Here is a 45,565-nt window from a genome sequence, read left to right as displayed (position 1 = left end):
TTGCCTGGATCGTGCACCGCCCGAGGCTTTCGCCATGGTGCGAGCGCCGTCGATATCGACGTGTCCAGCCCGGTCTTGCGGATGGTCTCGACCAGCAGAACGCCACCGGCCTGGGAGACCACTGCCCGGCCACCGCCCTCGACGCGGACACGCGGGTAGGACCCGATACGCTTCTTCACCTGAGGAGTGCTTCTTTCCACGCGACGACCTGGACCCTAGACAAGTCCCATCGTTGCTGGTCAGGAGCACTCTTCGCATTTCCGATCACACCTCGGACACCCACCCACGTGAAAGCCCGAGGCTAACCAGCGATCCCCGGCTATGTTCCGGTCGCGGTCAGCGGAACGGGTTTTCCGTCCCACGGTCCTGCTCGGTGGCGGCGTTGAGGAGTTCGAGCAGGTCAGACATCCCATGGCGTAGGGATGTCAAGCGGCTGCGGCGAGGGTTGCGTGGTGTGACCACGCGGTGGCCTCGTCGTAGAGGGTGCGGGTCTTGAGGCATCCGTGGTCGCGACGCCGCCCACCGCCGCGCGATGGCGCGGCTGCCCATTCAACACGTCAGGCGGCATCGGGCACCCTGGCGCCGTACTGCGCGACGGTCCAGGCAAGGGACTGGCAGGTGCAGAGGAACCAGTAGTCGTAATCAGTGAACTCCCAGCCGGCTGTGCCGAAGCGCAAGCCCGACCTGGAGACCGTAGAAGAGGGACTCCGGCGATGCGCGCAGCGCCGAAGTGGCGAGGCCTCACCTCGAAGTGTCGGCCCGCGGTGGCTCGTTGACGCCCCCAGGACTCACTCGCGGCGACCGACGCGGTGTGAGCGGTGCACCTTCCCTGGGACGGCGGGCCGCCGTCCCGGGTTCCTCGGAGGGGCGCTGTGTGGAAAAGGTCTCAGGACGGCGTTTCCACCTTGCCTTCCCGATCGGCCACCAGATGTACTGGTGCCCACGGCGAGTTCCGTTACGCATTCGCCCTGCGGGCGCGCCGTGGAGGAATTGAGTTCCCGTGTCATCACTTCGCCGACGCATCTACGGGGTACGGCCGCGAAAACTTCATGCACCGGCCAGGCTCCGCATTCAAAACCGCCGGTCACCAAACAGCAATTGCCGTATCAACGTGGAGATAACGGGCGTCCCTGATCCTGTCGGAACCTGCCGGATTGAAAGCAATCGAAAGGACCACCCGATCACGTACTGCGGTCCTGTATGACCCCCCGAGAAGCGTTCCGCCCACCGAAGACGCACAAGGTCCCACACAAGGAGAATCCTGGCCCGACCTCAAGGGCTGACGTGACCGGGTGATTGTGCGCCGCCAGCCCCCGCAGGTCAACCTTGTGTTCATTGCGTTCGTCGCGTTCTTTCTTTTCGCCACTTCTTTCCGGCGGAACTGTTTCTTCCGCGACGCTTACCGGCCATATTTTTCCTCATCGATGAGCCGGTTGCCGTGGCGTCTTGTTGTGAAGGAACTGAGTGAGCAACAATTCAGGGAATACCCTCACAACCGATTTTGGCCGTGTCGGTGTGCGGCCTTCCGTCAGAGGCAACGGTATTGACTACTCACGAGTTTATCCGCACGAAGGAAGAGGGACTTCAGCATGCCCAAGATATCCGAGCGTGTCGTCGTACGCTGTCTTGGTGGCTTTTCACTGGAATTAATGGGGCACCCGGTCAGACGGTGGCGGGCCGGAAAGGCGCGGGAACTGTTCCTCTACCTTCTCATCAACCGGGGCCGCACGGTCGACCGCGACGAACTGCACGCCGCACTGTGGCCCGACCGCACTCGGTCCGCGAGCTCAAGCTCCCTCAAGGTCGCGAAGCACGCGGTGCAGCAGATCCTCAGCGGTGAGCAACCCGCGGGACAGCAGCCGGCCGCAGAGATCAGCTTCAACGAGTACGGGTACACCCTCAAGGTCCACGACGCCTGGCTGGACTTCGAGGTGTTCGAGCGGCTGTGCTGCGAAGGCCACAGGACGGCGGCCCGCGGGGACCGGCGGACGGCTGCGGAGCACTACCGGCGCGCCCTGGAGCTCCACGTCGGGAACTTCCTGCCGGGCGAGACCGCCGACTGGGTCAGGGAGCAGCAGGACTGGGTGCGGTCCCTCGCCCTGGGAGCGGCGGCCTATCTCCTCCAGGAAGCCCTGGACCGGGGCGAGTTGCATGAGGTCATCGATGTGTGCCGGCGCTCACTGGACATTGATCCGTATCAGGAGGATGTCTACCGGACCCTGATCCAGGTCCACGGAGAGCTGGGTCAGTTGGGTCAGGCCAAGTCCTGGTTCAAACTGTGCAGCGACCGGATGTCGGGCGGCCTGGACATTGATATCAGCCCTGATACACAGCGGCTCTTCGAGCGGGTTCTACGCGTCAACAACGTGCCGCCCGGGTACCAGACCGACCCTCTGGCCACCGCGTAACCATTTCGTAACCGGCCTTCCTAGACTCGGGATTCCCGCGACCGGCCAAGGAGGTTGGTGTGATCGTGCTGGAGACGGAACCGGGTTCCGGTCCCTCCTCGGAGAATCTCGACGTAGGTCCCTCGGCCGATGCCAGACCGCTGATCGTCGGCATCGGTGGCACCGTCCGCCCGGGTTCCTCCACGGAACGGGCGGTCCGGGCGGTTCTCGCGGCCTCCGCGTCAGCGGGGGCCCGGACCTTGCTGCTCGGTGCCGAGGACCTGCAACTGCCGCTGTACGCCCCCGGGGAGCAACTGCGCACCCCGGCGGCCCAACGGCTGATCGAGGCCGTCACCCTCGCCGACGGCCTGGTCATCGGCACGCCTGCCTACCACGGGGGCGTCTCCGGGCTTGTGAAGAACGCCCTCGACTACATGGAGGACCTGCGCGAGGACAGGCGTCCCTATCTGCACGGCCGTGCTGTCGCTTGTGTCGTCACCGCGCGTGGGACGCAGGCGGCTTCGGCGCTGGCGGGTCTCCGCTCGGTGGTGCACGCCCTCAGGGGCTGGCCCACTCCGCTGGGAGTGACCGTCAGCACGGAGCGTGTCACCCTGGCGCCCGATGGCAGCAGCACCGATCCACACCTCGCGGCACAACTGGCGACCGTCGGCCGGCAAGTGGTCGAGTTCGCCCGGATGGGCACGCCGGTCGGCTGAGAAATCCCCGCCCGAGCCCCGAACCCCGGTCCACGCGCGGGTCCGGCCCTGCCCGGCCGCCGCCTCCCTCGTAATGCCCGTACATCTGTCCCCCCACGACTTCTCACTTTCGCTCGTTTTCCCCAGATTTCCCCCGGTTTCCTCATGATCCCGCGGACCGTCTGGTTCGGGCTGCCCTGCTCCCGGACCGCCCGCGTCCGTATGCCCATGTCCGACCGTGATCCCGGATGGAGCACGCCATGGAAGACACCACGAAGTCCACATCGCCCGGTTCGGAAACGACCGCCGACACCCAGGAAGTCGTCCAGGGGACCGAAAAGGCCCCCGCGTCCGCCGCTGAGCAGGATGCACAGGCCCCGCAGGCGGAGGCCTCCGAGGACACCGAACTCGAGGCGCTCGACGACCTGGACGACGTCGACTTCGACCTCGACGAGGTCGAGAACAAGATCGCCCCGCTCGCCCTCGCCGTCACCGAGCTCTCGCGATGGTGACGCGGGCGGCCGAATCGGGCCGCACCTCCGGCAGCTCCGTCCGGGTCGACGTCAACACCGGTCCTGCCGCCTCGTACACGGGTCTGCGGGCGAGCATCGACGCCCTGCGTGCCGAGGGTGCCGACTTCGCCGGTCTTGCCACCAGCCATCCGTCGGAATGGGCTGAGCTCTTCCCCGCCGAGACCGCTCCCGGCACCGCACCGCTGGAGGAGATCGCGCTCGCGCCCTCCGAGCGGCGTCTGCACCGGGAAAGCGAGCAGGTCTACCGGGTGCTGACGGTGGCCGCCGCCGCCCTCTGCGCGGGCACCGCGCAACTGGGCAGGCCCCTGCTGGTCAGCGGGATGGGTGGCACCGATCTGTCCTCGCTGCGTGGCTTCATGCGGGCCATCGAGCACGCTCAGGTCGTCGAAGGCGCCGAACTGCTGCTGGACGCGCCCACGTCAGTGCGCGAACCGATCGGCCGGTATGCCGACTACCGCCGGGAGCGAGTGCGCTGCCTGCGCCGCATGGGGCTGCGGGTCACCGAGGACGACCTCGTCGTCGACCTGGGCACGGCTCGTGACACCGGCTTCGTGCCCGTGTCCGAGGAAGGCGAGCTCTATCTGCGGGCGAGGGACACCGAGAGTGTTGCCGTCGACCGGGTGGCCGCCGCACTGGCCTACTGCCGCAGGGCGTTCTTCTCCGCGAACTGGGAGGGCATGGCCTCTGTCGCCGGCGAGGCGATCGGGCTGCTCTCCCGAATCCCCGAGTCCGACGTTCCCGGGCTGCTGGCAAAGGCGGAGCGTGAGGAAGAGCTCGTCCACGCCATCGAGTTCGAGACGGCGATCCTGCGGGGCACCGCCGATGTGCGAGGCTTCCTGCTCAAGGTGCTCGGCATCCAGGCCGGTTTCCGCGGCGACCAGGACACGGCCGTCGCCTGCTTCCGTGCCATCCGGGAGGACGCCGACGGCCTTTCCCCGGAGCTGCGTGCCCAGTCGCACCTGTACTCCGCACTCACACTTTCCAAGCGCAAGAACCGGCTGGCGGAGGCCGTCGCCGAGGTGGAGCAGGGCTTCGAGGTCGTCAAGGAGCGGCCGGACGAGGCGGAGAGCGTGCGCCGCGAGCGCGGCTGGCTCCACAACCTGCGCGGGCTGACCCTGTTCTCCGAACGGCGCCTCGGGGCGGCCTTCGAGCACGAAAAGCAGGCGTTGGCCTGCATGGCCGGGCTGACCGACGCCAGCGCCGCCCATCTGCGGATCAACCTGTACTCCAACATCAGCGTGCTCCAGGAGAAGGCGGGCAAGCACGGCTCGGCGCTCGCGACCTGGGAGAAGTTCAAGCAGGCCGCAGGTTCGTCGAACGCGGGCTTCCGCAAGCACCACGCCTACCGAAGCGCCGGGCTGCGGCTGCTCGTCGGCGAGCGGGACGCCGCTGTGGAGGACCTGGACATCACGCTCGCGAACGCGGCCGAGCTGGGTGACCTCTTCCACGAGACCGAGGTGCGTCTCGAACTGGGCATGCTGCACACCACGGGCGGTGACGCGAAGGCGGGCGCCGAGCAGTACGAGCGCGCCGAGTCCGCCGCGCGGCTGCTGGGCGATCCGTATCGCATCGCACTGGCCCAGGCGGGTCGGGTGATGACGACCGGTTCCACGACCGCAGCCGACTCGGTGGGTGCGACGGCGGCGCTGAGCCTCACCCGTCCCGGCGATGCCGACGCCCTCGCCAAGGCCGTCGCCGAAGGCGGTGAGCTGCAAGGGCTCCTGCCCAAGCCGCGTACCAAGCTCAACCGTCCATTCGACCTGATCAACTTCCAGGACTGAGGCCATGGCGGACGATGCGACTGGAAGTCGGGCGGAGTGGCAGCTGTATCCCCGGCTGCTGCTGAGGAGGGCGGGCTTCGGCAGCGACCTGCTGACCGCCCTCGGCGACGGGCCGACGAGTGCCGCGGCGGCGGACTACCGGGAGGCGGTGGCGCGGTTCGAGCAGAGCCGCGCCCGGCTCCAGGAGGCGATCGCCAAGTCCGTCGCGCGTGCCGACCGTGAGACGGACCGCGCCGAGCTGCGCGAACTGTCGAAGCTGCGCAGCCGGGTGGGCCGCAGACTGCTCGTGGAACAGGACCCGCAGGACGGCGCCGTCGCCTCGGCGGTCGCCGACTATCGCGCGGCACACTCTGCGCGGCAGGAAGCGGCCGGGCGGCTGACCGCGGCCCTCGGTGAGGAGGTGCTGCGGCGGCCGGCCCGGGTCCGCGACCTGCTCCGCGACGAGAGGGTGTGCGACGCCCTGCTCCAGCTGTCGCCGTCCTTCCACACCGAGGTGGTGCGCTGGAACGACGGCTGGGAGCAACGGGACACCGCGGCGGGACGCAATCGCGCCAAGGACCGGTCGTTCTACCGTCGGGTCTACCTCTACGGCCAGCGGCTCGGCGCGAAGAACGAGACCACCAGCTACTTCGGGCCGCTGGTGCACGGCAGGATCGACCGTACGGCCGAGGGGATCACCCCGGGTCCTGAGACGGACTCCGGTTACCACGTCCTGGAGGCGCAGACAGCGTTCTGGGCTGTGTGCGAGCTTGCCAGGCTCGTCGGCACGGACCCGGATGTGCGGGACCGTCCGCCAGTGGCCTGGCTGCCGTCCTGCCACAGGACACCGGGCGCAACGCCGGGTTCGGGGACGATCCAGTCCGCCGACGGCCGCCGGGTCGGTCTGTCGGGCGTACGGTGGAAGCTCGCCGAAGCCGTGGACGGCCGGCGTTCGGCCACCGAACTGGCGGCGCTGGCGGGGGTCGGCCTCGCGGAGGCGCGCCGTGTGCTGGACCGGCTGCGGCAGGCCGGGGCGGTGCGGCTCTGGCCCGAGCCGCCGTCCACCGCGGCCCGCCCCCTGGACTGGCTGATCTCCTGGGCCGACCGCTACGCGGACGGCACTGGCTGGCCCGTCCGGCTGCGCGAACTGCGCGATCTGGCCGACGCCTACGCGGCGGCCGAGGGCCACCGTGTCAGGGCTGCCGCGCTGGAACGGGTGGAGGAGTGCTTCACCAGGCTCACCGAGGTCGACGCACGCCGCGCCGGCGGACGGATGTACGCCGACCGGCTCGTGGTGTCCCTGGACGCCAAGGGCGACCAGAGCCCGGTGGTGGTCGGCGGCGACGTGGCCCGGCGCTGGGAGTCGGAGCTCGGCCCGGTGCTGGACGTGGCCGCCCGCTACGGCGAACTCCAGCAGCGTGCGGCGGCCGAGCTGTGCACGGGGATCATGCGGGCGGCGGACACCGAGACGATGCCGTACGACGCGCTGATCCGCCGAGTGCACGCATCGGTCGAGGCGGGTGGGCTCGACGCCCTGGCAAAGCCGCTCATCGCGTTCAAGCGGGACTACGCGGAGCTGGTGGAAGCCGCGGTACAGGGGCAGGAGGCCCGGCTCACCCCCGCCGAACTGGCGGCATTCGCGCCCGAGTCGGGCAGGCACCGTTTCGTCAGCCCGGATCTGATGCTGGAGAGCCGGGACGGCGACAGCGAGCTGCTGGTGCTCGGCGAGCTGCACCCCTATGTCTTCGCCTGGGGCTCGCAGGGGCTGTTCAGTGATGAACAGGACCGGATGCTGGGCGACTTCGCGGCGGGACTCGAGCCCTGGGGCGGCCCCGAGCGGCTGGCCACGGTGATTCGCCGCAGGCGTCATAAGGGCCTGGTCGCGGACTGGTTCCCGGGACGCTTCGTCGAGATCACCTCGGTGGCCACCGACGACCGGGAGCGGACCGTGCCGCTCACCGATCTGACGGTCGCCCTCGTGGACGGCACACCCCGGCTGCGCACGCCCGACGGTGAGCTGACCCTGTACGCGGGCGAGGACGACCATGTCCACCTGCGGGCTTTCGCCGCTCCCGGTGTGGGGCTGCCGCTGGTGCGGTTCGGGGACTTCGCGCCGAGGATCATGGTCGGCGACCTGCTCGTGCAGCGGGCGCGCTGGTGGTTCGACCGGGCCGACCTCGGTGTCGACGCGGGGCGGGACCTGGGCGCCGCCTTCCTCGCCGTACAGTCCCTGCGGGCACGGCGCGGCCTGCCCCGGTTCTGCTTCGCCTCCCTGGCGCACGAACCGAAGCCGGTCGGGATCGATCTGGACAACCCGCTGGCCGTCGACGCGCTGGTGGCGATGGTGCTGGCCGGTGACAGCCCGACCATGTCCCTGGCCGAGATGAGACCGGCGCCGGACGCGCTGTGGCTGCGCCACGGCGGGGCGCTTGTGACCTCGGAGTTCCGGATCGCCATGAAGAGGGTGTCGTCGTGATCGCCCAACCCACAGAGCATCCCCACGAGTCGGCGTCGGCGCGGCATGGCTGGGAGTTGCTGCCCACGGTCGTCCTGCGCAGTGCCGGGTTCCCCTGGCAGATGGTCGAACAACTGGCCTACGGGCGGACCCGCCTGCTCATCGAGGAGCTGTTCGCCCTTGAGGCGCAGGCGGCCGATGTGGCGTCACGGCTGCATCCGTCGGGGCGCCTGTCCCGGGGCCAGCAGAGCAAGTTACGCGGTCTGCGGCCCCTGCCCTCTTCCGACACTTTCCCCGGCGACTGGCTGGACGAGTGGAACGCCACGGCCGAGAAGGTGACCGCGGCGCGCGAGCGGCTCACCGCCACCGTAGAGGCCGACGCGGCGGCGGTCGACGAGGCGCTGTCCGCCATCCGTACCGATCCGCGCGTCAACGACGCCATCGTCTGCTCGTCGCCTGCGGTCCACCGCGATCTCGCTCGTGGTGCGACGGGCGGCCGGATCCGGCGCCAACTAGCCTCCTACGCGCAGCGGCTCGCGTCCAAGAGCGAGACGATGAGCTTCTTCGGGCCCATCAACTACGGTCGGCTCAGCCCTGGTTCCCATGCTCCGACGGCGCTGGGGTGGGAAGGCTACGCGGCGATCAGTGTCCGCCAGGCGCACACCGCAGCCCGTGTCAACGACGCCGTACAGGCGCTGCTGCTGGGCGACGAGGCGCTGGCCGAGCGGCTGATACCGGTGCGCAAGACCATGACTCGGACGCCCCGGGGAACGGGCATCGACGCCGTGCTGCTCCGGGAGGCCGACGGTGCACGCACGGTGGCCGAGGTCGCCGCCGGGGCCGGTGCCGGCGCTCGGGAGGCGGTGGAGGCGTTCGCCGCGGCCGTGGCGAAGGGGACGCTGACGCACACGCTGTGCCCGCCGGCCACCGTGGTCGACCCGCTGCGCTGGACCCTCGAACGTATCGACGCATCGGACACCGAGACGGCCGGCCGCGCCGCCGGGGTGCGGGCGCTGCTGGTGAACATGCTCGAACTGCTCGACGGCTACCCGTGGGCGCCGCCCGAGCGGAAGCTGACCATCCAGGCCGAACTGGAGTCGCTGCTGCCCGTCACCGACCGTTCGGCGGAACGCGGCCGTTTCTACAACGACCGGGTCATCATCCACGAGGCCGCGGTCGGCACGGCCGGACTGGAGGTCCGCGGAACGCTGGCCCGCGATATGTGCGACGCCGTCGCACCTGTGCTGGATCTGCTGGCCCACGAGGCCGACATGACGCGCTTGTGTACCAACCGGGCGGTCGCGGCCCGGCTGGGACCGGGCAGGATCCCGCTGATACGGGCCCTGCGCGACTGCGCGGACCTCGCCATCGAAACGGGCGGGGCACTCGGCGCCGAGCTGGGAAGGGTCATCGCCGCCGGAGGAGAGGACCGGGCCGAACTCGACGTGGCGGGGCTGCTGGCCGCACCACCGGTGCCCTCCGCCCCGGTGCTGTGCTCCATCGACGTCCTGATCGCCGCACGCGATCTGGCCGGATACCGGCCGGGATCGACCCCGCTCGTGCTCGGTGACATCCACGACGCGGCGCTGCTCACCCCCTGGGCGTTGCAGTTCCATCCGGACTCCGCAGAACTGCTGGCCGAGCGGGACGCCGCGGTGCGCCGGGCACTCGGCGACCAGATCGCCGTCAATGTGATCTCGCGCCGTACGACCGGGCTGCCGCCGCTCGAGTTCCCCGGTGTGGTGCTCGAACTGGGCGGCACGGCCTTTGCGGGCCGGGAGCGAGTCGGCCTGGACCAGCTGTGGCTGGACAGCGACGGCGAACAGGTCGTGCTGCGCAGCGAGGCTCATCCGGGCCAAAGCCTCCTCTTCCACAACGGCGAGCTCGACACCGCCGTGCACACCGCGCTGGCGCTGCCGCGGATCCGCCGCCCGGTGCTGCCGGACCTGCCGCATGTGCCGCGGCTGCGTTGGGGCAATGTGGTGTTCTCCAGGCGGCGCTGGGCGCTGCCGAGTGCCGAGGCGCTTGAGGCGCACAGCAGTCGGCAGGAGGCCGAACGGCTGCTGGAGTCGGCCCGCCTGGTGCGCGAGAGGGGACTGCCGCGCCGCTTCTTCGTGAAGTCACCGGCCGAACGCAAACCGGTGTACGTGGACACCGCGAGCCCCGAGCTGCTCAAGGGCCTGGCCCGGCTGGCGGGCACGGCGGAGCAGCTTGTGGTCTCCGAGGCGCTGCCTGCGCCGGACGACGCCTGGCTCCGCGACGGGGACCTGCGCTTCGCCTCGGAGCTGCGCTGTGTGTATCTGCGGGGCGGGGGTGAGCGGTGATGCGCCAGGTGGTGATCCCGCCGCTGTTCGATCCGAGTCTGGAACCGGACCTCGGAGCGGACGGCGAACTGCTCGATGTGAACGCGCACTTCATCGCACGGCTCACGGGCGCCGAGGCCCTCGGCGCCCTGGCCGACGCCTACGCGCTCGGCCGGCGCGGCGGGGGTGATGCCGCCGAGACCCTCACCAAGGCGCTGTTCGCACGGGCCGCGGCCCGGATCACCGCCCGGGGGAGCCATGACGCGGGACGGCTGCGCGCCATGGGTATGGCACTGCGGCTCGCGGGCGAGGACGACCCGGCGCTGCGGCTGGCGGCGGATGACGTGGAGCTCGTCGACGGCACCACCGAGTCCGGGGCCGATGTGGTCCGGGCGGCCCGGCGCACCGAGTTGCTGGGCCCCGAGACCGCCTGGGCGTGTGCCGCCGCGCCGGACGGGCGTGTGCACCTGGTGGTCGAGATCGATCAGCAGCTCCCGGCCGCCGCCGCGCTCATGGAAGCTCTCGGACCCGGACGGGTCGTGCTGTGCGGGCGTTTCGCGGCCGCGCACCGCGAGGCGCTGGGCGCGCTGGCGCCGTTCTCCGCAGCCGCCGGCTTCGACGACTGGGCTCCTTCATGGCGGCTGCGCAAGGAGTGGTCGGGGGACGGCACGCCGGTCCACTGGGTCCGCCGCGCCGCCGACTGGCGGGCCGGTGTCCCCTGGGCGGGCTGGCTCGCCCCCGGGGAAGCGGCGGCACTGCCCGGCGAAGCATGGCACGAGTGCCGCGGCGCGGCGCTGACCGCGGCACAGCTGACATCCTGGGCCGAGGTGACGGGGGCGGACGGTAACCGTACCGATCTGCGGCCCGTCCTGGACCTGGCGGGCAAGACGCCGCTCGCCGTCGAACTGCTCATCGGGGCACCGGGGGTGAGCGCCGACGAGACCGGGGCCACCGCCCGGAGCCTGCTGTACGGGCCGGGGCCCCGGCTCGCGGGCCTCAGCCCGTTCCGGCTGTCCACGGACCGTGGCGGCCGGGCACCGGGCACCTGGGCCGGCGTACCGCTGGTCCGGCACACGTCGCCGGACCATGATCTGCCGCGCTGGGACCGGTTCGGCGCACCCGGGACGCTCGACGCATCGGCACGCACCGCCGCGATCAGCGCCCTCAACGCCGAACTCGGCGCCGTGGCCGACCTGTACCCGGGCCGTTTCGCGTGCTGCGTCCTCGCCCCGGGGGCTGCCCGGTCCCGTCCCGAGCCTCCTCTGTGGGAGCCGTCGGCCGCCGTCGTGGCCGAGGAGGGGCCGGGCCCGGACGGCCAGGGACCGGGTTCATTCGTGGTGAATCTGCGGACGGGAGGCGCGTTCCGGCTGCACCCGAAGCTGACGCCGGTCGTGGAGCGGCTCTCGTCCGGCGATACCGCCGTCCTGGACCGGATCAGCGATGCGGTCCGTACGAAACTGACCGGCCGGCTGGTGAGAGCCGGAGTGATGCGGAGGGGCCAGTGAGCCGACAGTGGTGCATCGGGCGGGAGTTCATCCTGCGCCATGCGGGGATGCCGTTCGACTGGCTGGAGGAGCTGGGCGCGCCCAGCTCCCTGCTGGAACTGGCGGACGAACTGCTCGACCGTGAGCAGACCGTGCTGGAGCTCGTGGAGAGGCAGTTCAGCGGGTCCCGCGCCGAGGCCGTGCGGTCCGACGTACTGCGTGGACGTGTGCGGCAGCTGCCGAAGTCGGGCGACAAGGACTGGAAGCAGTCGGTACGCGCCTGGGGTGACGCATGGCAGCGCTACGCGCACGCCCATCAGCAGGCCGACGAGGAGGCCGGCAAGCGGCTGCGGGATCTGCTGGCGGACCCGCGGGTTTCCGAGGCGGTGTTCCTGTCCAACCCGGACGCGCACCGCAACATGCTGCTCCCGCTCCTGGCGCACGACGGTCCGCTGACCTCCCGCTGGCGCAGGGTGCGCCGCCAGATGTACACGTATGTGCAGCGGTTCTGCGCGAAGAACGAGACCGTGAGCTTCTTCGGGCCCATGGCCTACGGCACGGTCGGCGACGGTGACGGGGCCGCACTGCGCCACGACGTGCCTGGTGCCCGCAGGGTCTTCTTCTCGCACTGGGCGGCGCGTGCACTGACCATGGCCGTCGCCAAGGACCCCAAGATCCTTCCGCATCTGGCGTTCCACTCCACCGGCCGGGGGGACGCAGCGCAGGAGCCGCTGCTTTCCCTGGTGGCCCCGGACGGGACCGTGTTCCGCGACCTGGTGCGCGCGGCGGGGCAACCGGCCCGCGAGGTCGCCCGGACGCTGATGCGGCTGGTGGCCGAGGAGGCTGTCACCATCGGCCTGGGCGGCGGCGACTACGACCTGGAGCCGCTCACGACCCTGAGCGAACAGCTCTCCGCGCTGCCCGCCTCACCGGCACGCGGGCTATGGCTCGACCGGATCGGTGAACTCTCCGCCCTCATCGGCGACTTGGCGGAGCAGCCCCTCGACCGCAAGGCGGCGACGGTCGCCGCCCTGGAGGACCGGTTCACCGAGTTCACCGGCAAGCCGGCCCGTAGAGGTGCCGGTGCGGCGTATGCCGACCGTGCCGTGTTCTTCGAGGAGTGCGCATCGCCCTTCGCCCTCACCCTCGGCACCGAACTGGTCCGTGGTTGGGAGGAGCGGCTGGCGCCCGTGATGGAGGTGTGCGCGGCGCACGGACAGGCCACCCAGACCGCGGCACAGGACGCGGTCCGTGACGCGTTCACGGACGGCCACGACGGACCGGGCGGACCGGTTGTCGAGATGGACCTCCTCACGTACGCGACCCGCGCGGCCGTCAGCAGGTCGGACTCGACCAGCACCTTCCAGGCTGCGCACGCGCCCAGCTACCCCGGCGCCGGCTGGCGGGCCGAGGTCGAGCGGCTGACGGGCGAGGCCAAGGCGCTGGACGGCGACCGGTACGCGGTCGTCGATCTCTGCCCCGCCGCGCCGGACGCCTCCGCGCTCGATGGCGCCCCGCTCGTACTCTCCCGCGCCCACCATCATCTGCTCGTCCGCAGCTGGCTGGGTACGATGCACCCGGATCCGGCCGGGCTGGGCGCCGATGCCGCCGCGTGGACGGCGCAGCAGGACGGCGCCGTCGTCGGCCTCGACTTCGGGCGCCGCAACAAGGGCTACTACCGCTTCCCCGGCCGTGAGGTCGCGATGCGCCCGCTGACCTGGACCGACCACGGGCAGCCGGACCTGCTGAAGCCGGAGGACCTCACGGTCCGCATCGGGCCGGACGCGGTCACTCTGCACGATCCGGATGACCGGCCGGTCAGCGCCTACGTCCCGCTGAGCGACTTCGTCAAGTACGCCCCGATCGCGGCGCTTTCCCACCCGCAGGTGCTCCACCCCACGTTCACCACCGAGGGTGCGCAGCCCGAAGTCGCCCTGGGATCGGTCGTCCTGCAGCGCTCACGGTGGCAGGTGCCTGCGGCGGCGCTCGCGGCACCGGAGCCGTCCGCCCGGTTCCTTGCGCTGCGCAGGCTGGCACGCGACACGGGGAAGCGGTTCGTCTTCTGCCGCAGCGCCCACGAGCGAAAGCCGTATCTGATCGACCTGGCGTCGCCGCTCGCGGCGGACCTGATCAGCCATGTGGCACGCGGCGCCGATCAGTTGGGTGTGGAGCGCATGGCGCCCGGCCCCGACGAGCTGTGGCTGCGCGATGCCGAAGGGCGGCGCTACACCAGCGAGTTGCGGGTCCAGATCATCGGCAGGAGCACCGACGGGAGCAGCACCGTATGAGGGACACCACGCTCTTCGCCGAGCACTCACTGCGGCTGCGTGCCGATGTGCTGCCGGACGGCGGCACCACCACCGAACAGTCCTCGGTGCGCGGGATGAGTGTCGAGCGGCATCTCGGCCAGGGATTCACCGAGCACCGCTTCGCGGACGGCGACGACCTGCTGACCTCCGGTGCGGCCGGGGTGGCGGCCGAGGCCGCCGAGGCACTGCGCGAGGTCCAGGAACGGCCCCTGTTCGAGCTGACCCCTGAGTTGCGTGCCGAACTGGCCCGGATCGCCGCCGATACGGGCGCGGAGCTGACGCTCGGTGTGGTCCAGCAGCATGTCGCCGCGGGCAGCGCGGAACGCGTCGGCACCACGGAGCGCATCGTCACGAGCCTGGAGACGAGATTGACCGGCGCCGACGGCACCGTCCACTCCCGGTCGCTGTTGTGTGCCCGCCCGGGGTCCGACCCGGACGGGCTGAGGGACGCGGCCGTGCGTACGGCCGACGCGATACGCGATCGCCTCGCGCTGCCGCTCGCGACCGAACTCCCGGACGGTGCCGACCTGGTGCTGCTCCCCGGTCTCGCCGGGGCGTTCTTTCATGAGATCGTCGGCCATCCGATGGAAGCCGATGTGGTGGCCTCCAAAACCAGCTATCTCGGGGCGCGGTCCGGGCAGCGGGTGGCGCCCGAATGGCTGTCGGTGCTCGACGGCGGTGCGCACGACGGGTGGGGCTACCGCAGTCCGTTCGACGACGAGGGAACCGCGTGCCGCACGCTCCGGCTGATCGACCGGGGCACCGTGGGGCAGCCGATGACCGACCGGGCGCTCGCGTCCCGGCTCGGGGGCGGACCCGGATCGGGACACGGACGCAGGCAGAGCTACCGGCATCCGGCGATCCCCCGGATGACCCACACCGCTGCCCTGATCGAGCCCGGCACCGCTCCGGAGCCGCCCACGGGGGACTGGATCGCGCCGTACGGGCTGCGGCTGGGCATGATGAACATCGCAACGGGCGCGTTCGTCTTCAACTCCCCCTTCTCCGTGCTGCACCGCGCCGACGGCAGCACTGCCCGGCTCGGTCCGCTGACGGTGACCGGTGACGGGGCGCGTGTGCTCGCCGGACTGCGGCCCTACGAGCACCGGGTGGCCGCCTATCTGCGGGCCACCGGAGGCTGCGGCAAGCTGGGGCAGTATCCGGTGCTCGTGTCGTTCGCCAATGCCGGGTTGCGGCTTCCGGCCGGGCTCGTCGGTCTGCGGGCGGTGTCCCATGTCTGAGACGCGGGTTCGTGCCTCCGGAATCCTGACGCCCACCCATGGTGCGCCCCGGCTCAGCGTGTCGCTCGACACCCTGCGCTTCGAACGTGACGCCGCAGGCCGGGTCACCGGCTCCCGGCGCCTTGCCGGGCCCCCTGACCAGGAAGCGGGCAAGGAGGCCGGCCTGCTGCTCACCGAGGCGGCCGACCGCGCGGCATCCGCCGTCGCCGGTCTCCAGAGCGCGGTGGCCCAGGTCCACGAATGGCGCGACGCCGACGGTCTGCTGGTGTCGAGACGGGCCGAGCTGCTGGCCCGCGTGGAGACACCCGGCGGCCCTGTGCTCCTCGGGACGAGCGGCCCCGGGGATCCGGCCGCCCTGGTGGAGGCACTCCCCTGGGACGAATTCGGGGCTTTCCCGGAGCCGTTCGGTTCCGCCGCCCCGCCGGACGACTGGCGCGAGCGGCCGCTGGTGCTCCGGCCCTCGCTCGCGGCCGTGCTCGTCGCCGGTACCGCCTTCTCACTGACCTCGCGCACAGGGCGTGCGACCGCGCGGCGGCTGGCGGGGCGGCGTGTACTGCCGCCGCTGACGCTGCGCGATCTTCCGCCGGCGCCGTACGGGTCGGGACGGGACGACCGGGGCGATCCGGCGCAACCCACCACCCTCGTGGACGTCGGCAGGATCTGCCCGCCGTCACCGGCATCCCCGCTCGGTGAAGGAATCCCGCTCGGACGGGCCGTCTGGGACCACGACACCAATGCCTTCGTCCCGCCGCAGCTGGCCCGCCTCCAACTCACCGGGCCGGACACCGAGGTCCCCCCGGACGCGATGGAACTCGTCTGCTGTGTGGAGGGCCTCCAGCGCTACCACGGCGACGGCACCGTCCGTCTCCAGTGCCTGGTCAGGACCGCGGACCGGCCGGGCAACTGGTTCCGCGTCGTCCTCGGGGGCAAACCCATCCATCTGCTGCGCCAGGCCCGCGGCCTGGCCGGCCCACCCACGGCTGTCCACAGCGACAGCGACGTGACCACCCGCTCGCTGGTACTCGCCAGCGCGGCCGACATGGAAGGTGCAGGACATGCCGTCGTCACCGTCATCACCCCCTGACTTCACGCTCATCGGCGGAGGAATAGTCGGCGCCTGCCTCGCCGAGGAGTTGAGCGCCAGTGGGGCGTCGGTCCTCGTACTCGACTCCGGCGACGAGCCCGGGCACGCCACCAACCGCGCGGCGGGAGTGGCGGTCCCCTCGCTGCGCTACCTCGTCGACCGGGAGTTCTACGACTGGCTGCGGACCGCCAAGCGGTACCTGGACGCCGATGTCGCCCGGCTGGAACCGGAGTACGGCGCGTTCAGCGTGGCCCGGCCCATCCTGCGCGCGCTGCGTGAGACGGATGTGGAGACGTACGGCGAAGTGCTGGACGGCCTCGGCGTCGGCACCTGGGTGGAGGGCGACGCGCTCAAGGACGCCACACCCGGGCTCAAGCTGCCTTCCAGCAGGCGCTACCTCCTCGACCCGGACGGGCTGATGATCGATGGCCGCCGCTATCTGGACGCCGTCCGGCGCCGCTGCCTCGCCCAGGGCGTCGACTGGCGGCAGGGCGTCACGGTGCGGGAGGTACGCGAGGAGGGAACGTACAGCTGCGTCGTCACCGCTGACGGGACGCTCCGCGCTGACCGGGTGGTGATCACCGCCGGCGCCTGGAGCTCGGGCAAGGGCCTGGCCGAGGCGACCGGAGTGCGGCCGCAGCGCGGCCAGATGGCCGTGCTGCGCACCGAGGAGGAGCTGAACTGCATCCTGTCCTCCGCGTACTACCTCGCGCCCGGGGTCGGCGACGATGTGATCGTCGGGGCCACCGAGGAGGACGCCGGATTCGCCGAGCATGTCACCACCCAGGGCATCGCACAGTTGCTGAGGTTCGCGACCACGGCCATGCCCGGGCTCGGTGAGTCGGTGCCCGTGGAGCTGCGGGCCGGGCTGCGTCCCGTGTCCGGCACCGGACGGCCGCTGGCGGGCGCCCTGCCCGGACACGAGAGGATCTTCCTCTCGGCGGGCCATGCCGGGCACGGGCTGCTCTCCGCACGCGCCACCGGAAAGGGCATGGCGGCCGGTCTTGTCGGGGACGACTGGGAGGCCCTGCCGTACAGCATGTGCCCCTCGCACGCGCTGGGCGGTGCCGTCTGATGCGTATCGACCACGTGATTCTGGGCGCGCGGAACATCGAACCGCTGCGTGAACTGCTGTGGGAGCGGCACGGGTTCGGCATCACCGACGGCAGTCCCAACGCGGACGGCACGGCGAGCTGGGTCGTGCCCTTCGACACGCCCGACGTGCAGTATTTGGAGCTCCTCGTCACCCATGACGAGGAGAAGCTGGCGGGCAGCGACTTCGGACGCCTGTTCCTGGAACGGACCGCGGACGGACCTGACTTCCTCAACTGGGCGGTCATGACCGACGACATCCAGTCCACCGCACACGAGGTGGAGACCGTCACGGGAGCGGACCCGGATCTCTTCCGCGGCGAGTCCGTCCGCGCGGACGGACAGCGTGTGCCGTGGGCCGAGGCGGCGTTCGACCTGTCCTGGCGCAGCCGGGTGCTTCCGTTCTTCCTGAGCTACGGCAACGCGGAGGCTCGCGCGGCACGGGTGCCGGGCGATCTCAAGGCCGCGGGGCACAGGGTGTGCCCGAGGTCGTTGCGGCGCCTTGAGACGGGTCCTGCGCAGGTGCGGGACTGGGCGGGCCGGTGGCCCGGACTCGCGGCCCTCGATGTCGTCGTCGACCCCGCCGCCGGCCCCCGGATCTCGGCGGTGCACATCGACACCGCCGAGGGCGAGACGGTGGTGCGGCTTCCGTGACATCAGCACGTCCCGCCCCTGGGCGGAATCCGGGGCGCCCCGGCCGCGGCGCCGCCGGGGCGCCCGGGGCATCGTCCCGGCCGGGAGCGGCCGGACGGGCGTCAGCCGGATGCGCGGGCCGCGGCGCGGCGGGCCCGGTGGGCCGCCAGCAGGCGCTCCCGGGCCTGGTCGTCCTCGGCGGCCTGCGCCGCGGTCCAGGCGAGCGCCACGGCTCCATGGAGCAGCGCCCGGTCGGCAGCCGGGGTCACGCACGCCTCGGCGAACTCCGGCTGGTGGTTGACCGCACCCCCGCTGTCGATGCCGATGCTCGGGTGCACGCTGGGCAGGGCCCGGCTCACATTGCCCATGTCGGTGCTCCCGGTGGGCATCGTGCGCTCCTCCTCCGGGGACACCAGGGGGCGGCCCAGCTCGGTGGCCGCGGCACGGTACGCCTCCACCAGGAAGGGATCGTGGGCAAGTTCGGCGTACGCGGGCGTGGACAGGACCTCGTGTGTGCAGCCGGTGGCGACGGCTCCGCCCTCGAAGCAGGCCCTGATGCGTGCTTCGAGGCGTTCCAGGGACTCCATGTCGGCGGCGCGGAGGTTGTAGAGGGCCCTCGTGCGCGCGGGCACCACATTGGGCACATCGCCACCCCGGGTGACGATGCCGTGCACCTGCTGCCTCGGCTCGAAGTGCTGGCGGCCCACGCCGACGGCGACCTCGGCCACGGTCAGCGCGTCGGCCGCGTTGACCCCCAGGTGGGGGGCGAGCGCGGAGTGCGACTCCTTTCCGGTGTAGCGGACTTCGAGCTCGATCAGTGCGAGGGGGCGGGGAGCGCAGTTGTCCTCGGGAGCCGGGTGGACGAGCATCGCCATCGATACATCGTCGAAGACCCCGGCCTCCAGCATCGTGATCTTGCCGCCGCCCATCTCCTCGGCCGGGGTGCCCAGCACCATGACCGTGATGCCGAGTTCGTCGGCCACGTCCCTCAGCGCCAGCGCAGCACCCACCGACGACGCGGCGATGATGTTGTGACCGCAGGCGTGGCCGAGGCCCGGCAGGGCGTCGTACTCCGCGCACAGCCCGACCGTGAGCGGGCCGCTGCCGTAGCGGGCGGTGAACGCGGTCTCCAGGCCCCCGGCTCCGGGCTCGATCTCGAATCCCTCGTCCCGCAGCAGACCGCTCACCTTTGCCGCGCTCCGGTGCTCCTGGAATCCGATCTCCGGCTCGGCGTGAATACTCCTCGACAGAGCGATCAGCTTTTTCTCGGCGCGGTCGACGCTTTCTCGGCAGTGGTGCATCGTCCGAGACGAAATTCGCATCTTTACTTTCCCCTCCGGATTACCAGGTGCGTCGGCGACTGGACGGCCGAACATTTCCTGAGCCCTCCCTTTCCTACCGGAGCGGCGGACGAAAAGCGAGACCAGTCTGGAGAATTGACATGGCATCACTGACGTGGAACGTGCGCGCGGGAAACGGGGAACTCTCCGTCGAGACAATGCCCTGGTCGCTGCTGCGGGCGACGGGTTTCCCGGCCGGACTCCTGGACGGGCTCGCCTCCGAAGGGCTGCTCACCACCGCTGCCGAGGTGCTGGCGGCCGAGGACGCCATCGCCTCCGAGCGCGCGCACTTCCTGGACGAACTCTGGCCGCAACTGCGTGAGGCCGTGCGCACCGTCGAACCGCGCCAGCGGTCCCTGCGGGCCCTTCAGAGCTGCCGTCGGCAGGTGGAGGAGGCCGCACCGCTGGACGAACGGTGCGAGTCGATCCTCACGGCCACTGGGGCGTCGCACTGGGCGCCTGGGTGGAACACCCTGGTCACCGCACTCGACCAGCGGCTGACGGCGGCCCGGGACGAGCTGGACACGGCACTGCTGCGGGCCCGGCTGCGCACTGCGGAGGCCGCGGGCCGCGATGACTTCGGGCACGCCGTGTTCGTGTCCAACCCGTCGTTCCACCGCACGGCGCTGGAGACTGCGCCGCTGGCCCATCCGGGCTGGACCGAGGCACGGGACGGGGGCGCGGTGCCGCGTGCCCTGCGCCGCCGGGTCGACACCCTGCACCGCTATCTGCGCCGGTTCGCCACCAAGTGCGAGACGGTCTCGTTCTTCGGCCCGGTGCTGTTCGGCCGACTGCGGCCGGATCAGGAGGAGGCCCTGCTGGCCGGCGCGCCGGGCCGGGAGAAGGTCGTGGTGGAGGCGAGCGCCTGGCTCGTGGAGGAGCTGCGCGAGCGGGCCGCCCGAGAAGTGCCGCTGACGCGGCAGCACGTCTGGCCCAGTCCCCTGTTCCGCCGGCCGGGCCCGGACCCGGTGCTGGAACGGGCTGTCGACGGCCGCAGATTCAAGGTCGCCGCTCCCGCGCTGGCCCTGTGGCAGGCCGCCGCAGCGGCACCGGGATGCCGTCTGGACACGCTCATCGCCGCGGCCGGTGCCCTTCCCCCGGAGCGGGCAGCGGCGGACGCCGCGTACGCCGCCAAGCTGGTGAAAGCCCTCGGACCGGCGCTGATCGTCTCCCCTTGGCGCCTCCCGGCCACCGAGCTGCACGCGCTGACCAGGCTGGCGGCCGAGCACCCCACGGCCGCGGTCGTCGAACTCGCGGAGGCCCGCGACAAGTACGCGGATGCGGCATGGCCCGAGCGGGCAGGTCATCTCACGGCCGCGCGGGCAGCCCGTGAGCAGGGCGGCGGGCAGGTGTCGCGCGACAGCGGCAGGCACTACGCCGACCGCGAGCTGTTCCACGAGGACAGGTCGAGCCCGCTGAGCGAGCGGGTCGGCTTCGGGGCGCCGGTCGTGGACCGGATCCGGCAGGTCACCGAGGCGGTGTTCCCCCTCGCGTTTCTCGCGGCGCTGCTGACCAGGGAGGACGCCCGCGACGCCTTGCGTGACGAACTCCAGGGCTCGCCCGCACCGCTGGCCGTGCTGGCCGTACGGGAGATCCCCGCCCGCTCGCCGCGCCGTGATCGACTGGACTCGGTGCTGCGCGGCCTGGTCGAGCGGGCCGTCGAGCAGGCGGGTACGGACGACGGCCGTCCGTCCGTCGCCGAGTTGAGCCGGAGCGAGCTGGACGAGGCGCTGGCACCGCTGTGGGACACCGTGTCCTACGGTCGCGAGGACGCGTGCCTCCCGAGCCCGGACCTGATGGTGGCGGGCTCCGACCCGGCTACCGCCACCTGGGTGCTCTCGGAACTGCACGACGATTGCAGCTCGATCTTCGGAGGTCTGGAGCGGCCGCTGCACAGCGACCCGGACGGCCTGTGGGACGGGTTCCGCGAGCGGGTGGCGCGGGCTGTGCCGTCCGGGACGGCCGCGACGATCGTCTCGCGTCGACGCAGCGCGCATGTGACACCCGAACTGCCCGGTGTCGCCATCGAGCTGAGCGGCCTGTCCGGCAAAGACCGTGCCGATGTGGTGCCGATCGCCGACGCCGTCGTCCCCGCCACGGCGGACGCGGTGCTGGTCGACGGGCAGAAGCGGCTGCTCTACCCGGGCGACCTGTCGTCCACGCTGCACCGGGCGGTGTCCCGGCCCGCGCTGGTACCGGTGCCGGTCGATCTCGGGGCGTACACCCCCCGGATCGTGGTGGACGGTGTCGTCCTTCAGCGTGCCCGCTGGCGCCTGGCCATTCCGGAAAGGGCCGGGGACACCGTCACGCAATGGCTGGCCGTGCAGAGGCTTCGGGCTTCTCATGGAATTCCCCGCCATGTGTATGTGAAGCATCCGGCCGAACCCAAGCCGCTGTACGTCGATTTCGCCGATCCGCTGTCGGTGCTCGACATCGCACGGCTTCCCGAGGGTGAGGTCGTAGTGTCCGAAATGCTGCCGACCGCCGATCAATTGTGGTGGCGCGTCGCGGGCATGCCGCATTGTGCCGAATTCCGTCTCGGCTGCATCGTGCGGCCGACGACGTCCGACAATTCGCTGACTCAGGAAGAGAGCGCATCATGACCGAGGAAATCCGCATCACCTCCCTCGTGAGGGACGCCTACGACAAGTCCGCCGAGCAGTACGAGTCCGCGGGTCAGATGATCTTCCATCCGCTCGGGAAGATGGTCGCCGATCTGCTGGAGCTCTCGCCCGGAGCGCGTGTGCTCGACATCGGCTGCGGACGCGGCGCCTGCCTGTTCCCCATCGCCCACCAGGTCGGCCCGGACGGCTTCGTCCTCGGCATCGACCAGGCCCAGGGCATGGTCGACGCGTGCGCGGCGGACATCGCCACCCGCGGGCTCTCGGGCCGGGCCCGTGCCGAGCTGGGCAACGCCCAGGGCTTCGCCTTCGACGAGCCCTTCGACGCGGTGAGCGCCGGTATGGTCCTGTTCCTGCTGCCGGATGCGGAGAAGGCCCTGTCCTGCGCCCTTGCCGCCCTGCGCCCCGGTGGCCGATTCGCCGCGACCACCTTCCCCACCGAGAACGGCAGGCTGGCCGCAGGCTGGGAGTCCGCGGAGATCCTCGCGGGCGTGCTGGCCAAGTACCTCCCCGAGGGTGTTGACGACCCCTGGCAGGTGGTCCTGGGTCTCGGTGGCCCCCTGGTCAGCGAGGAGTCCACGGCCGCCGCCTTCCACAAGGCCGGATTCAGCGATGTGCGGATCCGCCATGTCCCGGCGGACTCCCGCTTCGAGACCATCGACGACTACCTGGCCTGGACCAAGACCGTGACCACACGCATGCAGTGGGACCTGGTCCCCCCGGAGCGGGTTGCCGAGGCGACCGACGAGGCGCGCGAGGCACTGCGGGTGCTCGCGGGCCCCGACGGTTCCCTGGAGTTCTCCTGCCCGACCAGGACCGTGCTGGCCGTCCGCTGACGGCACGGCCGCAACCGACCACCAAGCGCTGAGCACAGAGCCGAGAGGTGCGATGACATGGTTCCTGATACGACCCCTTCGTTGATCCGTCCGCTGTCCGAACTGCTGGGCGGACATGCCGCCCGGATCGGGGACAAGGTGGCCTTCGCCGACGCCGGGCGCGGCGTCGGCTACCGGGAACTGGATCTGCGGACCTCTCGGCTCGCCGGGCATCTGGCAGCCCTGGGGCTGGAGAACGGCGGCCGCGCGGCCGTCCTCATGGGCAACAGTGTCGAGGCGGTGGAGAGTTGCCTCGCCGTCATACGGGCCGGCGGCGTCACCGTGCCGCTCAATCCGCAGGCATCCGACGCCGAACTGGCCCATTTCCTAAGGGACTCAGGGGCGTCAGTGGTGCTGTGCGACCCGGCGCGGCTCGACGTGCTGCTGCGGGCGGTGTCCGCGTCCGGCGACTCCCGGCCGGCGATCGTGCTCACCGGCGACGTCCCGCCGCCAAAGGACGCGCCCGTCGGTATCACCGCGTACGAGACGCTCGCCGCAGCCGAGCCCGAGGGGCCGGCGCCCGAGGAGAATCCGCTCGACGCCCCGGCCTGGATGCTCTACACCTCGGGCACCACCGGCCGGCCCAAGGGCGTGCTCTACTCCCTGCGCAGCTCACTGTGGCTGGTGGAGGCGTGCCATGTGGGTGTGCTCGGGATGTCGCAGGACGACCGGCTGCTGTGGCCGATGCCCCTCTTCCACGGTCTGGGGCAGAACCTGTGCGTCATGGGGGTCGTGGCCGTGGGCGCCGGTGCCCGGCTCATGAACGGTTTCGCCCCCTGTGAGGTCCTGGACGCGCTGCGCGACGACGGTGTGACCTTCCTCGCCGGGGTGCCGACGACATACCACTATCTGCTGGACCGTGCACGTGAGGAGCGCACCGAACTCCCCTCGCTGCGGCTCGGGTTCGTCGCCGGGTCGGCCAGCGGCGCATCTTTGGGAAGCCGTTTCGAGGAGGCGTTCGGCGTCCCGCTCGTAGACCAGTACGGATCGAGCGAGACGGGCGCCATCACCTCGAACCGGCCGACCGGTGACCGGGTCGCCGGATCGGCCGGCCCTCCCGTACCGGGGGTGAGCGTGCGCCTGGTGGACACCGAGTCCGGTGCCGATGTGCCCACCGGGGACGAGGGCGAGGTCTGGGTCAGCGGCCCCAACGTGATGCGGGGCTACCACGGCCAACCCGACGCGACCGCCGAGGTGCTGCGGGACGGGTGGTACCGCACGGGCGACCTGGCGCGCCGGGACGCCCTCGGGCATGTGACCCTGACCGGCCGGCTCAAGGAACTGATCATCCGGGGTGGCGAGAACATCCACCCCGCGGAGATCGAGGACGTGGTGCGCACGGCGGCGGGCGTGGCCGACGCGGCGGTGGGCGGGGAACCCCACGAGGCACTCGGCGAGGTGCCCGTCGCCTATGTGGTGCCGGGCCCCGAAGGAATCGACGTTCAGGCGCTGATCGAGCACTGCCGTGGGCTTCTGTCCTTCTTCAAGGTGCCGGAGAAGGTGTACGCGATCGAGCGCGTGCCGCGGACCGCATCCGGGAAGATCACCCGGCATCTGCTGGCGGAGGCGGGCCCCCGGCTGCTCGGCGTGGCCACCGGTGGCGCACCCGGAACGGAGACGGACTCCGGTCGCGAGGGCGGAGGCGACGCCGACGAGTGGGCGCACCGGCTCATGGCCATGACGGCGGCCGGGCGGACCCGGACCGTCCTGGACCTGGTCCGCACCGAGGTGGCTCGGTCCCTCGGCGTCGCGGGCCCCGAAGAGGTGGCGCCCACACGGCCGTTCGTCGATCTCGGGCTCGGCTCCCTGGCCGTCGTGGCGGTCGGGCAGCGGCTGTGCGCACTGGTCGGGACACGACTCCCGGCGACCGTCGTGTTCGACCACCCGACGCCCGCGGCATTCGCCGACCGCCTTGTCGCGGAGCTGACGGGGACATCCGGCACCCGCACCCCCGTCGAGGTGCCAACGGCGGACCGTACGGTCCCGTCCGGCAACGACGACGAGCCGATCGCCATCATCGGCATGGCCTGCCGCTTCCCGGGCGGGGTGGAGTCGCCCGAGCAACTGTGGAACCTGATCGCCGAGGGACGGGACGCCACATCGGATTTCCCCGCTGACCGGGGCTGGCCGCTGGACACCCTGTTCGACCCCGACCCCGACCACCACGGCACCAGCTGCACCTCGCGCGGCGGGTTCCTGACCGATCCGTCGGCGTTCGACGCCGGGTTCTTCGGCATCACCCCCCGTGAGGCGACCGCGATGGATCCCCAGCAGCGGCTGCTGCTGGAGGTCGCGTGGGAGGTCTTCGAGCGGGCGGGTATCGATCCGGCCGGGCTCGCAGGCTCGGAGACCGGCGTCTTCGTCGGCACCAAGGGGCAGACGTACAGCACGCTCGCCGCGCCCGCATCCGAGTACGAGGGCTATCTCGGCTTCGCCACATCGGGCAGTGTGATGTCGGGCCGAGTGGCCTACACCCTGGGTCTGCGCGGGCCGGCCGTCACCGTGGACACGGCTTGCTCCGCCTCCCTGGTGGCCCTCCATCTGGCCTGCGGCTCCCTGCGCTCCGGTGAATCGCGGCTCGCGCTCACCGGCGGTGTCACGGTGATGGCAACCCCGGACGACATGATCACCTTCAGCAGGCAGCGGGGTCTGGCACCCGACGGCCGGGTGAAGGCCTTCGCCGAGGGGGCGGACGGCACCGCCTTCGGAGAAGGGGCGGGGGTCCTGCTGCTCGAGCGGCTCTCGGACGCACGCCGGGCGGGCCACCAGGTGCTCGCCGTGATCCGGGGCAGCGCAGTCAACCAGGACGGCGCGTCCAACGGGCTCACGGCCCCCAACGGCCAGGCGCAGCAACGGGTGATCCGCCGGGCGCTCGCCAACGGCCGGGTGGCCGCGAACGAGGTCGACCTCGTCGAGGCCCATGGCACGGGGACCACGCTCGGCGACCCGATCGAGGCCGAGGCGATACTCGCCACCTACGGGCAGGGCCGGGACCCGGAGCGGCCCGTTTGGCTGGGGTCGGTCAAGTCCAACGTCGCCCACACCCAGGCCGCCGCGGGTGTAGCCGGTGTCATCAAGCTGGTGCAGGCGATGCGCCACGCGGTACTTCCGGCGACGCTGAACGTCGACCGGCCGTCACCGCATGTCGACTGGCCTTCGGGGAACGTACGGCTGCTCACCGAGGCGCGGCCGTGGACGACCGCCGAGGGACGGCCGCGGCGCGCCGGTGTGTCCTCCTTCGGGATCAGCGGCACCAACGCGCATGTAGTCCTGGAGGAGGCGTCGCACACCCCGGCCGCCACTGAGGACGTCCCCTCGCGGCCTGTTACCGCCGTGCCGTGGATGCTGTCCGCCAAGTCCTCCGCCGCACTGCGCGAGCAGGCCCGCCGTCTGGAGTCCTTCCTGCGTGCGGCGCCCGACTGCGAACCCGTGGACATCGGGCGCACCCTGGCCCTGTCCCGGGCCGGGCTCGAGCACCGCGCCGCAGTCGTCGCCGACGGTGCGAAGGGGCTGCTGCGCGGTCTCGGCGCGCTCGCGGAGGGCGAGCCCGCGGCCGGACTGACCACAGGGCTCGCCGGGCCCGCCCGTACCACCGCTTTCCTCTTCACGGGTCAGGGCTCCCAGTGGGCGGGCATGGCCCGTGAACTGTACGAGGAGTTTCCGGTTTTCGCCGAGGCGCTGGACGCGGTGTGCGAGCATCTGGCCCCCGATATACGGCAGTTGCTGCTTGCTTCCGGCGGCACGGAGGACCACGGCCGTATCCATCGCACCGGTTTCGCCCAACCGGCCCTGTTCGCTCTGGAGGTGGCGCAGTTCGCGCTGCTGGTGTCCTGGGGGGTGCGGCCCGAAGCGCTCTGCGGTCACTCCATCGGCGAACTCGCCGCGGCGCATGTGGCCGGGGTGTTCTCGCTGCCCGACGCGGCCAGGCTGGTCACCGCCCGTGGCGAGCTGATGCAGGCACTGCCCGAGGGCGGCGCCATGGTCGCCCTGGAGGCCACCGAGGAGGATGTGCTGCCGCTCCTCGAAGGCCGGGAGTCCCGGATGGGCATCGCCGCCGTGAACGCGCCCCGGTCGGTCGTGGTCTCGGGTGACGAGGACGCCGTGTCGGAGGTCGCCCGGATCCTGGCCGAGCAGGGGTGCAGAACCAAGCACCTGATGGTGAGTCACGCCTTCCACTCGCCCCGTATGGACGCGGTGCTGGAGGAGTTCGGAGCCGTCGCACGCACGGTCGCCTACCGCACGCCTGACATCCCGATCATCTCTACGGCCACCGGCGACCTCGCCGGTGCGGAGCTGCTGACGCCCGCGTACTGGGTCGGGCAGTTGCGCTCGGCCGTACGGTTCGCCGCCGCGGTGGGGACGCTGCGGGACCGGGGCGCCGACACCTTCGTCGAGCTGGGGCCCGACGGGGTGCTGACGGCCCTGGTGCGCCATGTGATCGGCGACGCGGACGACCACCGTGCGCTGCCGGTGTCCCGTCGTGACCGGTCCGGCGCCCAGGCCGCCGTCGGCGTCGCCGCCGCGCTCCACACCGCCGGTGTCCCGGTCGACTGGGCGGCGTTCTTCGAGGGCACCGGTGCCCGTCACGTCACGCTGCCGACCTATGCGTTCCAGCGCAAGCGTTACTGGCTGCCCACGCCTGCGGCCCCCACCCTCGCGGCGGCACCGGCACCGGCCCCCGTCATGGAGCCGGCCGACGCCGACGAAGCGGCCCCGGCCGGACGGGCGCTCAAACCGGGCGAACGTCCGGAGGTCGCCGCCCGGCTGGCAGCCGTACTCGCCGGGATGGACGAGGAGAAGCAGCTCCTCCACATGATGGACCGGATTGCCTCCCTGGTCGCGGCGGTCCTGGGCCACGACGGCACGGACGACATCGACCCCGATGCGCCGTTTTCGGACATGGGTGTCGACTCTCTCATGGCCGTGGAGATACGCAATCAGATCAGCGACTTCTGCGGGGTGAGCCTGCGTCCGACGCTCGTCTTCGAGCATCCGACCCTGGCGGTGCTCGCCGACCAACTGCTGGCGAAGGTCCTGGACACGGTGTCCACCGCGCCGGGCTCCGACGAGGACACGGTGGACTTCGCCGCCGAGGTCGTACTGGCGGCGGACATCACCCCGGCCGACGAGGTGATCCGGGTCGCCGACGACCCGAGGGAGGTGTTCCTCACCGGCGCGACCGGCTTCCTCGGCGCGTACCTGCTGCGTGATCTGCTGCGCACGACCCGTGCGACCGTGCACTGCCTGGTGCGCGGGGCCGACGAGGCGGACGCACGGGCGAGGCTGCGGAAGAACCTGGAGTGGTACGAGTTCTGGCACGACATCGACACGAATCGGCTGTCCGTGGTCGTCGGCGATCTCGCCCAGCCCCTGCTGGGACTCGCCCCGGACCGCTTCGACGCCCTCGCGCGCAGTGTCGACGCCGTCTACCACGCTGCGGCGACCGTCAACGGCCTCTACCCCTATTCGGCATTGAAGGACGCGAACGTCACGGGCACCGCGGAGATCCTTCGGCTCGCCTCCCGGCACCGGACCGTGCCCGTCCACCATGTCTCGTCCACGGGCGTGTTCGCCGCCGAGGCGGTCCCGGGAGTGGCCCTGAAGGTCACCGATCCGCCGGGACCTGCCGAGGCGCTGTCCTCCGGCTACCGGCAGACGAAGCTGGTGGCGGAGCAGATCATCGGGCTCGCCAGGGAACGGGGGCTGCCGGTCGCGATCTACCGGGTGGACGAGATCTCGGGCGACTCGCAGCGCGGCTTCTGCCAGACCCATGACTTCGTCTGGCTGAGCATGAAGGGAATCGTGCAGGCCGGTGCCGTACCGGCGGATCCCGCGGGCATCTTCCATCTGGTGCCGGTCGACCATGTCAGCGCGGCCATCCTGCGGCTGTCGCGCGATGAGCGGGCGGCGGGCCGCAACCACCACCTCGCGAACGGAACACATCTGCCCTTCTCCGAGATGACGGACTGCCTGCGGTCCCTCGGTTACCGACTGGACGAACTGCGCTGGGACCCCTGGGTCGAGCGCATCCGCTCAGACCGGGACAACGCGATGGTCCCGATGATCGACGCGTTCGAATCGACCATCTACAGCGGACGCAACCACTACCTGTCCGTCGACACCTCTCAGACCCGGGAACTGCTGGCGGGTACCGGCATCGAATGCCCGCCGATGACGCGTGAACTCTTCGAGAAGTACGTCGGGTTCTTCGTCCGCGTCGGCTACTTCCCCGAGGCGGGCGGCAGCGCCCCGGACAGCGGCGGGGAGGGACTGCGGGTCCGGGAGGCGGCGTGGGAGGACCTGCCGGCGATGGCGGGCATCTGCTTCGACGCCTTCAACACGCTGAACGCCTCGTTGGGCCTGCCGCCCGAGTGGTCTTCGGTGGACGCCGTGACGGAGATGTTCCGGGACCGACTCGCAGCCCCCGGCTGCCTCGCATATGTGGCGATCGACGGCGCGGGAGCCGTGGTGGGCTCCAACTTCCTGGTCCTGGGCGAGTCGGTGGCCGCGTTCGGCCCTCTCAGTGCCGCCCCCGGCGTGCAGGGCGGTGGAGTGGGGCGTCTGCTGATGGACGAGGTGGTCGTCGCGGCCGCCGGGCACGACCGGGAATCCGTGCGTGCCGTACAGGTGACCAACAACCTCGGCGCGTACCGGCTTTACTCGTCGCTCGGCTTCGTACCGTGCGAGCAACTGTCCGTGGTCGCCGGGTACGCGCCGCCCACCCCCGCGAACATGGCGGGCTTCGCGGTGCGCGCGATGACCGAGGACGATGTGCCCGCGTGCCAGGAGCTCTACCGCACGGTGAACGGCCATGCGCGGGACGGGGAGATCCACATGGCCGCGAAACGGGCCTTCGGGTGGTCCCAGCCGTACGTCGTCGTGGACCGGGCGACCGGTGCCATCGCCGGCTACACCACGGGCCTGTCCGATCTGGGACATCTGACGGCGGTCTCGGAGGCCGCGGTGCGGGCCTTGTACACGGGCGCGGGCGAGCTGATGCGCAGGGCGGCTCCCGACGGTCCCGCTCCCCGGCTGCGTATCCCGGGCCGACTGATGCCCGAGACCCTGAGCTGGGCGTTCCGTACCCGCGGCGTTGTCCTGGAGCGACTGGATACGCTTGTCGTGCGCGGCTCGTACACGGTGCCGGGGGCGGGGGTCTACTGCCCGGGGCTGTCCTACTGACGCCCCGGTACGCGAAGAGCACGGCTCGGGCCCGGCCACGATGGCCGGGCCCGAACCGTGCTTCCCATACGTCAGATCGCCGCGACCGGCACGTCGTCCTGTGCGGAGCGGTCGGTCCTGGGGACCGCCAGCAGGGTGATCACCACGCCGAGCAGGGCGAATCCCGCTCCGACCGCGAAGGCCAGCCGGAAGCCTTCCGTCATCGCGTCCGCCACGGCCGCGCCGTCGGGCCGCTTGCCCGCCAGGAGCTCGCTGATGCGGGCGTTGGCCACCGATGAGAGCACGGCCAGGCCGAGCGCGCCGCCGATCTGCTGGGTGGTGTTGATGAGTCCCGATGCGAGGCCCGACTCCTGGGGTGTCACACCGGAGACGGCGACGATGGTCACGGGCACGAAGGAGAATCCGAGTCCCAGGGCCGCGACGACCGAGGGCAGCAGGACGTCCCCGGCGAACGTGCCGTTGGCGGGGATGCGGGTGAACAGCAGCAGCCCCACCGTGGTCAGCGTCAGGCCGGTGAGGAGGATGGGCCTGGGCCCGACCTTCGTCACCAACTGCGAGCCCACACCGGCCGCGATGATGCTTGCCACCGAGAAGGGCAGGTAGGACAGTCCGGCTTCGAGTGCGGAGAAGCCGAGCACCTGCTGGAGGTAGAGGGAGATGAAGAAGAACATCGACAGCAGCGCGGCGCCGACCAGCAGGGAGACCATGTTGGCGCTGGAGAGGTTGCGGTTGCGGAAGATGCGCAGTGGCATCACCGGGTGCTTGACGACGCGCAGTTCGACCAGGGCGAAGACCAACAGCAGGACGGCCGACAGCACGAGCAGTCCGATGGTCCTGCCCGAACCCCAGCCGGCCCGCTCGGCGTCCACGAGCGCGTAGACCAGCACGCTGAGACCGCCGGTCACCAGTGCGGCACCGGCGAAGTCGATCCCGGTGCGTTCATGACCGCGGCTCTCGCGGACGAGGCGCGGGGTGAGGACGGCGGCGCCGAGGCAGATCGGCACGTTGACGAACATCACCCACTCCCAGCCCGCCCACTCGGTGAGCACGCCGCCGAGCAGGACGCCGATGGCACCGCCCGCTCCGGCGAGCGCGCCCCAGATTCCGAGGGCCTTGTTGCGTTCGGCGCCTTCGGTGAAGGTCGTGGTGACGATGGACAGTGCGGCGGGCGCGATGATCGCGGCACCGAGACCCTGGCCGACACGGGCGGCGATCAGCCAGCTCGCACTCGGCGCGAGGCCCCCGAGCAGCGAGGCGACAGCGAACAGACCGAGTCCGGTCATGAACACCCGCCGCCGCCCGAGCAGATCGGCGGTCCTGCCGCCCAGCAGCAGGAAACCGCCGAAGGCGAGGGCATAGGCGTTGACGATCCACTGGACGTTGGAGTCACTGAAGTGCAGGTCCCGCTGGATCGACGGCAGCGCGACGTTCACGATCGAGGCGTCGAGCACCACCGTCAACTGGGCCGCGGCCAGGACGACAAGCGCCTTCCAGCGAAGAGGGTCCGGGGATAAGACGGAAGTGGGAGGCGTGGCCATGGCAGGGATACGCTCCTGTAAGTTAAAGTGGTAACCGGAACCGGATGTCCGATTCCGGTAAGTGACGATACGGAGGCACGGTTCCCCTTGTCAAACACCCCTCCCTCTTCCAGCGCACCCACCGGCGGCAAACTGCGGTCCGACGCCGCGCGTAACCGGCTCAAGGTCCTGGACGCCGCACGGGCCGCCTTCTCCGAGTCCGGCCGGGACGCGCAGATGGGCGATATCGCCCGCAGGGCGGGGGTGGGCGTCGGGACCGTGTACCGGCACTTCCCGACCAAGGAGTCACTGGCGGAGGCGATCGTGGAGCACCGCTTCCAGCAGACTCTGGACTTCCTCAGAAACGAGGTCCTCCCCGACCCGGACCCCTGGAAGGGCCTTGCCCGTTCCCTGGAGTTCTGCGGAATCATGCAGGAGCATGACCGCGGTTACGCGGAGACGATCACGGCGATGGTCGGCGGCAGCACCTTCGACGCGAAGGCGATCGCGGAACTCAACGAGCTCACCGACAAGGTGCTCAAGCGGGCCCAGGCCGAGGGTTCGGTGCGCAAGGACCTGACCGTCGCGGACGTGTCGCCGCTCTACATCGGTCTCTGTCATGTCGTGCAGGCCGGCGTCACCGACTGGCGCCGCTATCTGGGCATCGTCCTCGACGGACTGCGCCCGCGACCGGAGTACGGCGACTGAAAGCCCCCGAAGCAGGACGGCCTTGCTGTTGCGTCCGCGGGACGCGACAAGGCCGTGGACCGGCGCAGCCGGGTGGACCGGGCAGGCAACGGCGCGGTCCTCGGCTGAGCGGGGCCACGCACGCGCCATCCGTGTCCGACAGGCAGGCCGAGGGGCCGGCCCCTCGGGGCGGGCTCGGTGAAGTCGGCGATCTGGTGAGGGGGCGGTGAGTGCGGCTGGCGTGGCCAGCGGATCCGGCATCGCACTGCGGAATTAGTCGGTTGTTGGCAGGCAACGGGTGGCAGATACTGTCGCGGTGTTCTCAGATGCTGACGCTGCCGCGCTGTATGACGTACTGAACCCGTGGGATCCCGATGGGAGATCCGACGACGGCTTCTACTTCCCGTTCGTCATGGGTGCGGAGTCGGTCTTGGACGTCGGTTGTGGCACCGGTGCCATGTTGCGTCTTGCTCGTGAGCGTGGCCATCGTGGTCGACTGGTCGGCCTGGACCCGGACCGGGCCGCGCTGGAGCGGGCCCGGCGCCGGGCTGACGTCGAGTGGGTGGAGGGCACTGCGGCGGAGGCGGAGGGCGGCGCCGGCTTCGATCTCGCGACGATGACCGGCCATGCCTTCCAGGACCTGGTCACTGATCATGACGTGCGCGCTTCGCTCGCCGCGATCCATGGCGCTCTGCGCCGAGGTGGCCGTTTCGTCTTCGAGACAAGGCATCCGCAGGCGCGGGCTTGGGAAGGTTGGACTCCTTCGAACCCGGATGACGTGGTCGAGGTCGTCGACGAGGCCGGCCGTGCCTTGCGGTACTGGCACGACGTCGATTCCGTCGTCGGCGACGTGGTCACGATCCGTGGGACGGTGGCCCGGCCGGATGGCACGGTGCTGCGGATCCTCAGCGAAAGCCTGCGGTTTCTCGACGTTGCAGCACTCGGTGAGTTCCTTGCCGAGGCGGGCTTTGAGATCGAAGCGCAGTACGGCAACTGGGACCGGGAACCGGTCACTGCCTCCAGCCGGGAGATCATCACGATCGCTCACCGCCGGTAGGTGCCTGTCACGATTCTCCTTCCTACGGGGTGTGGGGATGCCGAGGTCGACGGCTGGTCGTCGGGTTCGGCGTTGGGTTTCTTCGCGCTTGGCGCGGAGAAGGGTGAGCGTGAGGTTGATGCCTTCTACTTCGCCGAGCCAGTGATCCTCTTCGGCCCGTCGTAGGCGGACGAGGAGGTCCGCTTCGAGCTCTTCGAGGCGATCGAGCATCTTCGGGTTGATGTGCAGCACCGGGCATCGAATGCAGGCTTCTCTGAACTTTGGGGCCGTGCCGTCCCAAAGCTTCTGATCTGCAGCTCTTTGAAACCGAACCGGTGATGCCAGAGGGACCACAGCGAGATGTTCCGGTGAGCGAGAACTGCTCCGGCTGCCGCCTCAGTACTGTGACTTCGCATGACCGACACCGAGATCGAGATCACCGCAGACCTGGTCCGCGACCTGCTGCAGGAGCAACATCCAGACCTTGCAAGGCTGGCCATCCGGGAGGTGGCGGGCGGCTGGGGCAACCAAATGTGGCGCCTCGGGGACGAGTTGGCCGTGCGCATGCAGCGCATGGACCCCACTCCGGAGCTTCAGCTGAAGGAGCGGCGGTGGCTACCGGTGCTGGCCCCGCGCTTGCCGCTCCCGGTGCCGCTCCCGGTGCGGTTCGGTGAACCGTCCGAGCGTTTCCCCAAGCACTGGACCGTGATGACGTGGGTTCCCGGCGAGCCGCTGGACCACGGCTCGATCAGCCGCGGCGACCACTCTGCCGACACGCTGGCGGGCTTCCTCCGGGCGCTCCATGTGGAGGCGCCCGCCGAGGCGCCGATCTCTACGGACTTCGGTGCCCATCCCAGGAACTGCACGGACGGCTTCGAGAACTTCTTCCAGGCCGTTGTCCCCGACGACATCGCTGCCGACGTCCGGGCTGTCTGGGACGACGCCGTTGCGGCCCACGCGTGGGAGGGTCCGCCGGTGTGGGTGCATGGCGACCTCCATCCCGCGAACGTCGTTGTCTCGGACGGAACGCTCTCGGGCATCGTCGACTTCGGTGCCATGTTCGCCGGCGATCCGGCGTGGGACCTCGCCGCGGCATGGGTGCTGCTGCCCGAGGGCACGGCCTCACGGTTCTTCGACATGTACGCGCATGCAGACGAGGCGGCGATCCGGCGCGCCCGCGGACTGGCCGCTATGAAGAGCCTCTTCCTGATGCTCATGGGGCAGAACGGAGATCGGGGCCTTCCCGGCGGCAAGCCGAACTGGGGACCTGCAGGCCGGGCGGCACTTGATCGTGTTCTGAAGGGCGTTTGACACCCAAGAAGCAGTCCAGGATTGTCCCCCCGCGACTCGCGTTCGAGGCGTCGTTGTACAAGGTTCGGCACGGCCTCATGTGGAAAGATCTGCCGGAGCATGTCACTCAAGGGCAGCGCCCACAGAGCCTCTGCCAGCGTGCCCTTGAGTACCTGAAGACCGGAGCTTGGGAGAGGGCGGTATGCGCACTGGGCGACTACGACGGCACACCGGTTCCGCCCCTTTACGGTCTGCCGGACCTTTGCATCACAGGTACCTTCGACCCGCGCCTGGGCGGCCCCGCGAAGCGCGGTGTGGCCGGGGGAGACGTCACGATGTCCGAGGGCGCGCCCGCACACGTTTCAAGCTGTTCATGGCCTATCCCGGTGTCTTCTACAGCGACGACGGCCAGATCCTGCGCGCCATGCAACGGGCCTCCCACAACGGCGGCCTGATCATGATGCACGCGGAGAACGGCATCGCCATCGACGTCCTCGTCGAACAGGCGCTGGCCGAGGGACGCACCGACCCGCGCTACCACGGCGACGTCCGCAAGGTGGCGCTGGAGGCCGAGGCCACCCACCGCGCCATCCAGCTCGCCCGCGTCGCCGGATCCCCGCTGTATGTCGTGCACGTCTCCGCCGACGAGGCCGTCGCCGAGGTCGCGGCGGCCCGCCACAAGGGACTTCCCGTCTTCGGTGAGACCTGCCCGCAGTACCTCTTCCTCTCCACCGACAACCTCGCCGAGCCCGACTTCGAGGGCGCGAAGTACGTCTGCTCCACCCCTCTGCGCCCCAAGGAACACCAGGCAGCACTCTGGCGGGGCCTCAGGAACAACGAAGTCCAGGTCGTCTCCACCGACCACTGCCCCTTCTGCTTCTTGGGACAGAAGGAGATGGGCCGCGGCGACTTCTCGAAGATCCCCAACGGAATGCCTGGCGTGGAGAACCGGATGGACCTCCTCCATAAGGCGGTCGTGGACGGCCACATCTCGCGCCGCCGCTGGATCGAGACCGCCTGCGCCTCCCCGGCCCGGATGTTCGGCCTCTACCCGAAAAAGGGCACCATCGCCCCGGGCGCCGACGCCGACGTCGTCATCTACGACCCCGCGGCCGAACAGACCATCTCCGCCGAGACCCATCACATGAACGTCGACTACTCGGCGTACGAAGGGAAGCGGATCACCGGCCAGGTCGAAACGGTCCTCTCACGCGGTGAGGTCGTCATCGACGGACGAAAGTTCACCGGCCGGGCCGGCCACGGCATGTACACCCCGCGCGCCACCTGCCAATACCTGGACTAGGAGCACCCGTCATGGACTTCGGACTCGTCCTCCAGACCGACCCGCCCGCCTCGGCCGTCGTCGGCCTGATGCGCCGCGCCGAGCGCAACGGCTTCCGCTACGGCTGGACCTTCGACTCGGCGGTGCTCTGGCAGGAGCCGTTCGTCATCTACAGCCAGATCCTCGAACACACCGAACACCTTGTCGTCGGCCCCATGGTCACCAACCCGTCCACCCGCACCTGGGAAGTCACCGCCTCCACCTTCGCCACCCTCAACGACATGTTCGGCAACCGCACCGTCTGCGGCATCGGACGCGGCGACTCGGCGATGCGCGTCGCCGGACGCAAGCCCAACACCCTGGCCCGCCTCGGCGAGGCCATCGACGTCATCCGCGACCTCGCCGAGGGACGGGAAGCCACCGTCGACGGTCAGCCGGTCCGGATCCCCTGGGTGAAGGACGGCAGACTGCCCGTCTGGATGGGTGCGTACGGCCCGAAGGCGCTCGCCCTGGCCGGACAGAAGGCCGACGGTTTCATCCTCCAGCTCGCCGACCCGTTCCTCACCCAGTGGATGATCAAGGCGGTACGGGACGCGGCGGCACAGGCGGGCCGCGACCCGGACTCCGTGACCATCTGCGTCGCCGCCCCCGCCTATGTGAGCGACGACCTCGACCATGCCCGCGAGCAGTGCCGCTGGTTCGGCGGCATGGTCGGCAACCATGTCGCGGACCTGGTCTCCCGGTACGGCGAGCACTCCGGACTCGTCCCCGAGGCCCTGACCGCGTACATCGCCGGCCGGTCCGGCTACGACTACAGCCACCACGGCCGCGCCGGAAACCCCGACACGACCTTCGTGCCGGACGAGATCGTCGACCGGTTCTGCCTGCTGGGCCCCGCCGAGGCACACATCGAGAAGCTCCGGGCCCTGCGGGACCTGGGCGTCGACCAGTTCGCCGTCTACAACATGCACGATGCACGCGAGGCGACGATCGACGCCTACGGCTCCGAGATCATCCCCGCCCTGTCCGCCTGACCCGTCCGCCCCACGGTCGTACGCACACGGTTGTACGCACCGCCCTCCCGGTTGTACGTACCCCCGTGCCCCGTCCCGCACGGCACCGCTCCCGAGCGAAGGGTCCAGCCGCCATGACATCGACCGTCCCACCCACCCCACCCGTCCCACCGCTTCCACCACAGGACCGGATAGCCGACCCGTCGGGCCGCATCGAACTCACCCCCGGCGCCGTCCCCTCCGACAACCGGTTCGTCAATGAGGACCTGCTGCCCGTTCCGCTGGAACGGCGCCGCTGGACGACGTACAACTTCGCCGCGCTCTGGGTCGGCATGGCCCACAACATCCCGTCCTGGCTGCTCGCCTCCGGCCTGGTGGCCCTCGGCATGGACTGGAAGCAGGCCGTCCTCACCATCGCGCTCGCCAACCTGATCGTGCTCGGCCCGATGCTGCTCACTGGGCACGCCGGACCCAAGTACGGCATTCCCTTCCCCGTTCTGGCCCGCGCCTCCTTCGGTCTGCGCGGCGCCAATCTGCCCGCGGTGATCCGGGCCGCGGTGGCCTGTGCCTGGTTCGGCATCCAGACCTGGATCGGAGGCGTCGGCATCTTCACCCTGTTCGGGAAGATCTTCGGCGGCTGGGCCGAGGCGTCCGAGATCGGCGGGCAGCCGTGGACGCTCTGGCTCTGCTTCATCCTCTTCTGGGCGCTCGAACTCGCCATCATCCACCGGGGGATGGACACCCTGCGGCGGTTCGAGAACTGGGCCGCCCCGTTCGTCATCGTCGGCGCCGTGGTGCTGCTGGTCTGGGTCGCCGTCAAGGCGGGCGGCTTCGGCCCGCTGCTCGACCAGCCCTCCGAGCTCGGCTGGGGCAAGGAGTTCTGGCCGGTCTTCTTCCCCTCCCTGATGGGAATGATCGCCTTCTGGGCCACGCTCTCCCTGAACATCCCCGACTTCACCCGCTTCGGCGCCGGCCAACGCGCCCAGATCTGGGGCCAGTCGCTCGGCCTGCCGACCACGATGACGCTCTTCGCCCTGCTCTCGGTCCTGGTCACCTCCGGCTCACAGGCCGTGTACGGGGAGGCGATCTGGGATCCGGTCCAGCTGGTCGCCAGGACCGACAACGTCTTCGGGCTGCTCTATGCCCTGGTCACGGTGCTCGTCGCGACGATCTCCGTGAACATCGCGGCGAACGTCGTGTCACCCGCGTACGACCTGGCGAACCTCGCACCCAGGCTCATCAACTTCCGTACGGGCGCTCTGATCACGGGTGTCGTCGGCGTCCTCATCATGCCGTGGAAACTCACCGAGACCCCCGAGCTGTACATCTTCACCTGGCTCGGACTGGTCGGCGGACTGCTCGGTACGGTCGCGGGGATTCTGATCGCCGACTACTGGATCGTCCGCCGCACCGTGCTCGACCTAGCGGACCTCTACCGTCCCGGCGGCCGCTACTGGTACGCGAACGGCTGGAACTGGCGGGCGGTCGCCGCGTTCGCGGTCGGCGGCATCCTGGCGATCGGCGGCTCCCACTCGGCCCCCGGCACGGGCCCGTTCCCGGCCGACGGCCTGATCCCGTTCCTCAAGCCGCTCGCGGACTACGGCTGGGCGGTCGGGCTGGCCTCGTCGCTGGTGCTGTACGTGGTGCTCAGCGGCCGGGCCGGGGTCACACCGGCGTCGTCGTACGGCTCAGCAGCGCGTTGATGTCGAAGCTCTGGTCCGGCGGCGGCGTGGCCGTGGGTACCGGCTTGTCGAAAGCCGAGAAGTCCATGACCGCGTTCGCCCGACCGTCCTGCGCCGTGATCCTCAGCGGGTAGGGCTTGCCCGTGGCCGCGACGTACAGCGTCAGCGTCCTGCCGTCCCTGAGCCTGGTCAGTGGTACCACCGAAGCCCCGTCGAGCGTGGTCTTCCTGCCCTTGTTCAGGGTTCCCCGGTCGTTGTCGGCGTTGTCACTGACCAGTTTCTGGAAGGTCTTCAGATCGCATCCGTTCACCAGACCGCGAAGCCTCGGGTCGTCGGCCGAGCTCTTCATGTAGCGCCCGTTGAGGATTGCGGCGAAGGCCGAGCCACGGCCCGGAACCTGGTTCTTCCAGAAGTCCTCGTCGGGCTTGACCCAGACGTCGTTGCCGCGCTTCACGATCCGGGCCGACCCCTGGTGGTTGCCGAGGTCCAGTGAACCGTTGCAGTTGCCGTCCCGGTCAAGGGTGAGATCCAGGGCCGGCGCCGGGTTGCCGCTGCCGAAGTGGCCATGCGTGCTGAGGTGCAGGGAACGGACGCCCAGCAGCGCGTCCCGTGAGTGGTCGGCGATCTGCTGGGCGGAGAGCGTGTCGATGTCGTTGTCCGCCCGTGCCGCACCGCCGCCGATGACGCTGCCGCTCGTGAGTCCCACCGCGAGGACAGCAGCCCAGGCGGCCTGGCGTGTGCCGATGAGTCGGCCGGTCACGGCGCCTCCCTCGAAGGACCCGTCGGGCCTGTTCAGGTGTGCGATGCGATCCTTTTGAGAGTACGCCGGGGCGGGGCCGGTCGCGCGGCGGAGGCAGCCGTCGGACCGGCCACCCGTCCCGGGCGAAGGTGGATCGAACCGCACCGTCGGATGCGTCTGGAACTCTCCCTCGAACTCCGCTTCCACGCGCCCCCAGCGGTACTTTCGCTCCTTCCGTCAGCGAACGCAGCAATCGGCACCGGCAGTCTCCGGCGACTCTCCGCCGAACGGTTGAGCGGACCGCCCACTACTCGTTACCCTCCGGTAAGTTCGTTCGGGCGTACAGGTGCGGGCGCGCGCACCTGCCGATACGAGGAAGGCAGGCAGCCCATGTCCTCAGCGGAAGCCGTCGAAACCACCGAACCGGCCGGCCCGCCCGGCCCGAGCGGGCTGGCCGACAGCGCACGGGAGCTGGCCGAAGGCCGTACCACCTCGACCGAACAGGTGTCCGCCGCCCTGAGCCGTATCGAATCGAGCCAGGGCACCCTCAACGCTTTCAGGCACCTGCGCGCCGAGGCCGCACTCGTTGAGGCCGCCGAGGCCGACCGCCGGCTCGCCGCGGGGGAGCGGCTGCCGCTGCTCGGGGTTCCGGTCGCAGTCAAGGACGACACCGATGTCGTCGGGATGCCGACCCACTTCGGCTGCGACGGCGATCTGCCCGCCGCCATCGCCGACAGCGAGGCCGTACGCAGGCTGCGGGCGGCCGGGGCCGTGATCGTCGGGAAGACCAATTCCTGCGAACTGGGCCAGTGGCCGTTCACCGAGGGGCCGGCCTTCGGCGCCACCCGCAATCCCTGGAACACCGGACACACCCCCGGCGGCTCGTCCGGCGGTTCGGCGGCGGCCGTCGCGGCCGGGCTCGTACCCGCCGCGCTCGGCTCGGACGGCGCCGGGTCCGTCCGTATCCCCGCAGCCTGGACCCATCTCGTCGGCATCAAACCGCAGCGCGGCCGGATCTCCGTCCACCCACAGAGCGACGCCTTCCAGGGCCTGACGGTCAACGGCCCCCTGGCCAGGACCGTCGCCGACGCCGCCCTGCTGCTCGACGCGGTCGCCGGACCCCATCCCGACGACCCGCACCGCCCTCCCCCCGTCGAGGCATCGGCCGCCGCCCGCCGCGACCCGGGCAGACTGCGCATCGCCCTCGCCTGGCGCCCCCCACTCACCCTCACCGGCTCCACGCCTCACCCCGATGTACGACGGGCCGTCACCGCACTGGCCGAGGTCCTCGCCCGCCTCGGCCACGACGTCGAGGAGGCCAGGCCCCGCTACGGGCTGATCGGCCTCGGCTTCGTCCCCCGCGCCACCGCCGGGATCGCCGAACTCGCCGCCCGCCACCCCGACCCCGCCCTCCTCGACCCGCGCACCCGCAGCGCCCTGCGCACCGGCACCCGGCTGGGCGGCCGGGTGGTGCGCGCGGCCAGGGAGCGTGAGGTGCGCCAGCACCGCAGGATCGGCGCGTTCTTCCACACGTCCCGGGACGGCGCCGGTTACGACGTACTGCTCACCCCGACGACCGCCCTGCCACCGCCCCCGATCGGCAGGTTCGACGGGCTGAGCGCCTGGCGCACCGATGTGACGATGGCCGAGGCCTGCCCGTACGCCTGGCCCTGGAACGTACTGGGCTGGCCCGGCATCAACGTACCGGCCGGGTTCACCGCCGACGGGCTGCCCGTCGGCGCCCAGTTGCTCGGACCGTCCCGCAGCGAGGAACGGCTGATCTCCCTCGCCGCCCAGCTGGAGGCCGACCGGCGCTGGTACGAGCACCGGCCCCCCGAACCGTCTCCCTCGGTCAGGCCCGGCAGCGGGCGCTGACCACCCCGGCCGCCGCCCGCCTCTGCACTCCCTCCATGGCGCTGCAGCGCTCCGGATGGCCGGCCCGGTGCGGGCCGATCGGCGCGTCGGTGAATTCGTCGCCAGGCCACCCGACCGGACCACCGGGCCCGGTTTCGAGAGCCTCACTCGCCGGGGACGCGAAGTCGGCACGCTTGCCGCCCGCGGTCTCACCAACGAGGAGATCGCCGCACACATGGTGATCAGCCCGTCCACCGCGAAGACCCCCATCAGCCGCGCCATGACGAAGCTGGGCGCCTGCGATCGGGCGCAGCTCGTCGTCCACGCCTGTGAATCGGCCTTGTCGCACCCCGGGAACCCCGCCCCCTGAAGATGGCGAGGCGGGAGCCCCGCCCGCCCGGTCCACGGCGGCGGACGGTCGCACCGGAGCGTCGTAGGCGGGATCATGGACTGGAACGGAGTGGATGGGTGGTGACCATCATGGCGTCCGCAGGCTCGCACTCGGCGCCCGGAGCCGAACCGTCGCAGCCCAGCACCCCTCAGCTCTCCTTCGACACGGCGAACGACGCGACCGTGGTGGTTGCCGGTACCGGAACGGTCATCGGCTGGACGCACAGCGCACAGGACCTGCTGGGGTACCGCGCCGCCGAGGTGGTCGGGCGGTCCGCCGGTTTCCTCCTCGCGGTGCCCGAGGACCGGGTAAGAGTGGCGAGGATCGTCGAGCGGTGCCGTGCGGGCGCGGGGTGGAGCGGTGTCGCCGACGTGCGGCGGCGCGACGGTCGCTGTATCGAAGTGGATCTGCGGATCTCGGCCTCGTTCCACTTGGACGGCCGGGAGTGTTTCCTGGCGTCCGCACGTGAACGGCGACCGGAGTGGACGGTCGGGCAGTCGGTGCTCGACGCCTTCTTGACCAGCTCGCCGATCGGTATCGCGGTGATGAGCCCGCAACTGCGCTACGTCTGGATGAACGACGCCCTGGAACGCATCGGCGGCGTCCCGCGTGAGCAGCGCGTGGGCCGCCGAATGAGCGAAGTGCTCCCGGGACTGGAGGTCGACGTCATAGAGACCCTGATGCGCCGTGTGCTGGACACCGGGATCCCTGCCATCGACTACGAGTACCGGGGCTGGAGCTGGTCCGATCCGCACCGTGAGCGGGCCTACTCCACGTCGTTCTTCCCCCTGACGACCGGCGACGGCACCGTCACCGGCATCTGCTACATGGTCCTGGACGTCACCGACCGGTGGAAGGCCCAGCAGCGCCTGGCCCTGGTCAACGACGCCGGAGCCAGCATCGGCTCCACCCTGGACGTGGTGCGCACGGCTCAGGAGCTGGCCGATTTCGCGGTGCCGCGGTTCGCCGACTTCGTCACCGTCGACCTGCTGGAGCCGGTCGCCAGCCCCGAGGCGCCCGGCCCGTGGCCTTCGGGCACAGCGCCTTGTGGTACGGGAGCCGCCCGCCCCGGTGCGGGTAGCGCGTCGTCCCGGCCGAGGATGCGCCGTGCAGGGTTGAGCTCGGTGCGGGAGGGCTGCCCCGAGGCGGTCTACCGGGTCGGGGACCTGGTGGATTCCGTGCCCCCGCGCCACGACGTCCGGTTCCTCACGGACGGCGAACCCCTCCTGATCCCTGTCCTCGACTCCGTCAGGCATCTGTGGGCGGTCGAACAACCCGCCAAGGGAGCGGCCATCCGCGAATTCGGTCTCCACTCCCTCATCGCCGTACCCATGCGGGCCCGGGACACGGTGCTCGGCCTGACCACCTTCATCCGATCGTTGAATCTGTCCCCTTTTGAGCCGGACGACGTGCTGCCGGCCCGCGAACTGGTGGCACGGGCGGCGGTATGCGTGGACAACGCCCGCCGCTACACCCATGAGCACGCCGCGGCTCTCACACTGCAGCGCAGTCTGCTCCCGCACATGCTGCCCGGAGGGATGGCCCTGGACGTGGCCTCCTCGTATCTCCCGGCGGACGCCAAGGACGGTGTCGGGGGCGACTGGTTCGACGTGATCCCGCTGTCCAGCGCCCGGGTCGCCCTGGTCGTCGGCGACGTCGTCGGACACGGCATCAGCGCCGCAGCGACCATGGGCCGGCTCCGCACGGCGGTGCACACCCTCGCCGACATGGACCTTCCTCCCGACGAACTGCTGGCCCACTTCGACGACCTCGTACTCCGTCTGAGCGACGAGGAACCCGACGGCGGGGCGAGCGGCACGACCGTGCTCGGTGCCACCTGCCTGTACGCCGTCTACGACCCGGTCACCCAGCTCTGCACGATGGCGCGCGCCGGCCACCCGCCCCCCGTGGTTGTCTCCCCGGACGGGCGTGTCAACTTCCCCGAACTGCCCGCAGGACCCCCGCTCGGCCTGGGGGGCCTGCCCTTCGAGGCAGCGGAGATCGAGCTGCCGGAAGGCAGCCTGATCGCCCTCTACACCAACGGTCTCATCGAAGGCAGGGACCGGGACGTCGAACTGGGGATGTCCCGCCTCGGCGGCGCCCTGGCCCAGCGCGGACTTCCCCTCGACGCACTGTGCGCGACGGTCGTGGAGCAGCTGCTCCCCGTGCCGCAGCCCGACGACGTCGCCCTGCTGCTCGCACGCACCCACGAACTGAGCGCCGAGCACGTCGTCTCGTGGGACGTGCCCCCGGACCCGGCAGCCGTCGCGGGCCTCCGGGCCCGGACGGCCCGCCTGTTGAGGACCTGGGGCCTGGAGGAGCTGGAGATGACGACCGAGCTGATCGTCAGCGAGCTGGTCACCAACGCGCTGCGCCATGCCACCGGGCCGATCCGGCTGCGTCTGCTGCGCCAGTCCGTCCTGGTCTGCGAGGTCTCCGACGCCAGCAGCACCTCGCCTCGGCTGCGCCACGCCAGGACCACGGACGAGGGCGGTCGCGGCCTCTTCCTCGTAGCCCAGCTCACCCGCCGCTGGGGTACCCGCCACACCCCCGAAGGCAAGACCATCTGGACCGAGCAGGAACTCCCGGCGACAGAAACGTGAGGATGTTCCGGGGAAGCCGTTTGCCGGTCGGTCTTGCGGCACCGCCTCTGCAGCACCGCCTCTACGGCACCCGAGCGGTCCACTCCTCGGTGCCGAACTTCGTACGCACGAGCTCCTCGGCCTGAGCCATCTCCTCGTCCGTCACCTTGCCTTGCGTGAGGCCGTGCCGGTTACGGAACGAGTCGATCATCCGCTCGATGACGGCCTCGCGCGCCAGTCCGGTCTGGCGGCGCAACGGGTCGACACGCTTCTTCGCGCTCTTGGTGCCCTTGTCGGAGAGCTTCTCCTTGCCGATCCGGAGCACCTCCAGCATCTTGTCGGCGTCGATGTCGTACGACATGGTCACGTGGTGCAGAACGGCACCCTCCCCGCCGACCACACGCTTCTGCGCCGCGCCCGCGATCTTCCCCGCGTCCGTGGCGATGTCGTTGAGCGGCTGGTACCAGGCCTTGATGCCCATGTCGCCGAGCGCACCGAGCACCCAGTCGTCGAGATAGGCGTAGCTGTCGGCGAACGAGAGGCCGGAGACGAGGGAGTCCGGGACGGAGAGCGAGTAGGTGATGGTGTTGCCGGGCTCCACGAACATGGCCCCACCACCGGATATGCGGCGGACGACCGTGATGCCGTGGCGTTCGGCGCCTGCCGGGTCGACCTCGTTGCGCAAGGACTGGAAGCTGCCGATGATCACGGCGGGCGAGGCCCACTCCCATACCCGGAGCGTCGGCGGACGCCGGCCCGCGGCGACCTCGGCGGTGATGACCTCGTCGAGCGCCATGTGGAGCGCGGGGGACTGCGGGGCCTCGTGGATGAGCTGCCAGTCGTAATCGCTCCACTCGCTGGCGTGCGCAAGGGCCCGGCGTACGGCGACGGCGACGCCCTCGGAGGTGAGGCCGAGCATCACGGTCGAGGCGGGGAGAGCCGCGTCGATCCGGGCTGCGAGACCGGCGGTGTCGGTGTTGGCCGGGGCGCCCTCCAGCGCCGCGTCGATGGCGAGGATCGCCTCGTCGGGTTCGAGGAAGAAGTCCCCGGCCACCCGTACGTTGCGCAGGGCGCCGCCCTCGACGTCCAGATCGACCACGACGAGCTTGCCGCCGGGGACCTTGTACTCACCGTGCACAGCTCTGCCTCCAGATCCGCCCGACTCCTCGATGAATCGGGTCCGATCGGCTACAACGCTGCCACCATGCGGGATTAATCCGGATCCGGCTTCCACGCCTCCGGATTCCGCAGCCGCGCCCCAGTCACGACGACTCCGGCAACCGGTACCGCTCGTACGGCAACGAGAACGGGGAATTCGACGAGAACGGACTGATGGCCGTATGGCCGGCATGCCTGTGTCGATGACCTGCCGATCAAGGAAACGGACCGCAAGTACCACTGGCCGCTCGTGCGCCGCCCCGACGATCACACCGGTCTCAGCGACCTCGGTTCTGATCCCGGACCCACCCCTCCCGTCCCCGGCGGCGACGCGGCCGGG

27 protein-coding genes and 4 pseudogenes are annotated in these 45,565 nt (G+C 70.7%); 26 read left to right on the top strand and 5 right to left on the bottom strand.

The window, feature by feature from the left end; all coding sequences use genetic code 11:
- Window positions 1-179: pseudogene (locus ABTZ94_RS12605) on the bottom strand (IS1380 family transposase); the annotation flags it as partial.
- 1,410 nt (window positions 180-1,589) lie between these two features.
- On the opposite strand from ABTZ94_RS12605, the gene ABTZ94_RS12600 reads away from it, so the two are divergent.
- The 12 genes from ABTZ94_RS12600 (at window position 1,590) to ABTZ94_RS12545 (ending at window position 17,997) form a co-directional block, all read left to right on the top strand.
- Window positions 1,590-2,408, top strand: a complete 819-nt coding sequence (locus ABTZ94_RS12600; protein ID WP_351200285.1) for an AfsR/SARP family transcriptional regulator — start codon at window positions 1,590-1,592, stop codon at window positions 2,406-2,408.
- Window positions 2,409-2,467: 59 nt separating this feature from the next.
- On the top strand, window positions 2,468-3,103 hold the full coding sequence (locus ABTZ94_RS12595) for an NADPH-dependent FMN reductase (protein WP_351200283.1): 636 nt from the start codon (window positions 2,468-2,470) through the stop codon (window positions 3,101-3,103).
- A gap of 227 nt (window positions 3,104-3,330) precedes the next feature.
- The gene (locus ABTZ94_RS12590; RefSeq protein ID WP_351200281.1) at window positions 3,331-3,594 is read left to right on the top strand and encodes an ammosamide/lymphostin RiPP family protein; all 264 of its coding nucleotides are present in this window, start codon (window positions 3,331-3,333) and stop codon (window positions 3,592-3,594) included.
- The gene (locus ABTZ94_RS12585) at window positions 3,588-5,396 is read left to right on the top strand and encodes a hypothetical protein (protein WP_351200279.1); all 1,809 of its coding nucleotides are present in this window, start codon (window positions 3,588-3,590) and stop codon (window positions 5,394-5,396) included. The genes ABTZ94_RS12590 and ABTZ94_RS12585 overlap by 7 nt, the downstream gene beginning before the upstream one ends.
- A 4-nt stretch (window positions 5,397-5,400) precedes the next feature.
- Window positions 5,401-7,851, top strand: a complete 2,451-nt coding sequence (locus ABTZ94_RS12580) for a lantibiotic dehydratase family protein (RefSeq protein ID WP_351200277.1) — start codon at window positions 5,401-5,403, stop codon at window positions 7,849-7,851.
- A complete protein-coding gene (locus ABTZ94_RS12575) occupies window positions 7,848-10,154 on the top strand; it encodes a lantibiotic dehydratase (RefSeq protein WP_351200275.1) in 2,307 nt (768 codons plus the stop codon). The genes ABTZ94_RS12580 and ABTZ94_RS12575 overlap by 4 nt, the downstream gene beginning before the upstream one ends.
- On the top strand, window positions 10,154-11,638 hold the full coding sequence (locus ABTZ94_RS12570) for a hypothetical protein (RefSeq protein ID WP_351200273.1): 1,485 nt from the start codon (window positions 10,154-10,156) through the stop codon (window positions 11,636-11,638). Before ABTZ94_RS12575 ends, ABTZ94_RS12570 begins: the two co-directional genes overlap by 1 nt.
- Window positions 11,635-13,905, top strand: coding sequence for a lantibiotic dehydratase family protein (locus tag ABTZ94_RS12565; protein WP_351200271.1), 2,271 nt, complete (start codon window positions 11,635-11,637; stop codon window positions 13,903-13,905). The genes ABTZ94_RS12570 and ABTZ94_RS12565 overlap by 4 nt, the downstream gene beginning before the upstream one ends.
- Entirely contained in the window at window positions 13,902-15,167 is a 1,266-nt protein-coding gene (locus ABTZ94_RS12560) for a metallopeptidase TldD-related protein (RefSeq protein ID WP_351200269.1), read from the top strand. Before ABTZ94_RS12565 ends, ABTZ94_RS12560 begins: the two co-directional genes overlap by 4 nt.
- The gene (locus tag ABTZ94_RS12555) at window positions 15,160-16,251 is read left to right on the top strand and encodes a hypothetical protein (RefSeq protein ID WP_351200267.1); all 1,092 of its coding nucleotides are present in this window, start codon (window positions 15,160-15,162) and stop codon (window positions 16,249-16,251) included. Before ABTZ94_RS12560 ends, ABTZ94_RS12555 begins: the two co-directional genes overlap by 8 nt.
- Window positions 16,223-17,326: an NAD(P)/FAD-dependent oxidoreductase gene (locus ABTZ94_RS12550; protein ID WP_351200265.1), complete on the top strand. Its 1,104-nt coding sequence runs from the start codon at window positions 16,223-16,225 to the stop codon at window positions 17,324-17,326. Before ABTZ94_RS12555 ends, ABTZ94_RS12550 begins: the two co-directional genes overlap by 29 nt.
- Window positions 17,326-17,997 carry a VOC family protein gene (locus tag ABTZ94_RS12545; protein WP_351200263.1) on the top strand — a complete coding sequence of 224 codons (672 nt, stop codon included), beginning with the start codon at window positions 17,326-17,328 and terminating at the stop codon, window positions 17,995-17,997. The genes ABTZ94_RS12550 and ABTZ94_RS12545 overlap by 1 nt, the downstream gene beginning before the upstream one ends.
- A 101-nt stretch (window positions 17,998-18,098) precedes the next feature.
- On the opposite strand, the gene ABTZ94_RS12540 is transcribed toward ABTZ94_RS12545, so the two are convergent.
- Window positions 18,099-19,298, bottom strand: a complete 1,200-nt coding sequence (locus ABTZ94_RS12540) for a M20 family metallopeptidase (RefSeq protein WP_351200261.1) — start codon at window positions 19,296-19,298, stop codon at window positions 18,099-18,101.
- A 119-nt stretch (window positions 19,299-19,417) separates the two neighbouring features.
- On the opposite strand from ABTZ94_RS12540, the gene ABTZ94_RS12535 reads away from it, so the two are divergent.
- Genes ABTZ94_RS12535 through ABTZ94_RS12525 form a run of 3 tightly spaced genes read left to right on the top strand, consistent with a single transcriptional unit; the run spans window position 19,418 to window position 29,994 of the window.
- A complete protein-coding gene (locus ABTZ94_RS12535; RefSeq protein WP_351200259.1) occupies window positions 19,418-21,919 on the top strand; it encodes a lantibiotic dehydratase in 2,502 nt (833 codons plus the stop codon).
- On the top strand, window positions 21,916-22,773 hold the full coding sequence (locus ABTZ94_RS12530) for a class I SAM-dependent methyltransferase (protein WP_351200257.1): 858 nt from the start codon (window positions 21,916-21,918) through the stop codon (window positions 22,771-22,773). Before ABTZ94_RS12535 ends, ABTZ94_RS12530 begins: the two co-directional genes overlap by 4 nt.
- A gap of 57 nt (window positions 22,774-22,830) precedes the next feature.
- A complete protein-coding gene (locus ABTZ94_RS12525) occupies window positions 22,831-29,994 on the top strand; it encodes a thioester reductase domain-containing protein (protein ID WP_351200255.1) in 7,164 nt (2,387 codons plus the stop codon).
- Between the two features lie 71 nt (window positions 29,995-30,065).
- Here the strand turns inward: ABTZ94_RS12525 and ABTZ94_RS12520 are convergent, their stop codons facing one another.
- Window positions 30,066-31,532, bottom strand: a complete 1,467-nt coding sequence (locus ABTZ94_RS12520; RefSeq protein ID WP_351200253.1) for an MFS transporter — start codon at window positions 31,530-31,532, stop codon at window positions 30,066-30,068.
- An 87-nt stretch (window positions 31,533-31,619) separates the two neighbouring features.
- Between ABTZ94_RS12520 and ABTZ94_RS12515 the strand changes: the two genes are divergently transcribed.
- The 7 genes and pseudogenes from ABTZ94_RS12515 to ABTZ94_RS12485 all read left to right on the top strand — a co-directional run bounded on the left by ABTZ94_RS12515 (window position 31,620) and on the right by ABTZ94_RS12485 (window position 38,522).
- Window positions 31,620-32,219 (top strand): TetR/AcrR family transcriptional regulator, encoded by a 600-nt coding sequence (locus ABTZ94_RS12515; protein ID WP_351200251.1) that lies wholly within the window; start codon window positions 31,620-31,622, stop codon window positions 32,217-32,219.
- Window positions 32,220-32,610: 391 nt separating this feature from the next.
- Complete coding sequence (locus ABTZ94_RS12510; RefSeq protein ID WP_502967231.1) at window positions 32,611-33,255, top strand: class I SAM-dependent methyltransferase; 645 nt, start codon at window positions 32,611-32,613, stop codon at window positions 33,253-33,255.
- A complete protein-coding gene (locus tag ABTZ94_RS12505) occupies window positions 33,256-33,420 on the top strand; it encodes a hypothetical protein (RefSeq protein WP_351200247.1) in 165 nt (54 codons plus the stop codon).
- A 228-nt stretch (window positions 33,421-33,648) separates the two neighbouring features.
- Window positions 33,649-34,545, top strand: coding sequence for an aminoglycoside phosphotransferase family protein (locus ABTZ94_RS12500; protein ID WP_351200245.1), 897 nt, complete (start codon window positions 33,649-33,651; stop codon window positions 34,543-34,545).
- 334 nt (window positions 34,546-34,879) lie between these two features.
- Window positions 34,880-35,827, top strand: a pseudogene (locus ABTZ94_RS12495) (amidohydrolase family protein); the annotation flags it as partial.
- 11 nt (window positions 35,828-35,838) lie between these two features.
- The gene (locus ABTZ94_RS12490; RefSeq protein WP_351200243.1) at window positions 35,839-36,840 is read left to right on the top strand and encodes a TIGR03842 family LLM class F420-dependent oxidoreductase; all 1,002 of its coding nucleotides are present in this window, start codon (window positions 35,839-35,841) and stop codon (window positions 36,838-36,840) included.
- 113 nt (window positions 36,841-36,953) lie between these two features.
- Window positions 36,954-38,522, top strand: a complete 1,569-nt coding sequence (locus ABTZ94_RS12485; protein ID WP_351200241.1) for an NCS1 family nucleobase:cation symporter-1 — start codon at window positions 36,954-36,956, stop codon at window positions 38,520-38,522.
- On the opposite strand, the gene ABTZ94_RS12480 is transcribed toward ABTZ94_RS12485, so the two are convergent.
- Window positions 38,485-39,261: a hypothetical protein gene (locus ABTZ94_RS12480; RefSeq protein ID WP_351200239.1), complete on the bottom strand. Its 777-nt coding sequence runs from the start codon at window positions 39,259-39,261 to the stop codon at window positions 38,485-38,487. The two genes, ABTZ94_RS12485 and ABTZ94_RS12480, sit on opposite strands and share 38 nt — an antisense overlap.
- A gap of 369 nt (window positions 39,262-39,630) precedes the next feature.
- Between ABTZ94_RS12480 and ABTZ94_RS12475 the strand changes: the two genes are divergently transcribed.
- The 3 genes and pseudogenes from ABTZ94_RS12475 to ABTZ94_RS12465 all read left to right on the top strand — a co-directional run bounded on the left by ABTZ94_RS12475 (window position 39,631) and on the right by ABTZ94_RS12465 (window position 44,088).
- The gene (locus ABTZ94_RS12475) at window positions 39,631-41,115 is read left to right on the top strand and encodes an amidase (RefSeq protein ID WP_351200238.1); all 1,485 of its coding nucleotides are present in this window, start codon (window positions 39,631-39,633) and stop codon (window positions 41,113-41,115) included.
- 85 nt (window positions 41,116-41,200) lie between these two features.
- Window positions 41,201-41,464: pseudogene (locus tag ABTZ94_RS12470) on the top strand (helix-turn-helix domain-containing protein); the annotation flags it as partial.
- Window positions 41,465-41,574: 110 nt separating this feature from the next.
- A complete protein-coding gene (locus ABTZ94_RS12465; RefSeq protein WP_351200287.1) occupies window positions 41,575-44,088 on the top strand; it encodes a SpoIIE family protein phosphatase in 2,514 nt (837 codons plus the stop codon).
- 61 nt (window positions 44,089-44,149) lie between these two features.
- Here the strand turns inward: ABTZ94_RS12465 and lplAB are convergent, their stop codons facing one another.
- Window positions 44,150-45,205, bottom strand: coding sequence for a lipoate-protein ligase LplAB (gene lplAB / locus ABTZ94_RS12460; RefSeq protein ID WP_351200236.1), 1,056 nt, complete (start codon window positions 45,203-45,205; stop codon window positions 44,150-44,152).
- 125 nt (window positions 45,206-45,330) lie between these two features.
- Here lplAB and ABTZ94_RS12455 point away from each other — a divergent pair.
- Window positions 45,331-45,565, top strand: a pseudogene (locus tag ABTZ94_RS12455) (DUF1348 family protein); the annotation flags it as partial.

Origin of the sequence: Streptomyces sp. NPDC002785 (assembly GCF_040295565.1) — a bacterium.
GTDB lineage: Bacteria > Actinomycetota > Actinomycetes > Streptomycetales > Streptomycetaceae > Streptomyces.
The sequence above is the reverse complement of the archived record's forward strand: the minus strand, read 5'-3'. Positions and strand labels throughout refer to the sequence as shown.

Bases quoted from the DNA above. Each gene is read 5' to 3' on its own strand.
- ABTZ94_RS12600 (WP_351200285.1), top strand. From the start codon at position 1,590: ATGCCCAAGATATCCGAGCGTGTCGTCGTACGCTGTCTTGGTGGCTTT.
- ABTZ94_RS12590 (WP_351200281.1), top strand. From the start codon at position 3,331: ATGGAGCACGCCATGGAAGACACCACGAAGTCCACATCGCCCGGTTCG.
- ABTZ94_RS12585 (WP_351200279.1), top strand. From the start codon at position 3,588: ATGGTGACGCGGGCGGCCGAATCGGGCCGCACCTCCGGCAGCTCCGTC.
- ABTZ94_RS12580 (WP_351200277.1), top strand. From the start codon at position 5,401: ATGGCGGACGATGCGACTGGAAGTCGGGCGGAGTGGCAGCTGTATCCC.
- ABTZ94_RS12570 (WP_351200273.1), top strand. From the start codon at position 10,154: ATGCGCCAGGTGGTGATCCCGCCGCTGTTCGATCCGAGTCTGGAACCG.
- ABTZ94_RS12560 (WP_351200269.1), top strand. From the start codon at position 13,902: ATGAGGGACACCACGCTCTTCGCCGAGCACTCACTGCGGCTGCGTGCC.
- ABTZ94_RS12555 (WP_351200267.1), top strand. From the start codon at position 15,160: ATGTCTGAGACGCGGGTTCGTGCCTCCGGAATCCTGACGCCCACCCAT.
- ABTZ94_RS12550 (WP_351200265.1), top strand. From the start codon at position 16,223: ATGCCGTCGTCACCGTCATCACCCCCTGACTTCACGCTCATCGGCGGA.
- ABTZ94_RS12545 (WP_351200263.1), top strand. From the start codon at position 17,326: ATGCGTATCGACCACGTGATTCTGGGCGCGCGGAACATCGAACCGCTG.
- ABTZ94_RS12540 (WP_351200261.1), bottom strand. From the start codon at position 19,298: ATGCGAATTTCGTCTCGGACGATGCACCACTGCCGAGAAAGCGTCGAC.
- ABTZ94_RS12535 (WP_351200259.1), top strand. From the start codon at position 19,418: ATGGCATCACTGACGTGGAACGTGCGCGCGGGAAACGGGGAACTCTCC.
- ABTZ94_RS12530 (WP_351200257.1), top strand. From the start codon at position 21,916: ATGACCGAGGAAATCCGCATCACCTCCCTCGTGAGGGACGCCTACGAC.
- ABTZ94_RS12525 (WP_351200255.1), top strand. From the start codon at position 22,831: ATGGTTCCTGATACGACCCCTTCGTTGATCCGTCCGCTGTCCGAACTG.
- ABTZ94_RS12520 (WP_351200253.1), bottom strand. From the start codon at position 31,532: ATGGCCACGCCTCCCACTTCCGTCTTATCCCCGGACCCTCTTCGCTGG.
- ABTZ94_RS12510 (WP_502967231.1), top strand. From the start codon at position 32,611: ATGGGTGCGGAGTCGGTCTTGGACGTCGGTTGTGGCACCGGTGCCATG.
- ABTZ94_RS12500 (WP_351200245.1), top strand. From the start codon at position 33,649: ATGACCGACACCGAGATCGAGATCACCGCAGACCTGGTCCGCGACCTG.
- ABTZ94_RS12490 (WP_351200243.1), top strand. From the start codon at position 35,839: ATGGACTTCGGACTCGTCCTCCAGACCGACCCGCCCGCCTCGGCCGTC.
- ABTZ94_RS12485 (WP_351200241.1), top strand. From the start codon at position 36,954: ATGACATCGACCGTCCCACCCACCCCACCCGTCCCACCGCTTCCACCA.
- ABTZ94_RS12475 (WP_351200238.1), top strand. From the start codon at position 39,631: ATGTCCTCAGCGGAAGCCGTCGAAACCACCGAACCGGCCGGCCCGCCC.
- ABTZ94_RS12465 (WP_351200287.1), top strand. From the start codon at position 41,575: ATGGCGTCCGCAGGCTCGCACTCGGCGCCCGGAGCCGAACCGTCGCAG.